The organism is Nocardiopsis dassonvillei (genome assembly GCF_964273065.1).
Taxonomy (GTDB): domain Bacteria; phylum Actinomycetota; class Actinomycetes; order Streptosporangiales; family Streptosporangiaceae; genus Nocardiopsis; species Nocardiopsis dassonvillei_B.
This window is the reverse complement of sequence record NZ_OZ186815.1, coordinates 4,663,219-4,720,540: the sequence shown is the minus strand read 5'-3', so window position 1 is coordinate 4,720,540 and position 57,322 is coordinate 4,663,219. Positions and strand designations below refer to the sequence as shown.

Here is a 57,322-nt window from a genome sequence, read left to right as displayed (position 1 = left end):
GCCCCTTCGCCCCGTGCATGGTCATGAGCTTGACGCTGTTCGAACCGCCGACGCGCTCCCCGGGGGCGAGTCCGCTCTCGTTCTCCTCGGCGGCGCGCAGGTAGCTGAGGAAGCTCCCCAGGGACGGGTCGTCGCTGTTGCCGACGAACCGGACGGCGTGGTCCACGAACGCGTCCAGGTCGGCGCGGGCCGAGAGCGGGTCGCGGCCGCTGCGCGCGGCCACCTCGATGTCGAGGCCCAGGAGGCGTTCGACCTCGGTGATGAGGTCCGGCAGCGGCTGGCCCACGAGCTTGCGCAGGCCGCGCAGCTCCTCGGAGAGCCGCAGCAGGCGCGCGTACCCGGTCTCGGAGTAGTTCTCCTGCGGCCCCGGGTCGTCCACGGCGTCCACCAGGCTGCCGCTCTCCGCGGTGAGGTCCAGGACGGTGCGGCGCAGTACGTCGTCCCCAGGGTCGTCGGGCCCGTCGCGGGTGAGGTCGCGGCGGGAGTGGCGGGCCAGTTCGGTGGCGCGCGCGCCCAGGGCCGCGAGGTCGCGGGGGCCGAACCGCCAGCGGGGCCCGGTGAGCAGGCGGGCGAGCTCGTTGCCCGCCGCGGCGTCGTGCACCACCCGCAGGGTCGCGATGATGTCGCGGACCTCGGGGACGAGCATGAGCCCGCCCAGGCCCACGACCTCCACGGGAACGCCGCGCGCTTCGAGCTCCTCCCGCAGCGCCGGGAACTGGGCGCGGCGGCGGCACAGGACGGCGATGTCGCCGGGGGCCGTGCCGCCGTCGGCGGCGCTCCCGGACTCGCCCGGGGGCCAGGGCTGCCCGTCGGGGGCGGTCTCCGGGTCGCGGCGCACCCCCTTGACCAGGTCGGCGATGCGGGCGGCGATCCACGCCGCCTCCTCGGACTCGGTGCGGAACAGGGCCACGTCGGCCCGTCCGCGCCCGCGCCGTGCCGGACCGGGGTAGAGGACCGGCACCTCGGCGGCCTCGGCGCGCAGCTCCTCGGAGATCCACCCGGCGACGCCCAGGATGCGCTCGCCGTTGCGGAAGCTGGTGGACAGCTTGCGGACGGCCGCGGGCCGGCCCGGGGCCGCCGGGAAGTCGGTGGGGAACCGGGTGAGGTTGGCGGCGATCGCCCCCCGCCAGCCGTAGATCGACTGGCAGGGGTCGCCGACGGCGGTCACGGCGTGGCCGTCGCCGAACAGCGAGCGCAGCAGGACGAGCTGGGCGTGGCTGGTGTCCTGGTACTCGTCGAGGAGCACCACCCGGAAGCGGCTGCGCTCGACCAGGCCCACCTCGGGGTGGTTCTCGGCGATGCGGGCGGCCAGGGCCATCTGGTCGCCGAAGTCCATGGCCTCCCGGCTGTGCTTGGCGTGGGCGTAGCGCTCCACGAGGGGCAGCAGCTGCTCCCGGCGGCGCTGGGCGGCGACCAGGTCCCGCGTCTCCGCGGTGGGCCGCTTGGGGAGTGCGTCCACCTGCGCCTGGATCCACCGCCCGATGCCGCGTACGCGTTCGGGGGTGGTGAGGTGGTCTGCGATCTCGCCGGACAGGTGCAGCACGCGTTCGATGACGGTGTCCGCGCCCACGGTGATCAGGTCCATGGGCCCGTCGTACTCGCCGACGACGCGCGCGGCCAGCTGCCAGGCCTGGCCCTCGCTGAGCAGTCGGGCGGTGGGCTCCACGGCCTCGCGCAGGGCGTGGTCGGCGACGATGCGCCCCGCGTAGGCGTTGTACGTGGAGACGGTGGGCTCGCCGTCCAGGACACCCTCACCGGCCCCTCCCCCGGCCTCCACACCGGTGCCTCCTCCAGCCCCCTCGCCCGGCCGGCCGCCGACAACGTCGTCACCGAGCCTGTCGCGCAGCTGGTCCAGCCGCCTGCGCACGCGTTCGGCGAGCTCGGCGGTGGCCTTGCGGGTGAAGGTGAGCCCCAGGACCTGCTCGGGACGCACGTACCCGTTGGCGACGAGCCACACCACACGGGAGGCCATGGTCTCGCTCTTGCCCGAGCCCGCGCCGGCGATGACCACACCGGGTTCGAGGGGGGCGGAGATCACCTCGGACTGCTCGGCGGTGGGTTCGGGCTGTCCCAGGAGGCGGGCGAGTTCCGCCGGGGTGAACCGGGGGTGCGCTGCCGGGGTGGACCGGGGGTGTGCTGCGGGGGTGGAGCGGGGGTGGCCTTCAGACATGTCTGCCCTCGTCTTGGACCGGGCAGCAGGCGCGCACGGCGCACGACCTGCATCCCTTGTTGCGGGTGGCGGTGAACCGGGAGCCGCCCATACCGACGGCGACCTCGGTGACGAGGTCCTGCGCCCAGTGGGGGTCGGGGTCCTCGCCGAGGGGGCGCTGGACCTGCTCCCGGGCGTTCTTGAGCTTCTCGCCGAGCTGGACGAGCATCGCCCCGCCCGGCTGTGCGAGGCCGAGTTCGGCGAACGCGCCCTTGAGCACGGCCATCTGGTAGACGCCGAGCTGGGGGTGGCGGTCCAGGTCCTCGGCCTTGGCGGCGCCGGTCTTGATGTCGACGACCACGGCGCGGCCCTCCGCGTCGCGTTCGAGCCGGTCGACCCGGCCGGTGATCTCGATGCCGCCGACCTCGACCTTGAACCCCTCCTCGGTGACCATGAGCTCGCGTTCGTTGCGGCGTCCCAGGTGAGGAGTTTGCGGACCATCGTGTCGGCGCGTTCGCGCTGTTTGTCGGCCTGCCAGGGGCCGCCGAAGTCGAGGTCGGCCCAGATCTCGTCCATCCGCCGGGCGATGTCCTGCGGCGGGGTGCCCTGGGCGACCAGGACGGCGACGGCGTGCACGACGGTGCCCAGCGCGGACGCCGAGTCTCCGGAGGACGCCCCGGCGGCCCGCTCCAGCAGCCAGCGCAGCTGGCAGTTGGTGAAGCTCTCCACCTGGGAGGGCGAGACCCGGATGGTGTCGCCCTCGTCGGCCAGGGGCCGGTCGTCGGAGAACGGGGTGAGGGCGTACCACTCGGCGGGGTCGGCCCCGCGCACCCCCTCCTCGGCCAGGCGGGCCAGGTGGACGGCGGCGGCGTCGCGCAGCGCCCCGGGCGCGGTGCGGTCGGTGACCACCGAGCGCAGGTCGGCGACCAGGGACGGCAGGGACAGCCAGCGCACGCCGGTGCCGACGGGCTCGGGGTCGCCCACGCCCATCTCGGCGAGGAAGCGGGAGGGCCGCTGCTCGGCGTCGTCGCCGCCCACGGCGGTGACCACGAGGGTGTGCCGGGCGCGGGTGAGGGCGACGTAGAACAGGCGGCGCTCCTCGGCGAGCAGCTTGGAGGCCAGTGCGGCGCCGGAGGAGTCGGCGGAGTGCACGTCGGCGTCCACCAGCTCCTCGACGCCCAGCAGGGAGCCGCGCAGGCGCAGGTCGGGCCAGTCACCCTCCTGGACCCCGGCGACCACCACCAGCCCCCACTCCAGGCCCTTGGAGCGGTGGGCGGTGAGGATGCGCACGGACTCGCCCTCGGGGGCGCGCTCGGCGAGGCTGTCGCCGGGGATCTCCTGGGCGGCCAGGTCGGCGAGGAACCCCTCCGGGGTGCCGGGGGGCAGCCGGTCGCAGTAGCGGGCGGCGCTCTCGAACAGGGCGACCACGGCGTCGAGGTCGCGGTCGGCGGCGGCGCCGCGGCGGCCCCCGGCGAGGCTGGCGCGCAGCAGCCGGTCGGCCAGGCCGCTGTCGCGCCACAGCCGCCACAGGACCTGCTCGGCGTCGGCGCCGCGGGCGTCGAGGTCGCGGACGGCGGCCAGCGCGGTGGCGATGCGCAGGGCGGGTGCTGCCACCTCGGGGTCGACCAGGGCCAGGTCGGCGGGCTGACGCAGGGCCTCCACCAGCAGCAGGGAGGCGGGCCGGTAGGCGCCCTCGCCGTCGCCGCTCTCGCGTTCGGCGGCTGCCCGGTCCAGGTCCAGGCGGCGCAGCGCGCGGGTGAGGCGGCGCAGGCCGATGGCGTCCGCGTCGCCGAAGGGGCCGGTGAGCAGGTCGCGGGCGGCCTCGTCGTCGAGTTCGCCGGGGCGCAGCCCGAAGCGGATGAGGGACAGCAGCGGCCGCACGATGGGCTCGGCGGCCACCGGCAGCTCGTCGGCGCCGACGGCGACCGGCACCGAGGCGGCGACCAGGGCGCGGCGCAGCACCGGCAGCTGGCGGGTGGCCGAGCGCACCAGGATCGCCATGTCCGACCAGGGGACTTTGTCCACCAGGTGGGCGCGGCGCAGGGTGTCGGCGATGACCGCCGCCTCCTGGGTGGGGCTCTCGGCCATGAGCAGCCGCACGCTGCCGGGGGGCAGCCCGTCGGCGGGGACCAGGGCGCGGTGCTCGTTGACGTGGCCGGGCGCGGAGGCGACGGCGGGCAGGCGCCGGGTGACGGACCGGGAGGCGGCGAGCAGGGCGGCGCCGCTGCGGCGGCCCGTGCGCAGCGCCACCACCGGCGCGGGCGTGCGGCGGACCGTGCGGAAGCGGTCGGGGAACTCCAGGATGCCGCGCACCTCGGCGCCGCGGAACGCGTAGATGGACTGGTCGGGGTCGCCGACGGCGACGAGGTCGCGGCCGTCGCCGGCCAGCGCCCGGAGGAGTTCCTCCTGGGCGGGGTCGGTGTCCTGGTACTCGTCGACGAACACGACCTCGTTGGCGGCGCGCTCGCGCTCCTGCACCTGCGGGTCGGAGAGCAGGCCGGCGGCGATCCGCACCAGCTCGGCGTAGTTGAGGGTGGGCACGGGGGCGATGTCGAACCGGCCGTTCATCCGGGCCAGGAAGCCGGCGGCGGCCTCCCAGTCGTCGCGGCCGCGCTCGCGGCCCAGCCGGGCCAGGGCCTCGGGGCCCAGGCCGCGCTCCTCGGCGCGCATGAGGAAGTCGCGCAGCTCCTCGGCGAACCCGCGGGTCTCCAGGGCCGGGCGCAGCCGCTCGGGCCAGGCGAGGCCGCCCTCCTCGGCCTCCCAGTGCAGGAGTTCGCGCACCTCCATGAGCTGCTCGGGCCCGGACAGCAGCCGGGGCGGCCGGTCGCCCATGCGCTGGAACTCGCGGCGGATGAGCGCGTAGGCGTAGCCGTGGAAGGTCATGGCGAGGGGCTCGCGGGTGGTGCGGCGCAGCCGCCCGGTGATGCGCTCGCGCAGCTCCTGGGCGGCCTTGCGGCCGAAGGTGAGGACCAGGACGCGGGAGGGGTCCACCCCCCGGTTGTCGATGCGGTCGACGACGGCCTCGACGATGGTGGTGGTCTTTCCGGTGCCGGGACCGGCGAGCACCAGGAGGGGGCCGCCCTCGTGGTCGACGACCTTGCGTTGGTTCTCGTCCAGCACCGGCGGCGGCTGCACCCGGTGGGGGCGCCGCACGAGACGGTACGGGGATGTGTTCACCCCACCAGTTCACCAGAGGGTGCCGACCGTCCCGGACGGCGCGGGGAGCCCCCGGGGTGCCCTCAGCCTCCGCTTTCCCCGTCCCATCGGGCGTTGCGCATGTCCACGCGGTCACTTCCGGGGCGCATCGGGGTGGCCTCCGCGGCGTAGTGCGACAAGGCTCTCACCTCGTGGCCGGAGGCGGGCCTGCCGTCCGCGCGGACCACCCGCCACCAGGGCACGCCGCCGCCCCAGGAGGACATCACGGCGCCGACCTGGCGGGGTCCGCCCCGGCCGACGTACTCGGCGATGTCGCCGTAGGACATGACCCGTCCCGGCGGGATCCGCTCGACCACGGCCAGGACCTCGTCGGCGTACTCGTCGGGGCCGCCGTCCTCATCGGTGAACACGGCCACACCCTAGCGGGGACCGCGGACGGGAACAGCGCGGTGCGCAGGACCACGGACGGGAACAGCGCGGTGCGGGGACCACGTGCGGAAGGGAGAGGGGCCGGTGCCGTGCGGCACCGGCCCCCGGATGGTCCGCCGGGGTCAGGTCGGGACCTCGTTCACGTGCGCGCTCCAGGCGGAGTCGGGATCGCGGCGCCGTGCCTTCCTGGCCTGGAGCAGGCCGTAGGCGCCCAGCACGGCGATGCCGCCGCCGATGATCCACGCGGTCCACGCGGCCAGGGGCAGGTGGGTGTAGCCCAGCAGCCACGGCATCGCGAACACGAGCACGCCGATCGCCAGCACCGCGACCTCCCCGAAGATCGCGCCGGGTCGGGTGAGCGAGATGACGGCCGCCATGATGACGCCCAGTCCGAGTACGAACAGCGCGCCCCCGCTGAAGCCGTACATCCCGTGCCAGATGAAGCTCAGTCCCAGCGCCAGACCGGCGGCGATCGCCACCCAGTCGGCCCGGCGTCCCTTCTCACGCATGGTGCCACCTCCCTGCGGCGGGCCGCCCCGACGCTCGGCAGACGGCCCCTGGGAGGTCTTCTACCCATCCGGGCTCCGGATACGGCGGACGGCGCCGGGGGATCCCGGCGCCGTCCGAGGAGGGGCTGCGGCCGTCGGCCGTCCGCGCTAGTACGACGGGAGGCTGGGGTCGACCTGGTTGACCCAGGCCAGGACGCCGCCGCCGACGTGCACCGCGTCGGCGAAGCCCGCGGCCTTGACCGCGGCCAGCGCCTCGGCCGAGCGCACGCCCGACTTGCAGTGCAGGACCACGCGCTTGTCCTGGGGCAGCTTCTCGAAGGCCTTGCCGTTGAGGAACTCGCCCTTGGGGATGAGCGTGGCGCCCGGGATGCTGACGATCTCGTACTCGTTCTTCTCGCGGACGTCCACGAGGAAGATGTCGTCGGGCTTGTTGTCGAGGAGGTCCTTGAGCTCGCCCGCGGTGATCGTCGACCCGGCCGCGGCCTCGGTGGCCTCCTCGGAGACGACGCCGCAGAAGGCCTCGTAGTCGATGAGCTCGGTGACCGGCTCGGTGTCGGGGTCCTTGCGGACCTTGACCTCGCGCCAGGTCATCTCCAGGGCGTCGAAGATGAGCAGGCGGCCCACCAGCGGGTCACCGATGCCGGTGATCAGCTTGATGGCCTCGTTCACCATGACGGACCCGATGGAGGCGCAGAGCACGCCCAGGACGCCGCCCTCGGCGCAGGAGGGGACCATGCCGGGCGGCGGGGGCTCGGGGTACAGGTCGCGGTACTGGGGCCCGTACTCGTTCCAGAAGACGCTGACCTGGCCGTCGAAGCGGTAGATGGAACCCCACACGTACGGCTTGTTGAGGATGACGGCGGCGTCGTTGACCAGGTAGCGGGTCGCGAAGTTGTCGGTGCCGTCGAGGATCAGGTCGTAGCCCGCGAAGATCTCCAGCGCGTTGTCGGAGTCCAGGCGGTCCTGGTGGAGGATGACCTTCACATCGGGGTTCACCTCCTTGATGCTGTCGCGGGCCGACTCGGCCTTGGGGCGGCCCACGTCGCTCTGGCCGTGGATGATCTGGCGCTGGAGGTTGGACTCGTCCACGACGTCGAAGTCGATGATGCCGAGCGTGCCCACACCCGCGGCGGCGAGGTAGAGCAGCGCCGGGGAACCCAGCCCGCCCGCGCCGACGACGAGCACCTTGGCGTTCTTCAGGCGCTTCTGCCCGTCCATGCCCACGTCGGGGATGATCAGGTGTCGCGAATAGCGGCGCACCTCGTCCACGGTCAGCTCGTCAGCTGGTTCCACCAGCGGCGGCAGCGACACGGTGACTCCTCATGTCTGTTCGTGATGCTTCGCACCGCCCGGAGCAGGAGGACCACGGGCGCGGGGGCCGCGGGGCGCGAAGCGTGCTTGCTCTTATACCCAACCTAACGGGTGGGGTTTTCCATTCCCACCCCCGGGGCGGTGTCGGTGGGCACACCCGGACCGCCCACCGGCGGGACCGCGCCCCCGGGGGCGGCAACCGCACTGACCCGCCGATTCATTCCCGCCGCCTCCCTTGCCCGCACCGCGGCGGCGGGTAGGGTCGGCGGTGAGTCCGCAGACATGGGAGGCACCCGTGACCGAAGACCCGAGGACACGCCCCGCACCCGGGGAGGACCCCGCCGCCGAGGTCCCCGAGGCCGACGCCGCCGAGCAGCGGCTGCCCGCGACCGACACGGAGGACGAGGACTGGCTGGAGCGCGCCGAGGGCGGGGAGCTCCCGGAGGCCGACGAGGCCGACGTGGTGGAGCAGCTGCGCGGGGCCGGGGACGAGGACGACGAGCGGCGCTGACCCCGCGCCCCGGCCGCCCCGTCCCGTCCGAGAGGACGAACGCCTATGTCACAGGTAACTTACGCAGGAGTAAGATGGCGGGAAAGCCGTGGAGCGCACCCTGAGCCGGGGACGCGCGCGACGGCGCCAGCCACGCAGATGTCCGATGATGGCGTGCATCTGCCATGCCGAGTTCGGAGGGTGTGGGTGTGACAGCTCCTTCAGACGCCCGCTCCCGGGGCACCCGTCTGCCCCGGGTCAGGCGCCGCCGACAGCTCCTCGCCGCGGCGCAGGAGATCTTCGTCGCCCGCGGTTACCACGCGGCCGCGATGGACGAGATCGCCGAGCGCGCGGGAGTGAGCAAGCCGGTCCTCTACCAGCACTTCCCCGGGAAGCTGGAGCTGTATCTCGCCCTCCTGGAAGAGCACTCCGAGGCGCTCGTCGAGAAGCAGCGCGAGGCGCTGGAGAGCACCGACGACAACCGCCAGCGGGTCATCGCGAGTTTCCGCGCGTATTTCGACTTCGTGGCCGGCGACGGCGAGGCCTTCCGCCTGGTCTTCGAATCGGATCTGCGCAACCTCCCGGCGGTGCGCGAGAAGAGCGAGCAGACGTTCCAGCGCTGCGCCGAACTCATCGGCGACGTGATCCGGCAGGACACGAGCATCTCCGACGAGGAGGCGCACCTGCTGAGCATAGGCCTGGTCGGCATGGCCGAGACCAGCGCCCGCTACTGGATCAACAGCCAGGGCTCGGTGCCCAAGGACGCCGCCGAGCTGCTGGTGGCCCGCCTGGCCTGGCGCGGCATCAGCGGCTGGGACCTGCACCGCGGCGGCGAGGAGCAGGGCGGCCGGGAGGCCTGACCCGCCTGTCGTGCACGAGGGGCCCCGGGCTCCGGGTCGGTTCGACCCGGAGCCCGGGGCCCCTCCCGTACGCGCGGCGGCGGGGCGCATTGTCCCCTCCCCGGAACGGCCCTGTCACCCGCCTTTCAGAAAAGGAAATACAAAGAAAAGGCAATTCCCTGCGGCCTGCCGCCATTAATGATTCGAAACGGGCCCTCCGGGTATCGCCGGGTTGAGGGGCACCGCGCTTCTCTTCGCCGGTTCCGAACGGCGACCATTCGGTACGACCGAACGGGGCGAGCGACTTGGGGGTGAAGACGTCATGGATGTGGGTCAGGGTCTGACCACTGCCTGGCAGGCGGTGGCGAGTTTCGTGCCGCTGCTGGCCGGCTTCCTGGTCATCCTCGTACTGGGCTGGATCATCGCCTGGTTCGTGGGCAAGGGTGTCGGCAAGGCTCTGCACGGAGTCGGACTGGACCGCGCCCTCCACCGCGGCGGGGTGGGCGAGTACTTCGAGCGCAGCCGCTGGAGCGCCAGCGAACTGTGCGGCAAGATCGTCTACTACGTCGCGCTGCTGTTCGTGTTCACACTCGCGTTCAACGTCTTCGGACCGAACCCGGTGAGCACGCTCCTGAACGAGGTCATCGCCTGGATGCCGCGCGGCATCGTCGCGCTCGTCATCGTGGTGGTGACGGCGATGATCGCCAAGGCGGTCCGGGACCTCATCACCGGTGCCCTGGGCGGCCTCTCGTACGGCCGCCTGCTGGCGAACATCGCGGCCGTGGCCATCCTGGCCCTCGGTGTCATCGCGGCGCTCAACCAGATGGGCATCGCCACCACCGTGACCACGCCGGTGCTGGTCGCCGTGCTGGCCACCGTGGGCGGCGTCATCGTGGTGGGCGTCGGCGGCGGCCTGATCCGGCCGATGCAGCAGCGCTGGGAGGGCTGGCTGGAGCGGGCCGAGGAGGAGACGGGCCGGCTGTCCTCGCGGAGCAGCTACGAGGCGGGCCGACAGGCCGCCATGGACCGGCCCGCGACCGCTCCGCCGCCCGGAGCCGAGGGCACCCGCACCGCGGGGGCGAGCACGGGCATGCGCGAGCGGCCCGAGGGCGGCGCCTGACGGGTACGGGCGCACAGACGCGCAGCCGAGGAGAAGGGGGGACGGAATCGAAGAGGTACAAGACGCAGGAGAACAAGGGAGGGCGGGGCCGTCGGCCCCGCCCTCCCGCTGTCGCGTGCCGTCGCCCGCGGCCCGGCCTACAGGAACTCCGAGTCCCGCAGCTCCAGGCGCGACAGGTGCTCGATCCGCCGGAACGCCAGGACCACGGCGGAGACCAGCGGCAGCAGTGCCAGCCAGAAGACCACGCTGCCCGGCCCGCTGAAGACCATGGAGGCCAACGCGACGACGAAGATCAGTGCGAAAAGCGCGAAGTCGACGCGATCCTGCTGGATCAGGACGCCGACCGGTGGGCGCGCCGCCCCGTGCCGACCGCTCCTCATTCGCATTCCTTTCTCGCGGCTCCTGCGGGCCGCTCCGCCAAGTCACGGTGTCCGGTCCGTTCCGGACCCGCATAACGCCGTGCATCCCACGTTGCATTCCGCAGTGCCGCGCCCGGTCCGTCGGGGCGCCTGTCCGGCCGCCGCGGGGTCGCCGGTGTTCCCAGCCTAGGCCCGTGAAGGGATTTTCGCCGGTGAACGGGCAGGGCGGGTGACCGTGGGGACAGCGCGTCGTCGGTCACATCGGTGCCTGCGGATGGCAACAACCTAGCGGACGAAACCGCGCTCCTTGGCCAGGCGGCAGATCGCGAGGATGCGGAGGGTCTCCCAGTCGTATTCGACGGCCTCGGAATCCCAGCCCCGCTCGAGGCAGCCGTCGAGGAACCCGTGCAGGTAGGTGCCCAGGGTCCGGGCGCTCACCTCGCCGCCGGAGGCGGCGATCCCGTCGCACACCTGCGCGGCGTGCTGGTCCAGCTCAGCGCACATCCAGGGGTCGAGCGGACCGTCCAGGGGGCCGATCCGGTGGAAGTCACGGGTGAGTCCGGCCAGCGGGTGGCGCACTGAGGTCCCACGGGGCATGGAAGTACCTACTCAGGGGTGGTCGAGACACGGGAAACTTCATCGAGTTTACGTGCGCGCCCCAACCGGTCGTCACGAAAGTGTTGGAAATTACCCGCTCTTGACCAGAGTGTCCCCAAGAGCGGGTCAAGAACCGGCACGGACGGGAATCGGATCGCGCCCCGGTGGGTACCGGCGGCGTCCGCGCGGACCGGAACGGGTCCCGCGGGGCCCGGGGCCCGTCGGTCCGGGACCGCCGGGCGGGCCCTCAGCCCTCAGGCGCTCAGGCGCTCAGGCCCATGGACTCCAGCCGGCCGGCGTGCCGGTCGGTGAGGGAGGCGAACATGCGGCTCACCGCGGCCAGGTCGCCCAGGCCGGTGGCGTCGCCCTCCTCCGTCCGCGGCCGGTCGGCGCCCTCGGCGAGCAGGGCCGCCAGGCGGGGCCGCTGCACGGCCACGGACTGGGCCTGGCCGAGTGCCTCGCCGACCAGGCGGCGCGCCCACAGCGACAGCCGCCCCGCCAGCACCGGGTCCTCGGCCAGGGCCTCGCGCACGGTCTCGGCGACGAACTCGGCGCGGCCGGTCTCGGCGAGCACCCCCTCGACCAGGATGCGGGTCTCGTCGTCGGCCAGCTCGGCGACCCGGCGGTAGAAGTCGCCCGCGATGCCGTCCGCGACGTAGGTCTTGACCAGGCTCTCCAGCCAGGTCTTGGGCTCCGTGCGCTCGTGCCAGGCGTCCAGCGGCTCCACGAACGGGGCCATCGCCTCCTCCGGGTCGACCCCCAGTTCCTCCAGGCGGTCGCGGAGCACCTGGTAGTGGGCCTGCTCCGTGGCGGCCAGCGCCGCCAGGCGGCCCTTGCCGCGCAGGGTGGGGGCCAGGACCGCGTCACCGGCGAGTCGGAAGAAGGAACCCAGCTCGGCGTAGGCCAGCAGGCCGAGGAGGTCGATCACACCGGGGTTCACAGAGGGGCCTTTGGTCATGGGCGCCAGGGTATCGCCCGGCCGTTCTCACACCGAACCGGGGACTAAACGTCCGAACGACACGGTTGCACCAGCTGGGAACGGGTAGGTCCATGCCGTCCCGCTTCGGAGAACGGCCACGTCCGCCGGGCGGGGCACCGGCTAGACTCTCCGTGACGACCTGCGTGTGCGGACCGACACGGACCCCTTCTCACACCCGCGGGGACGTCCCCGCACGCAGCGGTGTCCCCGGACACCGCGCCCCGCCGCGCGATCCGGCCGCCCGACCGAGGGCGGCCGACGACCGCGCGGACGAACCCGACGACCCACGGCGGGCCCCCGAAGGAGAAACGGGAGCGCGCCGAGCGGATGAATCCGATTTCCGGCCGGGAGCCCCCGGGCCACGGATTCGACGGCAGCGCCGCCGCACGTTCCGAACGGAACGGACGGCGAGCCGCGCCTACCGCGACGGCCCCCGAGGCCGCCCGCGACCGCATCCCGACGCGGACACGTCCTTCGTGTACCGCCAAGATGGAGGCCTGAGCCCTGAGCATCACAGACGGAACACAACAGCCCCGCATCACCTTCCGCGACCTCGGTGTGAGCACCGAGATCGCCGACGCCCTGGAGGCCGAGGGGATCGTCGAGCCCTTCCCCATCCAGGAGCTGGCCCTGCCGATCGCCCTCGGCGGCAGCGACATCATCGGACAGGCCCGGACCGGTACCGGCAAGACGCTGGCCTTCGGCATCCCCCTGCTCCAGCGCTCCCAGGAGTCCCCCGGGGAGTCCAAGCGCCCCCGGGCCCTGATCGTGGTCCCCACCCGCGAGCTGGCGATCCAGGTCGCCGCCGACCTGTCCACCGCGGGCAAGCGCAGCGGTGCCCGCATCCTGACCGTCTACGGCGGCCGCTCCTACGAGCCGCAGATCAACGGCCTCAAGGAGGGCGTCGACGTCGTCGTCGGCACCCCGGGCCGCCTGCTCGACCTGGAGAACCAGAAGCACCTGCGGCTGGACCGGGTCTCGGCGGTCGTCCTGGACGAGGCCGACAAGATGCTCGACCTCGGCTTCCTGCCGGACATCGAGCGGATCCTCACCAAGATCCCGGCCGAGCGCCAGGTCATGCTCTTCTCGGCGACCATGCCGAGCGAGATCGTCTCCCTGTCCCGCAAGTACCTGCGGCAGCCCACGCACGTGCGGGCCGGCGACGACAACGAGATCGACGGCTCGGCGATCACCAGCCGGATCGCCCAGCACGCGTTCCGCACGCACCAGATGGACAAGATCGAGATGCTGGCCCGGCTCCTGCAGTCGGAGGACCACGGGCAGAGCATGGTCTTCTGCCAGACCAAGCGGGCCTGCGACCGGGTCGCGGGCGAGCTGAAGGACCGCGGCTTCGCGGTCGCGGCCGTCCACGGCGACCTGGGCCAGAGCCAGCGCGAGCGGGCGCTGCGCGCCTTCCGCAACGGCAAGATCAACATCCTGGTCGCCACCGACGTGGCCGCCCGCGGGCTCGACGTGGACGACGTCACGCACGTCGTCAACTACGAGACCCCCGAGGACGAGAAGACCTACACGCACCGGATCGGCCGCACCGGCCGGGCCGGGCGCACCGGCACCGCCGTCACGTTCGTGGACTGGCAGGAGATGCCGCGGTGGAAGCTCATCAACGCCGCGCTGGACCTGCCGTTCAACGAGCCGGAGGAGACCTACTCCACCTCGAAGCACTTCTTCGAGGCACTGGGCATCCCCGAGGGCACCAAGGGCCGGCTGGCCGCCGACAAGCGCGCCGAGCACGCCGGTCTGGAGGCCGAGGAGATCGAGGACATCGGTGACACCGGCGGCCCCCGGGCCCAGCGCGGCCGCGGTGGCCGCGACCGCGACCGTCCGGGCGACGGTGAGCGCGCCGAGGGCCGCCGCCGCAGCAGCGGCCGGGGCGGGCGCTCGCGCCGCCGCACCCGCGGCGGAGAGAGCGTGGCGGCGGTCGCCGAGGCCCCCGCCGCCGAGAAGCGCGTGGAGGCCCCGGCCGCTCCGGCGGCCCCGGCGGCCGACAAGGGCGAGGGGGGCGAGGGCACCCGCCAGGTCCGCCGTCGCCGCCGCACCCGCGGGGGCTCGGCCGTGCGCCGCGACCCCGAGAACACCTGACCCGCTCCGAGCAGCGCCGTACGACCGCCGGGACCCCGGCGGGAGGCGGGGTCCCGCGGGCCGTCCCCTGACGGCGCCGGGCACCCGGCCGCGGCGGGCGAAGGGCACGGACACGACAGTACGGCCGCGGTCCCCGGGACCGCGGCGCACGCGGGGCGCGGTACCGGCCGGTGCCGCGCCGGCGTGGGAGATCACGGTTCCGGTCCGCACCGGACCGGGCCGCCATCGTCTAGGGTGGCCGGACGTGAGTACACCTAAGTTCCTCGACCTTCCGCCGGGCGTGCGGCGGGTCGACCTCGACCTTTCCTACGGCCCCGTGGCGGCGCTGCGGGCGCTGCCGGTATCCGGGAGTCCCGCGCTGGCTCCCGCCGTGCTCGTGCACGGCTACACCGGCAGCAAGGAGGACTTCATCGCGATCCTCCAGACCCTGGCCCAGGCCGGTCGGGAGGTGGTCGCGATCGACCTCCCCGGAACCTACGGGTCGCCGGGTCCGGAGACCCTCACGCCGCCGCCGGGCGTGCAGCGCCCGGACTACCGGCTGTCCTCGCTGGGCGAGGTCGTGGCCGAGGTGGTCGAGCAGGTCGGCGGGCGGATGCCCGTCCACCTGGTGGGGCACTCCTTCGGCGGCCTGGTGGTGCGCGAGACCGCGCTGTGCGGGATGGCCGACCTCGCGTCGCTGACGCTGCTGTGCAGCGGCCCCGCCGCGCTCCAGGGCCAGGGGGCGATGCGCACCCGCGCCCTCATCGCCGCGCTGTCCACGGACCCCTCCCGGGAGCGCCTGGAGGAGCTGTGGGAGGAGCGGTTCGACGCCGAGGCCCACCTGCGCACCCCCGACTCGGGCGTGCGCTCCTTCCTCCGCGACCGGATGGTGCAGAGCAGCCCCCTGGGCCTGCTGCGCTGCGCCGAGGACCTGCTCGGGGCCGACGACCGGGTGGAGGAGCTGGCCGCGCTGCGGCTGCCCTCCCTGGTGGTCTACGGCGAGAACGACGACGCCTGGGACCCGGCCGTCCAGGAGGACATGGCCAAGAGGATGGAGGCCAGGAGGATCGTGGTACCCGGCGCGGGCCACTCCCCCAACGTGGAGGCGCCCGAGACCACGGCCGCCGTGTTCACCGCGTTCTGGAACGAGGTGGAGTCGGTCGGCCGCCGCTGACCGCACACGGGTGCGCCCCGGTCCCCTGGCGGGGGCCGGGGCGCACCGGTGCCCGGGTCAGACCCAGGTGTCGAAGTTCTTGCTCTCGGCGGCGACGGTGGTGGCCGGGCCGCGGTCGGGCAGGATGCGGGTGTCCGGCGGCAGCGACAGCAGGGACTCGCCGATGGAGGCGAGCTGGGTCGTGTAGTCGATGTAGGTGTTGCCCACCGTGCCGGGCTCGCCCTTGCGCAGGGTGTCGCCGGAGAAGACGACGCCGAGCTGGCTGATGGAGTAGCCGACGGAGCCCGGGGAGGTGCCGGGCAGGGCCACGACGTCGATCTGGAGGTCGCCGATGGTCATGGACCCGCCGCCCTCCACCTCGTAGTCCGGGCGGTGCTCGGCGCCGTGCTGACGGCGCCACAGGCGCATCTCGCGGGGGTGCAGGGCGACCGGGGCCTCGGTCTCCTCGGCGATCTTCACCGCGGACTCGATGTGCGGGGCGTAGGCGTTGGTGCAGGCCACGAGGTAGACGTCGCGCTCGCCCACGGCCTCCAGGACCGCCTCGGCGTCGGGGCCCGGGTCGATGACGATGACGCCGTCGTCGTCGGCCCGAACGATCCAGGTGTTGCCGACGTACTCGAACTTCTCGTCGTCGAACTCGAAGGTGCCGGCGGCGCGGACCCGGGTGATGCCCTCGGAGTCGGGGCCGGTGACGCCGACCTCCTCGGTGTCGTCCGCGAAGACGTCGGTGGAGGCCCCGGCCTCGTCGTCCTCGTCCGCGGAGGCCTCGGAGTCGGTGTCGGTGTCCTCGGTGTCGGCGTCCTCGTCGGCGGAGTCGCCCTCGGCCCTCCCGGAGGGCTCCTCGGAGTCGGACGCGGCTTCGCCGCCCTCGTCCTGCGCCTCCGGGTCGGCCTCGCCGGCCTTCACCGCGGCCCCGTCCTCGGAGGTGTCCTCGGCCTTCACCGCCTCCTCGGCCCCGGCGGCCTCCTCCTTGTCGTCCACCGCGGCCTCCGCAGCGGAATCGGTGGCCTCCGGGCCGTCCTGCTTCTTCGGCTTCCGCTTCCAGAACACGGCGTCAGACCTCTCACTTAGTCCGATATTGGGTGATTGCGCTGCGACCATTGTCGCGCCCGCGCGCGATGGTCCGTACCGTACCGAACCCGCGGCGTGCACCGACAGCCTCAGCCCGTGATCATCGGGACCCCGGTGGCCGGGGCCACCAGTTCCTCGAACGCCTCCGGCGCGGTGGTCCGGACGCCCAGCCGGTGCCCGGTGAGGGAGCCGTGGTCGTCGCTGGACCCGGTGACCACCAGGCCCAGGTCGGCGGCGACACCGCGCCAGTGCCGGGTCTGCGCGCTGTTGTGCGAGGGGTGGTCGGCCTCGATGCCGCCCAGTCCGGCCTCGGCCATGCGCTCGACCAGCTCCAGGGGGACGGACCCGTTGAGGGCGCCCTCGGCGCGGCCCGGGTGGGCGAGGGAGCACACCCCGCCCGCCGCCCGTACCAGGCCGACGGCGCGCACGGGGTCGATGGCGTACCGGGACGCGTAGGCGGGTCCGCCGGAGCCGATCCACCGGTCGAAGGCGTCCTGCACGTCGCGGGCGGCCCCGGCCTCCACGATGGCGCGGGCCAGGTGCGGGCGGCCGATGGTGTTGGCGTCGGCGTACTCGTCGTGCCCGGCGCCCGCGATCTCCAGCACCCGTTCCCAGGTGACGTCCACCCCGTTCGCCTGGAGCTTGCGGACCATCTCCTCGGCGCGCGAGGCCCGGTCGGAGCGCACCCGGAGCAGCTCCTCGGTCAGGTCGGGGTCGTCCGGGTCGAACAGGTAGGACACCAGGTGGACGCTGGAGCCGCGGTAGGCGCAGGAGAGCTCCATGCCCGGGACCAGCGTGAACCCGGGAGGCAGCACCGCGGCGGCCGCCTCGACGCCGCCGACCGTGTCGTGGTCGGTGAGGGCGAGGACGTCCAGGCCCGCGGCGACGGCGTACCCGATGACCTCCTCCGGAGCATCGCCGCCGTCGGAGACGGAACTGTGGGAGTGCAGGTCGATACGTGTCACCGGCTGATCGTACTAAGCGCCGGGCCCGCCCACCGCGTCAGGCGGGGCGGGGCGCCAGCTCACCGGCCAGGAACGGGCTGGGCGCACCGAAGGGCGGCTCCAGGGCGACCCCGCCGTCCTTGATGTCGCGCAGGTCCCGCAGGGCGCTGATCTCGCACATCAGCAGGGCGGTCCCGGCCCTGGCGAACACCATCCACAGCCACTGGGAGAGCGCCTCGCCGGTGTAACCGGCGCGTTCGCGGCCCAGGTCGAGGTTCCACAGCGGAATCTCGTGGCCGTCGAAGCGGACCTTGGCGTCGGGCGCGCGGGTGTCGAACCCGTCACCGGCGTCGGGCCCCTCCAGGCCGGCCAGGCGGGCCCCCAGGCCGATCCCCGGCGCCTCCGCGACGATGACGGCCTCGCCGATACCGCCCAGCGGGTCGGGTCCGGACAGGGCCACGGCGACGGCCAGGGCCCCGGTGCGTTCGTCGCCCGCCTCCGCGAATCCGGTGACCACCCACCCGGTGGGCAGCGGCCAGGGGATCCACACCGGGACCCGGGCCTGGGGCAGCAGCGCCTCCAGTGCGGCGGTACCGGGCTGGCGGACCGGTTGCAGCGGAGTGACCGGGCCGTGTGCGTCGCACTGCCACGCGCTGGTCCACAACCCCGGGGGCCGGACCGCGCGCCCGCACCGGGGACACGAGGGATCGGTCTTCATATCACAGCGGTCTACCCGGGTGACCTGGGAGGAAAACGCCGGTGGGCGGGCCGCGACGCGGCCCGCCCGCCTCTCGGGGAAGGTTCCCCTACTGCTGCTGGCGCTTCTTGTTCGCGGTGATCCGCCCGCGCTCCTTCTGGTCCAGGATGACCTTGCGGATGCGCACGTGCTCGGGGGTGACCTCCACGCACTCGTCCTCGCGGCAGAACTCCAGGGCCTGCTCCAGGGACAGCTTGCGCGGCGGCACCAGGCGCACCAGCTCGTCGCCGGTGGCCGAGCGCATGTTGGTGAGCTTCTTCTCCTTGGTGATGTTGACGTCCATGTCGTCGGCGCGGGCGTTCTCGCCGACGATCATGCCCTCGTACACCTCGGTGCCCGGCTCGACGAACAGCGTGCCTCGCTCCTGGAGGTTGAACATCGCGAACGCCACGGCGGCGCCGGCCCGGTCGGCCACCAGGGAGCCGTTGGGGCGGGTGCGCAGCTCGCCGAACCACGGCTCGAACTTCTCGAACACGTGGTGGGCGATGCCGGTGCCCCGGGTCTCGGTGAGGAACTCGGTGCGGAAGCCGATGAGGCCGCGGGAGGGCACCAGCCAGTCCATGCGCACCCAGCCGGTGCCGTGGTTGACCATGTTCTCCATGCGGCCCTTGCGGACGCTGAGGAGCTGGGTGATCGCACCCATGTACTCCTCGGGCGCGTCCACGGTGAGGCGCTCGACCGGCTCGTGGACCTTGCCGTCGATGACCTTGGTCACCACCTGCGGCTTGCCGACGGTCAGCTCGTAGCCCTCGCGGCGCATCTGCTCGACGAGGATGGCCAGCGCCAGCTCGCCGCGGCCCTGCACCTCCCAGGCGTCGGGGCGCTCGGTGGGCAGCACGCGCAGGGAGACGTTGCCGACCAGCTCCTTGTCGAGGCGGTCCTTGACCAGGCGGGCGGTGACCTTGGCGCCCTTGACCTTGCCGACCAGCGGCGAGGTGTTGGTGCCGATGGTCATGGAGATGGCCGGCTCGTCCACCGTGATGAGCGGCAGCGGGACCGGGTTCTCCAGGTCGGCGAGGGTCTCGCCGATCATGATGTCCTCGATGCCGGCGATGGCGACGATGTCGCCGGGCCCGGCCTTCTCGGCGGCCTTGCGCTCCAGGCCGTCGGTCATCAGCAGCTCGGTGATCTTGACCTGCTGGGTGGTGCCGTCGGTGCGGATCCACGCGACCTGCTGGCCCTTGCGCAGCTCGCCCTGCTGGACGCGGCACAGCGCCAGGCGGCCCAGGAACGGGGAGGCGTCGAGGTTGGTGACGTGGGCCTGGAGCGGCGCGTCCGGGACGTACTCGGGCGCCGGGATGGTGTCCAGGATGGTGCTGAACAGCGGCACCAGGTTGTCGTTGTCCGGGACGGTGCCGTTGGCCGGGCGCTCCAGCGAGGCCTTGCCGTCGCGGGCGCAGGCGTAGACGATCGGGAACTCGATCTGGGACTCGTCGGCGTCCAGGTCCATGAACAGCTCGTAGGTGTCGTCCACGACCTCGGCGATGCGGCTGTCGGGCCGGTCGACCTTGTTGATGACGAGGATGACGGGGAGCTTGGCCTTGAGGGCCTTGCGGAGCACGAAGCGGGTCTGCGGGAGCGGGCCCTCACTGGCGTCCACGAGCAGGACGACGCCGTCGACCATCGACAGGCCGCGCTCGACCTCGCCGCCGAAGTCGGCGTGGCCGGGCGTGTCGATGATGTTGATGACCACGTCCTCGCCCTCGGGCGTGGTGTAGTGGACGGCCGTGTTCTTGGCGAGAATGGTGATGCCCTTCTCGCGCTCGAGGTCGTTGGAGTCCATCACGCGGTCGTCCACGTCCTGGTTCTCCCGGAAGACGCCGGACTGCCAGAGCATGGCGTCCACGAGGGTCGTCTTACCGTGGTCGACGTGGGCCACGATGGCGACGTTGCGAAGGTCGCTACGGCGTGCGGAGCCCTGGACGGGCGTGGCGGTGGACATGGAAAAGTCTCGATCTCCTGATACTGGGTAGAGACCGCAGGATGCCACGGCCCATCGCCAGTTTATGCGGTCATGGGGGGCTGGTCGGGAAACGCACAGGTCATCCTGACCACGCCCACAGGGTCAACAGCCCCGGAGGGCCTGTTCATCCCGGCGGGGCCAGCAGGGCCCCGACGGGTTCCAGGAACGGTACGTCCGCCGGGAGCCACGGGAGCGTGCCGAGGTCGGCGGTGGTGAGCCAGCGCAGGGACAGGTGCTCCAGAGCTCGGGGCTCGCCGTCGACGAGGTCGGCGCGCAGCAGGCGCAGGACCGCGGGCCGGGTGCGCCCCGGTACGGCCGGGAAGGGGACGTCGGCACCGATCGCCTCCCGCACCCGGACCGTGACCCCCAGCTCCTCGCGGCATTCGCGCACGAGCGCGTCGGCCGGGCTCTCGCCCGGGTCGACCTTGCCGCCGGGGAACTCCCAGCGGCCGCGCAGGGCGGCGGGTTCGGCGCGCTGGGCGGCCAGGATGCGGCCGTCGCGGATGATGGCGGCGCCCACGACGATCAGGGTGTCTCGGTCCACGATCCCTGAGCGTATCCGCGCAGCCGGTGCGCCAGGGCGGTGTGCCTGCGCCCGGAGGAGGCGTTGCGGACCGCCTGGGCCAGGGCGCGGCGCGAGCCCACCAGCACGACCAGGCGTTTGGCGCGGGTGATGGCGGTGTAGAGCAGGTTGCGCTGGAGCATCATCCACGAGCTGGTGGTGACGGGGATCACCACGGCCGGGTACTCGCTGCCCTGGGAGCGGTGCACGGTGATGGCGTAGGCGTGGGCGAGCTCGTCGAGTTCGGCGAAGTCGTAGGCGATGTCCTCGTCCTCGTCGGTGCGCACCGTCAGCTCCTGGGCGACGGGGTCCAGGCCGGTGACGACGCCGAGGGTGCCGTTGAAGACGCCGTTGGCGCCCTTGTCGTAGTTGTTGCGGATCTGGGTGACCTTGTCGCCGACCCGGAAGATCCGCCCGCCGAACCGGCGTTCGGGCACCCCCTCCCCGGCGGGGGTGAGGGCCTCCTGGAGGGCGGTGTTGAGGCTGCCCGCCCCGGCCGCCCCGCCCTTCATGGGGGTGAGGACCTGGACGTCGCGGCGCGGGTCCAGGCCGAAGGTGCGCGGAATGCGGCGGGCGACCACGTCCACGGCCATGGCCGCGGCGTCCTCGGACTCCTCGCAGGGGAAGAGGAAGAAGTCGCGCATGCCCTCGAAGAGCGGCGGCTCGCCCCGGTTGACCCGGTGGGCGTTGGTGACCACCCCGGACTGCTGCGCCTGGCGGAACACGCGGGTGAGCCGGACGCTGGGGATCGGGGAGTCCTCGGCGAGCAGGTCGCGCAGCACCTGTCCGGCGCCCACCGAGGGCAGCTGGTCGACGTCCCCGACCAGCACCAGGTGGGCGCCGGGCGGGACGGCCTTGATGAGCTTGTTGGCGAGGATGAGGTCCAGCATGGAGGCCTCGTCCACCACCAGCAGGTCGCAGTCCAGGGGGTTGTCGCGGTCGTAGGAGGCCTCGCCGCCGGGGCGCAGCTCCAGCAGGCGGTGGACGGTGGCGGCCTCGTGGCCGGTCAGCTCGGTGAGGCGCTTGGCGGCCCGGCCCGTGGGGGCGGCCAGCACGACCTTGGCGCCCTTGACGGCGGCGAGGGTGACGATCGCCGAGACCGTGAAGGACTTGCCGCAGCCGGGGCCGCCGGTCAGGACGCCGACCTTGCGGGTGAGCGCCTGGACGACCGCGGCGCGCTGCTCCTGGGCCAGCTCGGTGCCGGTGCGGCGGTGCAGCCAGTCCAGGGCCACGTCCCAGTCCACGTCCGCGAAGGCGGGCATCCGGTCGTGCGGGTGGTTCAGCAGGGTGAGCAGCCCGGCGGCGGTGCCGACCTCGGCGCGGTGGAAGGGCACGAGGTGGATCGCCCGGACCGGTTCCCCCTCGGGTCCGGGGACCTCCTCCCGGACCACGCCCTCCTCCTCGATGAGCCGGGCCAGGCACTCGATGACCAGGCCGGAGTCCACGCCCAGGATCTTGACGGCGGAGGAGATGAGCTTCTCCTCCGGCAGGTGGCAGTGGCCGTCGCCGGTGGACTCCGACAGGGTGAACTGGATGCCGGCCATGACCCGCTGGGGGCTGTCGTGGGGGATGCCGACGGCCCGGGCGATGGTGTCGGCGGTCTTGAAGCCGATGCCCCAGACGTCGGTGGCCAGCCGGTACGGCTCCTTCTGGACGACCTCGACGGAGGCGTCGCCGTACTTCTTGAAGATGCGGACCGCCAGCGAGGTGCTGACCTGGACGCCCTGGAGGAAGACCATGACCTCCTTGATGGCCTTCTGCTCCTCCCAGGCGTCGGCGATCAGCCGGGTGCGCTTGGGGCCCAGGCCGGGCACCTCGATGAGGCGCTCGGGGGTCTCCTCGATGACGTCGAGGGCGTCGGTGCCGAAGTGCCCGACGATGCGCTCGGCCATCTTGGGGCCGATGCCCTTGATCAGGCCGGAGCCGAGGTAGCGGCGGATGCCCTGCACGGTGGCGGGCAGCACCGTCGTGTAGTCGTCCACGTGGAACTGGCGGCCGTACTGGGGGTGGGAGCCCCAGCGGCCGTGCATGCGCAGGGCCTCCCCGGGCTGCACGCCCATGAGGGCGCCGACCACGGTGAGGAGGTCGGCGGAGCCGCGGCCGGTGTCGACCCGGGCCACGGTGTAGCCGGTCTCCTCGTTGGCGTAGGTGATGCGCTCGAGGACGCCCTGGACGACGGCGGGGGAGCGCTTCTCGTCGGACACCCGGTCCCCTTTCCGTCAGTCGAGCCCGGGGAGGTCGTCGCCGAGCACGGCCAGCACGCGCTCCCGGTCGGCCCTGCGCAGGCCGCGGGCGACCAGGACGTAGGAGTCGCGCAGCATCTCCAGGACCTCGTCCTCGGGGACGGTGCCGTCCAGGACCACGGTGTTCCAGTGGTCCTTGTTCATGTGGTAGCCGGGAGTGACGCCGGGGAACCGGTCGCGCAGCTCCAGGGCGTGCACGGGGTCGCACTTGAGGTTGACCCTGGGCTCCTCCCCCTCCCACAGCAGGGCGAACATCCGGTCGCACACCTTGTGGACGAGGGTGCCGGGGCCGAAGGGCCGGGCCTCCACGGCTTCGGGGAACCACAGGGCGGCGTCGATGAAACGTGCGGGCTTCACGGCTGCCTCCTCTCTCCCCCGAGCCTGCCAGACCGGACCGACGTTCGCGCCCTCCCCGGGAAGGCCGTGCCCCCGGCCCCGGAACCGCAGGTCCCTCCCCGGCCCGACGCCCTCACCCCCGACCGGGGGCGTCGCGCGGCCTCGGGCCGCCGGCGTCCCTCCCCGGGCCGGAGCTCGCGACCACGGCCCCGCAACCCTCCCGGCCGCCCCCGCTCCGGGGAAGGCCGGCCCGCCGAAGCCGCGCCCCGGGTCCCGGAACGCAGCACCGCGACGGCGTCCCGGTGCCGGGCGAGCCGCGCCAGCTCACCGTCCATGCGTTCCAGCTCCCGGACCAGCAGAGGGTCCAGGCAGGGCTCCACATCGCCCTCGCCCCCGCACGCGCACTCCAGGACGGTGCGGATGACCCGGGTGCCGAGCCCGGCGTCCAGCAGGCGGCGGATCCGGTGCACCACATCGACGTCACCGGGCCCGTACATCCGCTGGCCCGCCGCCGTGCGGCACGGCGCCGGCAGCCCCTGCTCCTCGTAGTACCGCAGCATCCGCGCCCCGACCCCGGTCCTGGCCGCCAGGTCCCCGATCCGCATCCCGGTGATCCCGCCCACGTTCCCTCGCCCCTCTCACCGGTGTGAGCTCTTAACGTCCTCGCATGACAGAGAACACCACGAACACCCTGCCGCGGGACACCGCCCCCGTCCGCACCCTCCCCGTCACCCGCATCGGCCTGGGCACCATGCGCTTCGCCGACGCCCCGCACCAGCGCGCCGGGGCCGCCGCCCCGGTCTGGAGCGCCCCCACCGACCGGGATGCCCTGACCGCCCTGCTTCACCGGGCCCCGGACCTGGGCGTCGACCACTTCGACACCGCCGACGCCTACGCCCTGGGCGAGGGCGAGCGGCTGCTCGGGGAGGCGCTGCGCGGGTCGGGCGCCACCATCGCCACCAAGGTCGGCGTCACCCGCCCGGGCCCCGCCGAGTGGGTGCCGCTGGGTCGCCCCGCCTACCTGCGCCAACAGGTCGAGGCGAGCCTGCGCCGCCTGCGCACCGACACGATCGACCTCCTGTACCTGCACCGCGTGGACCCGGAGGTCCCGGTGGAGGACCAGGTGGGGGCGCTGGCCCAGGCGCAGCGGGAGGGGAGGGTGCGGGCGATCGGCCTGTCGGAGGTCGATGTCGCCACCCTGGAGCGCGCCCGCGCGGTCGCCCCGATCTCCGCAGTCCAGAACCTTTACAACCACGCCGCCCGCGACCACGAGCCGGTGGTGGACCGCACCGCCGAGCTGGGCATCGCGTTCGTACCGTTCTTCCCGGTCGCGATGGGGGAGGCGGTGGACGCCTCACCGGTGGCGGAGGTCGCCGCCGGGACGGGGGCGACCCCGGTCCAGGTGCAGCTGGCCTGGCCGCTGCGCCGGGGCGCCCACATCCTGCCGATCCCGGGGACCACCTCGGTCGGCCACCTCGAGGAGAACGCGGCCGCCGCGGGACTGGAGCTGTCCGACGACCAGGTCCGCCGCCTGGACGCCCGGCCCCCCCGGCCGCGCCCTGACCGGCCCGTCGGGAACCCCGCACCGGTACGGCCGCGGCTCCCGGCCACCGGACCGCGAGGCCCGTGGAGATGCCCCGGGAGGAAGGCCCGGGTCCCGGGGCACACCACGTCGGTCGCGCGCCCGTCCCCGGAGAAGGGCACGTATCCGGCCGTCACCGGCAGGAGGTGCTTCCAGGGGCTCCGGGGGAGCGCGTGGCCGGAGGCGGCGCAGGCCTCATCCGCCCTCGGTCAGCTCGGCCAGGCGCAGGGCGGCCTCCTGGGCGCTCACCAGGGAGCGCAGCTCCGCCTCCTGGTGCTCGTGGGCCGCCCCCGCCTCGGTGATCCGGTCGGCGATCGACTCCAGCTCGCGCGCCGAGACGGCGTCGATGCGCTTCTCCTCGGCCGCACGTACCCGGTCCGCGTACTCCTCCAGCAGCCGGATGCGGCCCTCCAGGCGCCCGCGCTCCTGCGTCAGGGCCGCGAGGGCCCGGGCCGCGGCCGCCCTGGAGCGCTCCCCCGTGACCGGGGTGGACTCGATCTCCTGCAGGGACCGGGCGAGGCCGGCCAGCCCGCGGGCCACGGTCCACTCGGTCTCGGCCAGCACCACCTCGTTGCGGACCGTGTCCAGCAGCAGCCCCTCACGGTGCGGACCGGACCCCAGCACCGCGTCCACCGCGCGCCGGGTGCGCTCCAGCAGGGCGCGGTACTCCCCCTTCACCTGCTCGGGGAGGACGTAGCGGTCGGCCATCGACTCCGTGACGCGGCGCGGGTCGCGGAGCCCGCCCTCCCGCCCGGCCCCGGCCGAGGGCACCAGGACGACGACGCCCGTGGCCAGGACCACCAGGACCGTCCAGACCCCGGACAGGTCCAGGAAGAGGCGGCAGGCCCCGTAGGCCAGCACCACCGCGTACGACACCCGCAGGACGGTCCTGCCCCACCGGTCCCTCCCGTCCCGTTCCCGGGCGGTCCCCGCCCGGGCCAGCGCCGCCAGCAGCGCCCGCCTCTCGCCCTCCGGAAGCGCGGGGTCCAGGATGGCCCCGGCACCCCCGCGCTCCGCCCCCGGGTCCGGCAGGCGGGCGCGCACCTCGTGGCCGAGCCCCGTGAGCCCCAGGAACCCCTCGCGGGTGCGCTCCGCCAGGCCGCCCTCGACGAGGGCGGCGTTGCCGGCCGCGCCCAGGTACACAGGCGACCACACGCGCGGGTCGTCCGGCAGCGGGGCGGCGTCCAGCAGGGCCTCCGCCTGGCCCGGGCTCAGAGAGATCGTGCGGCCGTCGGCGAGTGTGACGTCCAAGCGGTTCCTCGGGGGATCGGGGGGATCGCGTCCTTATTTCATATCCGACGGACGGTCCGCGGTCCCGGTTTCGGCCCGGCCCCGGTGGATAGACTCCCGCTCGACGTCCCCCGTGATCGGAGTCCCATGAAGGCGCGCGGCATCCGCAGACTCCACCCCCTGGAACCCGGCGACCCCCCGGAGATCGGCGGCCACCGCATCGTGGGCCGGATCGGCTCCGGCGGCATGGGCACCGTCTACGCCGCCGCCTCCCCCGGCTCCGGCGGCTACCTGGCGGTCAAGGTGATCCACGCCGGGCAGGCGTCGGACACGCGGTTCCGCGACCGCTTCGCCCTGGAGGCCCGGCTGCTGGCGCGGGTGAACAGCCCTTCGGTGGCCCGTTTCGTACGCGCCGACGTGCAGGCCGAACAGCCGTGGATGATCACCGAGTACGTGCCGGGGCCGACCCTGCGACACCACGTGGAGCGGTTCGGCCGCCTGAAGAAGGGGATGCTGCTCGGGGTCGCCGCAGGCACCGCCGAGGCGCTGCGCGCCATCCACGCCGCCGGGGTCGTCCACCGCGACCTCAAGCCGAGCAACGTGGTGCTCTCGGCCAGGGGGCCCAAGCTGGTGGACTTCGGCATCGCGCACCCCGTGGAGGACCCCGACCCCACCAAGTGGATCCGGCTGCGGCGGATGCGCCGGGCCTACCGCGACCTCGGGCTCCCCTCACCGGAGGCCCTGCCCGACGAGCGGGTCACCGCCTGGGTGGACAAGCTGGGCACCCCCGGCTGGATCAGCCCCGAACAGTACTCGCGCCAGCCCACCACTCAGCGCTCGGACGTGTTCCTGTGGGGTGCGACGGTGGCGTTCGCCTCCCTGGGCCACGACCCGTTCGGCCGGGCCGACGCCAAGGAGATGGCCCGCCGGGTGCTGTTCGAGGAGCCCGACCTGGACTACCTGCCGCCCGGCCTGAAGAAGGTGGTGGAGGCGGCCGTGGCCAAGGACCCCGAGGACCGGCCCGACGCGGCGGAGCTGCTGCGCGAGGTCCTGGCCCTGGAGCCGGGGGCCGCCGGGCCGGGGCACGGCGGGGCGGCCGTGCGCGGCCTGCTGGAGCGGTGCTGGACGGAGGTGGCGGTGCGTCCGCCGGAGCCGCCCCGCCAGGGGCTGCGCCTGTTCGGCCGGGAGAGGCCCGAAGATCAGAGCAGGCCGTAGTGGGCGCGGGCGTCGCGGCCGAACATGACGGCGATCATGTACACCGCGAAACCCAGCGGCACGACGGCCTCCCAGGCGCCGGAGAACAGGTTCCAGGTGAGCAGCGCCCCCGCGGCGCCGTGGAAGAGCACCACGCCCCAGAAGACGCCGACGGTGCGCCGCCGGATGCGGGCGGCCAGCAGGGTGGACAGCACCCCGTAGACACCGGTGACCACGGCCACGACGAGGATCATCGCCCGCATGGCCTCCACGCCCATCTCCATCCGGACGCCCTGCTGGGCGAGCATCTCCGCCTGGACGGCCAGAGCCTCCTCCATCTGCTCCTGGGGGATGACCAGGCCCTGGAGGAAGAGCAGGGCCAGGGCGATGCCGCAGGCACCGCCGATGAACATGAGGATGCGCACGACCGCCACCCGCCGGGGCAGGGGCGCGTCCGGGCGCAGGGCCGCGAAGCTCGCCTCGAAGTCGGGCAGGCCCCCGCTCGGCGGGACGCCGTCGGGCTCGTAGGGGTCCTGGCCAGAGGGAACCACGGCCGTCCTCCAAGGGGTTTCGGGGTCACCGGCTTCACTCATGGTAGGGCTCGGGGAGTGGGACGATACCGGAGACGGGTGATACGGACGGGTCGAAAAATCCCCACCGGTACGGCAGATTCTACAAATCGTAACCCTGGGGCCCCTGACCCCCGGAGCGATCGCCCCTAATGTTGCGTCTCTGGGCCCGCTCACGACCCGAGCGGCGCGCGGGACCACCCCCTGATCCCACCGATCCCCCACATCCCGGTCACACCGGTCCCCCGATCCCCCACGAAGGAGCACGGAACCCATGTCCAGATTCGTGCGCGTCTCGGCCGCACTGATGCTGACCGGTGCTTTCACGGTGCCGTTCGCCCCCGCGGCGGGTGCCGCCGTCCCGCTGGAGCCGGCGGGCGACACCGAGTTCACGCTGACGGTCCTGCACGCCAACGACCCGGAGTCGCAGCTGCTGGCCGCCTCCGGACAGGACGACTTCGGCGGTGCCGCCCGGTTCACCGCCCTCGTCAACGAGCTGCGCGCCGCCGAGGAGGCGGAGGGCGCGCTCGGCGGGGGCGAGTCCGCGAACCGCGGTGTGGTGACCGTCAACTCCGGCGACATGTACCTGCCGGGCCCGGAGTTCGCCGCCTCCCGCGAGGACGGCGCGCCGTTCTACGACGCGGTGGCCGCCCGGTACGCGGGCTACGACGCGATCTCGATGGGCAACCACGAGTTCGACTTCGGCCCGGACGTGTACGCGGAGTTCATCGAACAGCTGCCCGGCGTCCCGGTGCTGGCCGCCAACGTCGACGTCTCCAAGGAGCCGTCGCTGGCCGCGCTGGAGGCCGAGGGCCGGATCGCGCCCAGCACCGTCGTGGAGACGGGCGGGCACGAGGTCGGCATCGTCGGCGCGCTCTACCCGCCGCTGGCCACCATCAGCAGCCCCCGGAACGTCGTGGTCGACGACCTGGTCGCCCCGGTGCAGGCCGAGGTCGACCGCCTCGACGCGGCCGGCGTCGACAAGATCATCCTGATCTCGCACCTGCAGAACATCACCTACGAGGAGCGGGTCGCCCGGGAGCTGACCGGCGTCGACGCGATCGTCTCGGGCGGCGGCCACGAGGTCATGGCCAACCCGGACGACGCCCTGGTCCCCGGTGACACCGTCACCGCCCACCCGGGCACCGGTCGGCCGCTCGCCTACCCGTTGACCGCCGTCAACCCCGACGGTGAGACCGTGCCGATCGTGACGGCCGGCTCGAACTACAAGTACGTGGGCCGCCTGGTCCTCAACTTCGACGCCGAGGGCAACGTGACGTCGGTGTCGGACCGCTCCGGCGCCGTCCGGGTGTCGGGCACCGGGGACGACGCGGTCGCCCCGCACCCCGAGGTCGAGGCGCAGGTCACCAAGCCGGTCTCGGACCACGTGGCCGAGCTGTCCGAGACCGTGGTCGCCCAGAGCGAGGTGGACCTCAACGGCGTCCAGAACCCGGGCGTGCGCACCCAGGAGACCAACCTGGGGAACCTGGTGGCCGACGGCCTGCTCGACACCGGCATCCGCAACGCCGCCGAGTACGGGGTGCCCGAGCCGCAGATCGGCATCCAGAACGGCGGCGGCATCCGCAACGCCTCGGTGATCCCGGCCGGTCCGCTGACCGCGCTGGACACCTACTCGATCGCCCCGTTCGCCAACCAGGTGGCCGTGGTGCCCGACCTCCCGCGCTCCCAGGTCAAGGAGCTGCTGGAGCAGGGGGTGTCCGCCGCACCGGCGGCCAGCGGCGGCTTCATGCAGGTGGCGGGCGTGAACTTCGCCTACGATCCGGAGCGGACCGCGCAGGTCACCGGGGACGACGGCACCGTGACCACGCCGGGTGAGCGGGTCCGCAGCGCGATCCTGCACGACGGCACGGTCATCGTGAAGGACGGCGAGGTCGTGCCCGGCGACCCGATCACGGTGGTGACCAACGACTTCTCGGCCCGGGGCGGCGACCGCTACCCGTTCCGCGGGGCGGACTTCACCGTGGTGGGCTCCACCTACCAGGGCGCCCTTGAGCGCCTGGTCACCGGCACCCTGAACGGCCGGATCACCGAGGCCGCCTACCCCGAGGGCGGTTCCGGCCGCATCGTCGTGGGCGAGGAGGCGACCGTCCCCGACCCGGGCACCGGCCCGGGCCCGAGCCCGTCGCCGAGCCCGTCGCCGTCGCCGACCGACGGCCCCACGGCCGGCCCGACCGACGGTCCGAGCGGCGAGCCCTCGGACCCGGCGGGCCAGAGCCCCAAGCCGGGCGACGACAAGAACGGTTCGCTGCCCCGGACCGGCACCGCGCTCCTGGGCCTGGTGGCTGCGGCCGTGGTCGCGGTGGGCGCGGGCGGCGCGGCCCTGTACCTGAGCCGCGGGCGCAGGCGGGCGGCCGACGGCGCGGACGCGCCGGACGCCTGACCGACGCGTCGGGGCCCCTCCTCCGGGAGGGGCCCCTCGCGTTTTCCGGGGCCCGCCCGGCGGACCGCCCGTGTCGTCCGGCTCAGCAGCGGGGCAGGCCCTCGATGGGCTTCCAGGGCTCGGCGACGCGCAGGGCGGTGGCGCTGACGAAGACGTCGCGGTTGCCGGTGTCGTCGTCGGTGAGCACCCACCAGGTGGAGAGGGCTCCCTTGCCGTCGGAGTGGGCGGCGCCCTCGGTCTGGCAGAAGAAGTAGTGCCGCCCGGCCCACAGCCACCCGCTGGTGGGGTAGCGGGTGTCCTGCGACCAGTAGGAGCGGGCGTCGCGCCAGGTCGTGTAGTAGTGGCGCACGGAGAGGGCGCTCTGCCCCGCGGCGGTGTCCCCGGCCGCCGGGGCGGTGCCCGCCGGGGCCGCGGTGGCGGGTGACGCCAGTGCCAGGGGCAGGGCCAGGGCGGCCGCGGCGGCGGCCGCGCGCAGAGTGCCTGCTCGGGTCATCGGAACGCTCCTCGACTCCCCCCGGGCACCGGTGCGCCCGCACCCCGGGACGGATGAACCTGCTGGAATGGGATGGTGGGCTGCGATCACCGCCCACCACCACATTGTCACTCAGAGTGAACAATTCCTCCCGTCGCGACACGGGCCCGGCGGCGGGCCCGGACCAGGCGCGGCCGGCCGCGTCGCGGCCGGGCTCCGCCATGAGGAGCCGCCCTCACAGCAGCCCTCCGCCCGGGGCGGCGCCGATCGGGAGGGTGACGACCGGGAGGGTGACGGCCACGGGGGCGGCCGACAGGCCGGCCGGCGCCGGTGCGGCGGCCGCGCGGACGGGCCCTGCTCCGGGTCGGGGTCCACGTGCGGTCTCTCCCCGCCACCGGCACCGGGCGGCCGACGGCCGCCCCGGGGAATCCGCCGGCATCCCGATCACCACTGCGCTGTCACCTTTCCTTCGGAATCGTCCCGTTGATCCGGAGGAAACGGCCTCGCATCTCCCGGAAATCGTGACCCGTCGACACCTCTCGGACACCTTCCGCACCCTCTTCACCAAGAACCGCGTTTTCACCAAGCAAAGGCAAAGAAGGCACATGAATTGAGCAAGCGAACCGTTTGTCCGGTATGTGAATACCGTATTTTCGGCCAACCTTGGGCCATCCGGCGCGCATAATAGGGAAATGCACGACCCCGGACCTACGATCGACAGCATGACCTGCGTTTTGCTGGCCGAAGACGATGTCTCGATCTCCGAGCCTCTCGCGCGCGCACTCCGACGCGAGGGCTACACGGTGGACGTGACCGTCAACGGCATTGAGACACTCGACCGTGCCCGTGCGGGGGACATCGACCTGATGGTCCTGGACCTGGGCCTGCCCGAAATGGACGGGCTGGAGGTGGCGCGTCGGCTCCGGGCCGAGGGCCACGGAACGCCGATCCTGATCCTCACCGCCCGCGCCGACGAGGTCGACACCGTCGTCGGCCTCGACGCCGGTGCCGACGACTACGTCACCAAGCCCTTCCGGCTGGCCGAGCTGCTGGCCCGGGTGCGGGCCCTGCTGCGCCGCGGCGGAGCGGAGGTGCCCGTCGTCCACGGCGTGCGCATCGACAACGACTCGCGCCGGGCCTGGCTGGGCGAGCGCGAGCTCCAGCTCACCACCAAGGAGTTCGACCTGCTGCGCGTGCTGGTGCGCGACGCGGGCAAGGTGGTCACCCGTGAGCAGATCATGCGCGAGGTGTGGGACACCAACTGGTGGGGCTCGACCAAGACCCTCGACATGCACATCTCCTGGCTGCGGCGCAAGCTCGGCGACGACGCCAACCAGCCGTCGTACATCACGACCGTCCGCGGCGTGGGCTTCCGTTTCGAGCGGGACTGAGCGGGCCGTGTGTCCGACGCGCCCCGCCCGGGTCGGCCTTCTCCCGGTCGGACGAACATGAGGTGACATGCGCAGGCGCATGGTTTTCTCCACCCTGCTGGTGACCGTCATCGCCGTCATGCTGCTCGGCCTGCCCCTGGGGGCGCTCACCTACAAGCTGGTGCACGACGAGAGCAGTCGCGCCCTGCAGGCCGAGGCGGAACTGATCGGCGCCGAGAGCGACACCATGCTGGAGACGCACGGCGAGATCGACCTCGCCGAATTCGACCGGGACCACCCCGAGCGGTTCTTCCGGATCACGACCGCGAACGGAACGGACACGGCCACGGCCGGGAACCCTGCCCTGGGCCCGACCGCGACCGACGCCCCGGCCCTGCTGCGCGCCACGGCCACGACCGGGCGGGGCACGGTGGTCGAGGTGTGGATGAGCGGCGACGAGGTCCGGCAGAGCGTCGTGCGCGCCTGGCTGGGCATCGCCTCGCTGTCCCTGCTGGCGATCGGCGTGGCGGTGGGGCTGACGATGTTCCAGGCCCGGCGGCTGACCCTGCCGCTGGTCGACCTGGCGGCCACCGCCGAGCGCCTCGGCTCGGGGGTGACCACGCCGTGGGGCCACCGCTACGGCATCCCGGAGGCCGACAGGGTCGCCGAGGTACTGGACCGCAGCGCCGAGCGCATCGCGGGCCTGATCGCCACCGAGCGCCACTTCGCCACCGACGCCTCCCACCAGCTGCGCACCCCGCTGACGGCGCTGACCATGCGCCTCGAGGAGATCGTCGCCGAGGCCGGCAACCCCGAGGTGGTCCGGGAGGAGGGCGAGGCCGCCCTCGCCCAGACCGAGCGGCTGGTGGAGACGGTCGAGAGCCTGCTGGGCCGGGCACGCAAGAGCCAGAACCCGGAGGTGGAGGCGGTCGCGGTCGATCCGGTCCTCAACCACCTCCAGGCCGAGTGGGCCCCGGTGTTCCAGAAGGAGAACCGCAAGCTGCTGGTCACCGGTTCGCCGGGGCTGACCGCGATGACCGTGTCCACCGACCTGGCCCAGATCCTGGCGACCCTGGTGGAGAACGCCTACAAGCACGGGGCGGGCACGGTGACGATCCGCCGCATCGACACCGGCCACTCGGTGCGCATCGAGGTCAGCGACGAGGGGGAGGGCGTGCCCGAGCACCTGTCCGGTCGGATCTTCGAACGCGAGGTCAGCGGGGGCGGCGGCACCGGCCTGGGGCTGGCCCTGGCCCGGCACATCGCCGAGTCCGAGGGCGCCCGGATCGAGCTGGTGCAGGCCCGGCCGACCACCTTCGCCCTGTTCCTGCCCGCCGGGGCGGGCGGCCTGTCCAAGATGACCGGCCCGGTCTGAGCACCCCGGCCGGCCGGCGGCGCCCCGCCGCGCCCCGTCCGCAGGCGCGGGCCCCCGGCCGCGGGCCCGCCCCTGCGGGGAGAGGCGCCGCGGCCGGGGGCCGCCCTTCTCACGCACCCACGGGGGCGGGCACCTTCCCGTGGACGACCAGGTCGGTCCAGAGCGACCGGACCCGTCCCAGGCTGTAGGCCCCGACCACCTCGGCGCGGGCGCGCTCGGCCTCGGCCCCGAACCGCCCCTCCCGCACCGTCGCGTGGATGGCCTCGGCCATCGCCACCGCGTCGTCGTGGATCCAGTGCGGGTCGTAGATGGTGTCGGCCCCGGGCCAGGGCAGCAGGGCGGGCACGCCGCCGGAGGCGGCGCACTCGGCCGGTGCCAGGTGGAACGACTCGTCGTCGCTGGTGGACAGCATGAACCCGACCCGGCGCAGCCAGGTGGCCACGTCCGGGCCGAACGGGTCGAACACCACCGACCCGGCCAGGATCCCGTCGCGCTGGATCCGCCGGTAGACGCGCTCGAAGTAGGCGCGCTCCTCCGGGCGGTTCCAGATCCACCAGTAGTCCCAGGGCTGCTTGGTCTTGACCGACAACGTGTAGCGCGGGTCCATGCGGCGCAGCTCCGCCAGCACGTCCAGGCCCCGGTCCAGCCGCTTGCGGGAGGGCGCGATGCCGATCATGCCCAGGGAGTACTCCGCCCCCGGCAGCTTGGGCCGGGCCAGCTGCTCGTCGTCCACCCAGTTGGGGACCACCACGACCTTGTCGGCGGGCCAGCCGGTGATCTCCCGGGTGAGGTCGGCGTAGTGCGGGCTGACGCACACCACCGCGTCGACCTTGTCGATGTCGAGCTTGCGCGGCCACTCCGCGTACAGCTCGAACCGGTGCAGGCGGACGATGAGCCGCTGGTCGGGCCGCTTCCACTTGGCGTAGAACAGGGCGTTGGGCCCGCACCACTCGCAGATGACCACGTCGGCCCACCCGGCCAGCTCCCGGGACCGGTACTGGTCGTGGGTGCCCAGGCCCTCCCACTCGTCCATGCGCACGTCCAGGCCGGGGAGCGAGGACAGGTACTCGGCGAGCCGGGTGAAGAACTTCATGTCGTGTCCGGCCACGACCACCTTGAGCGGCCGCTCCGGGTCGGACCCGGCGGGGGCGGAGGGCAGCGCCTCGGCGAGGTGGCCGCGCAGGCGCTCGGCCGCGCGTTCGAGCGTGTGGTCCTCGGCGGCGGCCCGGCAGCGGGCGGCGGCGTCGGCGTACACGGAGCGGTCGTGGTAGGCGCGGGCGACCACCTCGGCCACCGAGTCCAGGTCGGTCCCGGCGAACAGGGGGTAGTCGGCGCCCAGCATGGCCTCGTGCATGGGGGTGCGGTTGAGGACCACGGGCAGGCCCAGCGCGCCCAGCTCCAGGACCTTGGTGGACAGCTCCAGGCTGGCGTCCATGGACGGGTCGCGCCAGGAGAGGCCGAAGTCGCACTCGGCGGAGGCGCGCAGGGCGTCGGCGCGCGGCATGCCGCCCCGCCAGTCCACCCCGGGGGTGCCCTCCAGGGCCCTGCGCATGCGCTTGGACCAGTCGGCGGGGTCGGCGTGGACCTTGTCGCCGATCATGACCAGCTCGGAGTCCACCCCGCGGCGCTCCAGGGCGGCCGGGAGCCCCGTCATCTCCAGGGTGTTCCAGGCGGGGGCGAACTTGCCGGTGTAGGCCAGGCGGGTGCGGGCGTGCACCTGCCCGTCCGCGCGGGCGTCCTCGGGGACGACGACCACCGGCGGGAACAGCACCGAGCGGCCGCAGGCGGCGGGCACCGACGACTCCAGGAAGGCGCGCAGCTCCTCGGTCTGGCAGAGCAGGAACCGGGAGGCCAGGGCGATCTCGGTGAGCTCGGCGACGGCGGTGGCGGTGAGCCCGTCGACGGAGTGCGGGAAGTCGGTGAGGTAGGTCCACAGCCGGCCGGCCAGGGTCTCCTCCTGGGCGGCCAGCCCGGCCAGCCGCCTGCCCCGCACGACCACGAGGTCGAACGGGGTCCGCTCGTGCCGGGAGACCAGCAGGGAGACCGCCTGCTCCGGGGTGAGGCCGCGGGGCCCCGCGTCGGGGACCAGCTTGTCCTCGTAGGGGCGCAGCAGACGGATGCCCGGGGCGCCCGCCAGCGGGGCGACGAGCCGGTCGGTGCGCACGGGGGCCTTCAGCAGCAGGGTGACCTCGCATCCGGCGGCGGCCAGGGCCTGCGCCATCGACTGCGCCCAGATCGCTGAACCGTCGATGATGTTCAGGTCCACGTCCCCGTACAAGAGTGCGCGCGGAGGAGGTGTGCTCACGTTCTTCCCTTCGGATGCTTGCGGGTGGCCCGGGCCGGGCTGTGGTGGCGGCCGGGAGTCATCCGACGGCGCCGGTGGGGGCGTCCGCCGCGGTGTGGGCGGGCCCCCGGGCGTCCCTGTCGGTTCCGGTGCCGTGGTCGGGTCCCAGGGCCAGGAGGCGGGTGCCGCGGCGGTTCCACTCCGCCGGGTTCCAGCCCCGCCGCACCAGGGCGGTGCGGGCCAGCTCCGGGCTCAGGGAGCTGACGAAAACGTACTGCTCTCCGACGGGGCGGTCGAAGAGGCCCCGCTCCCCCGTCCCGGCGTCCGCGGGGGCGGCGGTGCCGACGGCGTCGGCGTCGGAGCACTCCACCGCGCACACCAGGTCGGCCAGGCGGTCCGGGCCGACGGGCCCGGTCCACAGGTGGGCCCAGGGGGCGGTGGCGCGGTCGGCCAGGACGGCCCACCGCTCGGGGCCCAGCCCGCCGGGGCGGACGGTGCGGTCGGCGCCGCGGGTCAGCTCCTCGGGGGTGTCCGGGGTGTTGAACCGGGCGGTGCGGACGGTGATCCCCTCGGCGCGCAGGCGCTGGACGCCGGGCAGGCGGGCCGCGGTGTCGGGGACGACGACCTCGGCCGGGCGCAGGCGCGAGGCCAGCAGGGAGTCGGCCAGGTCGGCGGCGTCGGACTCCCCCGCCGGGTCGGCCAGGACGGCGACGGCGCGGCCGCGCAGCGGCAGTTCGGGGCCGGGTGTGCCGGGCGGGAAGTCCAGTCCGGAGAGGATCTCGGCGAGCCGGACCGGGGTGGCCTCGGCGAGGAAGACCTCGCGGAGCATGGTGCGCTGCTCGGCGGCGGTGGGCGCGGCGGCGCGCAGCCGGGGCACGGTGACGGCCAGCCCCTCGGTCCCGCCGGTCTCCTCGGCGACCGGGTCGTGCGCGACGGCGCGGGTGCCGCAGGCCTGGGCGCGGTGGCGCAGCGCCTCGGCGCGCGGGCCGTGGGCGGGGACCACGGCGACACGGGCGGCGCGCAGGGCGTCGGCCAGGCCGGGGGCGTCGGCGTCGGCCGTCCCGGCGCCCAGCCCGGCGAGGATGTCGGGGAGCGGCTCGGCCGGGGTGTCGCGGACGAAAACGGTGTCGGGCCCCTCGGCGAGGTCCGCGGCGACCGGGTTGAACAGGTGCAGGGGCACCCCGGCGTCACCGCGGTGGACGCGGTCGAAACCCAGGGCGCGCAGGCCCGGGGCGGTGGGCGCGTCGTCCAGGAGCAGTGCGGGGATGCCGCGGGCGGCCGCGGACTCCAGCACCCAGTGGAGTGCGCGGGTGCGGTCCGCCGCGGCGGGGTCGCCGACGTGCGCCCAGGGCGAGCCGGGGGCCGCGGCGGAGGCGGAGACCAGGACGAGGTCGACGTCGACGCCGTCCATGACGATCTGGGCGTCGTGCGGGCGCAGGGGGACCGCGCGGATGTAGGGGTCCAGGGCGCGCTGGACCTGCGGGCCCAGGACGGTGGCGGCGATGAGCAGGTCGGAGGCGCCCCCGGCGGCCCCGGCCAGCAGGCGGGCCTCCTGGCGGTCGGCGTCGAAGGAGCGGACCGGCTCGGCGCCGGGGCGCCGCTGCTGCTGGGAGTGGCGGGTGGTGCCGCTGCGCCGCCAGAGGCGGTAGAGATCGCGCGGGAGGCGGACCAGGGAACGGGCGGGCTTCTTCGCCGCGGCGGTGAGCGCGCGGCCCACCTGGAGCGACGTGGAGTCCTCCAGCGCGGCCAGGCGGGCGCGGGCCTCCTGGAGCTGGGCCTCGCGTTCGGACAGGGCCTGCCTGAGCTGTTCGGTCTGGCTCTGTTCACGCCGTTTCACGGTCTGCCACCTTGTGTTCGGATCGGATCGGCGGGGCCGGAGCGGTCCCCGTGCGGGCGCACTCCGTCGGGTTGGTCCTGCGGCGGGTACCGGGGCGGGTCCGGATGCCCTTGGTGAGGCGTGTCGCGGGCCCACGGGGCGCGGTCGGCGGTGTGTTCTGCTGCGACACGGTGTCTCACCCGCCCCTCTGTCGGGGAACGGTACCCCCGGAGAGGGGTGCGGCGGTGGATTCGCCCGGCTTGTGTCGTGTCGGTCCCTGGGCGGGGTGCCCGCCCCGGCGGTGCCGCACGGCACCACCGGTCCCGGCACCGTCGGCCGGGAGGCGGGGCGCCGGGGCTCTTCGGGGAGGGAGGGGACGGGTCATGGGATCACCTGGACCACTGGGTGAGGACGGCGGCGATGCGCTCGCCGGCGCGGCCGTCCCACAGGGGCGGGGTCGTGTCGAGGAGGGCCTCGGAGCCGTTGCCCTGGAGGACCTTGGTGACGGCCTGGAGCAGGTCGGCCTCGGTGACGAGGCGGTTGGTGCCGTGCGTGATGGTGACGGGCCGCTCGGTGTTGGGGCGCAGGGTCAGGCAGGGGACCCCCAGGACGGTGGTCTCCTCCTGGACGCCCCCGGAGTCGGTGACGACGGCCTCGGAGCCGCGGACCAGGGCGACGAAGTCGAGGTAGCCGAGGGGTTCCAGCAGGTGCACCCGGGGGTGGTCGCCCAGTCCGGCGCGGTCGAAGGCGGCCTTGCCGCGCGGGTGGACCGGCATGACCACGTCGGCGAGGTCGGCGATCTCGTGCAGGCGGGTCGCCAGCAGGGCCGCGGTGTCGGGGTCGTCGACGTTGGCCGGGCGGTGCAGGGTCGCGGTGATGTACCGCTCGGGCAGGTCGAGGCGGGCGCGCAGGGCGTCGGCGTCGAACCGGTCGAGGTTGGCCAGCAGGGTGTCGATCATGGGGTTGCCGACCAGGTGGACCCGGTCCGGGGAGACGCCCTCGGCGGCCAGGTGGCCGATCGCCTCCGGGGAGGTGGCGAAGCACAGGTCGCTGAGCTGGTCGGTGACCCGGCGGTTGATCTCCTCCGGCATGGTGTTGTCGAAGGAGCGCAGGCCGGCCTCCACGTGCACCACCGGGATGTGGAGCTTGGCGGCGACCAGGGCCGCGGCGACCGTGGAGTTGACGTCGCCGTAGACGACGACGGCGCCGGGCCGCCGGGAGGTGAACTCCTGCTCCAGGCCGACCATCAGCGCCGCGGTCTGGGCGGCGTGCGAGCCCGAGCCCACTCCCAGGTCGACGTCGGGGGTGGGCAGGCCCAGGTCACGGAAGAACACCGCGGACATGCGGTCGTCGTAGTGCTGACCGGTGTGGACCACCGCCTGGTGGGCACCGCGGTCGCGCAGGGCGGAGACGACGGGGGCGGCCTTGACGAAGTTGGGGCGGGCACCGACCACGTGAACGATCGCGGTGTCCCGGCTCCCGAGGGGGGCGCTCGCTGCCACGGCTCTCTGGTCTCCTTCTGTTCGTCGTTCGGTCCCACCGGTTCCGGTGGGACCGTGGCGGTCCGGTCGGGCGTTCCTCGCCGGGACGTCCCGTCCGTGTCGCCGTGGTGTCACCGCCCGGTCACGTCCACGTGGTTAGGTGACTGACCGTGCATGACATCCCTGTTTCCGAAGTGCCCCGCCCCCGGACCCGCAGGCTGCGGGCGGTGACGTTCACCGCGTCGACGGCCTGGCGTCACCTGCGCTCCGACCCCGCCCGGACGCCGCTGCTCGCGCTGCGGCTGATGCCGGGGCCGGTCCGGCGCGCGGCGCGCGGCGCCGCCGCCCGGGTGGGCGGACCGATCGGCGCCTACGCCCTGTGGGACGAGGGGCGCCGGGCCGAGGCTCGCGAGGCGGTGCTCGCAGCCGCGTCCGGTGCCGGACCCCGCAGGCTGGGGCGCCTGGTGGCGGCCTGCCTGGCCGCCGGGGACGCCCGGACGGCGCGCGAACTACTCGAACGCCTTCCCCCGGGCCCGGTCCGCGACCGGGCCGCCCATCGGACGGACCTGGCCACGGGGAGGGCCGTGGCCGCGTCCCCGTCGCTGCCGCCCGTCCACCACGGGATCACGTTAACCCGCGATGCCCCAACGCGGCCCGAAGACACGGTGAACGCTCGGCGACCGGAAGCCCCGGCAGGTGAACGGCTCGACTCGCCTCCGGAGGGCCCGGTGGACGGATCGGGCGTGCGGGTGCTGCATCTGGTCACCAACGCACTGCCGCACACCAACGCGGGGTACACCCAGCGCACCCACCGGATCGCCGTCGCCCAGCGCGAGGCGGGCATGGACGTGCACGTGGTGAGCCGGGTCGGCCATCCCGTGGACAAGGGCAGCCGGGACGCGCGCACGCTGGTGCGCGTGGACGGGATCCCCTACCACCGGCTGCTGCCCTGGACCGCCCCGGCGGACCCCGGCCAGGAGCTGGCGGCGGGGTTGGAGCTGGCGTCGGAGCTGGTGGAGCGGCTGCGCCCGAACGTGCTGCACGCGGCCAGCAACCACCGCAACGCCCGGCTGGCGCTGGCGCTGGGGCGGCGGTTCGGACTGCCCGTGGTGTACGAGGTGCGCGGTTTCCTCGAGGAGTCGTGGCTGTCGCGCGACCCGTCGCGGAGCGTGGACGACGCCTTCTACCGCTCCGAGCGGGCGCAGGAGACGGAGTGCATGCTCGCCGCCGACCTGGTCGTGACGCTGGGCGAGGCCATGCGCGCCGACATCGAGGCCCGGGGGGTGCCGCCCGAGCGTCTGCTGGTGGTGCCCAACGCGGTGGACGAGTCGTTCCTGGAACCGCTGCCGCCGGGGACGGCGGTGCGCGGGGAGTGGGGCATCGGCCCCGACGAGTTCGTGGTCGGCACCACCACCAGCTGCTACGGGTACGAGGGGCTGGACACCCTGCTGGAGGCCGTGGCTCGGATGCGCCGCGCGGGAGAGCGGGCGCACGCGCTGGTCGTCGGCGACGGCCCCGAGCTGGCGGCGCTGCGCGCACGCGCCGAGGAGCTGGGGCTGGAGGGCGCCGCCCACTTCCCCGGCCGGGTCCCCGCGGACCGGGTGCGCGAGCACCACGCCGCGATGGACGTGTTCGCCGTGCCGCGGCGCGACGACCGCGTGTGCCGGGTGGTGACCCCGCTGAAACCCGTGGAGGCCATGGCCGGAAGCCTGCCGGTTGTGGCCAGCGACCTTCCGGCTTTGCGAGAGATCGTGGAACCTGGAGTGACCGGAGAGTTAATTCCTCCGGGCGAATCGGCAGGTCTCGCTGATGTCCTGACAAAACTCGCCTACAGTCGGGAAAGGCGAGAGGCCTACGGTCTCGCAGGTCGCAGCCTTATCGGCGCGAACCGTACATGGACCGGGGCCGCGTACCGCTACGACCACGCGTACCGGGCCCTTATCCGGAAAATGTCCGAACCAGGCCAGATCCCGTGATCGCGGACAACAGCTATCTACACTCGGACGTCCCCAACAGTGACGTTCCCGGCTGTCCTCGATGAAGTGCGCCCGTTCACGAAACGAATGCGAGTGTGACCACGAAGTGGATGCCGCAGCCTCCAACCCAGCCCCTGCTCCCGAGCAGCAGTCCTCAGCGGCGACCGGCGATCTCGTCGTCATCGGTCTGGGCTACGTCGGCCTGCCCTTGGCCGCCGAAGCCTCCTCCGCCGGTCTGAAGGTCACCGGACTCGACGTGAACGAGCGCGTCGTCCGCGGCCTCAACGAGGGCACGTCGCACGTCGACGACCTGTCCGCGGAGGACGTCCGCGCGATGCTGGACCGCGGGTTCACCGCGAGCACCGACCCGTCGGTCCTGGCCACCGCCCGCACCATCGTCATCTGCGTGCCCACGCCGCTCTCGCCCGAGGGCGGCCCCGACCTGGGGGCGGTCACCTCCGCAGCCGGGTCCATCGCCGCGCACCTGAGCCCGGGCACCCTGGTCATCCTGGAGTCGACCACCTACCCGGGCACCACGGAGGAGGTCGTGCGGCCCATCCTGGAGGAGTCCGGGCTGGTGGCGGGCGCCGACTTCCACCTGGCGTTCTCGCCCGAGCGGATCGACCCGGGCAACCCGACCTTCGGCGTGGCCAACACCCCCAAGGTCGTGGGCGGGCTGACGCCCGAGTGCGGCGAGGCGGCCGCCGAGTTCTACGGCCGTTTCGTGAACACGGTGGTCCGGGCGCGGGGCACCCGCGAGGCCGAGATGGCCAAGCTGCTGGAGAACACCTACCGGCACGTCAACATCGCCCTGGTGAACGAGATGGCCATCTTCTGCCAGGAGCTGGGCGTCGACCTGTGGGACTCGATCGCGGCGGCGGCCACCAAGCCGTTCGGCTTCCAGGCGTTCTACCCGGGTCCGGGCGTGGGCGGCCACTGCATCCCGATCGACCCGAACTACCTGTCGTACAAGGTCAAGACCCTGGGCTACCCGTTCCGGTTCGTGGAGCTGGCCCAGGAGATCAACAGCCGGATGCCGTCCTACGTCATCCAGCGCGCCCAGGAGCTGCTCAACGAGTCCGGGCTGGCGCTGTCGCGGTCCAAGGTGCTGCTGCTCGGCGTGACCTACAAGGCCGACATCGCCGACCAGCGCGAGTCGCCGGCCCGCCCGGTGGCGCGCAAGCTGCTCGCCAAGGGCGCCACCCTCACCTACCACGACCCGCACGTGGAGACCTGGGAGGTGGACGGGCAGGACATCGAGCGGTCCACCGACCTGGACCGGGCGCTGGCCGAGGCCGACCTGACGATCCTGCTCACCGACCACTCCGACTACCGGCCCAAGCGGCTGGAGGAGTACGCGCGGCTGCTGCTGGACACGCGCGGCGTGCTGCGCCGCGCCCCGCGGGACGAGGACCCGTCGGTGGTGCCTACGCAGGCCCGCCGACACGTCCAGCGCGAGGGGATCCAGGTCCTCTAGGAGGCGTTCCGCCCGGGTGTCCCGCCGCGCGCGGGGGCCCGGGCCCGGGGCACGCCGCCGGACACCCGGTGTCCGGCGGCGTGCCCTCGCGTGTTCACTTTCCGTCGTGCCAAGGTTCACCGGCTGAACCCCCGGTGTCCACCGTGCCGACCTTTGCGTGTTTCCGCAGGTGAATACCGTGTCGCAGAGCCGGTACCGCTGCCCAAAAGCGGATCATCTTCAGAAGATGCGCCATACCGGCGACACAGGTAGGTGATGTGATGCACGCGCTTGTGGCCACCGTGGTCCACCATCCCGAGGACGCCCGGATCCTGCACCGGCAGATCCGCGCCCTGCTGGACGCCGGACACACGGTGACCTATGTCGCGCCCTTCCGCGAGTGCGGAGTGACGCCGTGGAACGAGCTGCGCTCGGTGGACGTTCCGCGCGCCTCGGGCCGGGAGCGGCTGTCCGCCCTGCGCGCCGCCCGGGCCGTGCTCGCCGAGCAGGCGCCCAAGGCCGACCTGCTGCTCTTCCACGACCCCGAACTGCTGCTGGCGCTGCCGTCCGCGCGCCCGGTGACCGTGTGGGACGTGCACGAGGACACCGCCGCGTCGATCCTCACCAAGCCGTGGGTCCCCCGGCCGTTCCGCCGGCCGCTGGGCATGCTGGTGCGCTCGTTCGAGCGGCGGTCGGAGCGGCGGATGAAGCTGCTGCTCGCCGAGGAGGGGTACCGCTCCCGGTTCCGTCGGCCGCACCCGGTGGTGCCCAACACCACCGAGGTGCCCGAGGAGCCCGCACGGCCGCCCGGGGACGACCGGGTCGTCTACCTGGGGCACGTGTCACTCGCCCGGGGCGCCCGGGAGATGATCGAGCTGGGGCGGCTGCTGCGCCCGCACGGCGTCCGGGTGGAGATCATCGGCGGCGCCGACGCGGGGGTGCGTCCGCTGCTGCGCGAGGCCCAGCAGGAGGACGCGCTGACCTGGTACGGCTTCGTTCCCAACGACCGGGCGCTGCGGATGTGCGCGGGGGCGATGGCGGGGCTCAGCCTGCTGCACGACACCCCCAACTACCGGCACTCGATGCCGACCAAGGTCGTGGAGTACATGGCGCACGGGCTGCCGGTGGTCACCTCGCCGAGCCCGGTCGCGGCCAAGCTGGTGGCGGAGCGGCCCGAGGGGCCTGCGGGCCTGGTGGTCCCCTTCCGGGACCCGGCGGCGACCGCCGAGGCGGTGCTGCGCCTGCGCGCGGACGAGGGCCTGCGGGCCCGGCTGGCGCGGACCGGGCACCGCATCGCGCAGACCTCGTACCACTGGCCGGTCCAGGCGCGGGCGTTCGTCAAGCAGCTGGAGGAGTGGGTGGACGAGGCGGGCGGTCCGGCTCCGCGGATACCCCGGCAGCGCAGTGACGAGCGCACTTCGTCGAGTGAGGACGACCACACCTACCTGACCTAGGAAATATCTTCCTAGCAAGGGAGGTTGGGTGCGGGTGTACCGACCGGTGAACGTTCCCGCCGGTCAGCCCGCCCGACCCGACCGAGGTGTGACCATGACCCAGTTGCTGCTCCACAAGGACGCCCAGGACCTGCTGTTCCGGGCCGCCCGCACCGCCAACTCCTTCACCGACGAGCCGGTGACGGAGGAGCAGCTCGCCGAGATCTACGACCTCGTCAAGTACGGCCCCACCGCGATGAACCTGCAGTCGCTGCGGGTCACCGCGGTCCGCTCCGCCCAGGCCCGGGAGCGCCTGGTCCCGCACATGGCGGGCAACAACGCGCCCAAGACGGCGACGGCCCCGCTGACGCTCATCCTGTCCGCGGACACCGACTTCCACGAGCACTTCCCGACGACCTTCCCGGTCCTTCCGGACGCCCGTGAGAACTTCGCCCGGATGCCCGTCGAGGCCCGCGAGGACATGGCCGTCAAGAACGCCTTCCTCCAGATCGCCTACCTGATCGTGGGCGTGCGCGCGGCCGGCCTGGCCGCCGGGCCGATGACCGGCTTCGACGCCGAGGGCGTGCGCAAGGAGTTCTTCGGCGAGGACTCGCCGCTGCGCCCGGTCGTGGTGATGAACATCGGCCGCCCCGGGCCGGACGCGTGGTTCGACCGCCTGCCGCGCCTGGAGCAGGACGCGGTCGTCACCGAGGTCTGATCCCGCGCCCCGGCCGGTCCGCCACCCGGCCGGGCACCGCGGCGAAGGGCCCCCCGCCTCCTGCGAGGGGCCCTTCGGCGTGCTCAGCGCGGCGCGGGTCCGCCCGTACCCGCATCCGAGGCGAGGAAGACCAGGAGGCAGACGTCGTCGTCGCAGTCCTGCTGCTTGACCATCGCGTCGAGCAGGTCGTCGGCCGCCCGCTCGGGTCCGCCCTCCCAGTAGGGAGGACCGGAGAAGCACCCCAGCAGGCGGTCGATGCCGTCGTCGATGGACTCGCCCCGGCGCTCGACCAGGCCGTCGCTGTACAGCAGCAGCGCGGTGCCCGGGGGCAGCCTCACGGTGCTGTCGGTGTAGGCGGGGTCGATCGGCAGTCCCAGCATCCCGCCGGAGGGCAGGTCGACGGCCTCGGCCGCACCGGTGCCGTCCCGCCACAGGGGCGGCGGGTGACCGGCCCCGGCCACGGTGACCTCGGGGTCCCCGGGCCTGAACCGCACGATGACGGCGGTGGCGAAGAGGTCGGGCTCCAGGTGGCCCAGCAGCCGGTGCAGGCGGGCCAGCAGGGCGGCCGGGCTGCGCTCCTCCAGGGCGTAGGCGCGCAGGGCGGTACGGAGCTGGCCCATCATCACCGCGGCGTGGATACCGTGCCCGGTGACGTCGCCGACCACCCCGATGAACTCGCCGTTCCCCCGCGGGAAGACGTCGTACCAGTCGCCCCCCACGTTCATGCCGCGGGCGGCCGGCAGGTAGCGGGCGGTCATCTCCATGCCGGGTGTCTGCGGCAGCCGGGTGAGCATGGCCCGCTGGAGGGTGGCGGCCACGTCGCGCTCGTGCTCGAACCGGCGCGCGTTGTCCAGGGCCACGGCGATCCGGCCGGCCAGTTCGATGAGGAGCGGCCCGTCGTCGCCGGCGGGACGGGAGTGGCGCAGTTCGAGGACCCCCAGGAACTCGGCCCCGGAGACCAGGGGGAAGCACGACCGGTCGGCCGCCTGGAGCGGTCGGCGCCCGGCGGCGACCCGCTCGATGTACGGCGGAACACCCTCCGCCGAGGGGCCGTCGGCCCGGCGGAGCCCGGTGTCCTCCGTGTGCGACCACACGCGGAGCTCCTCGGCGAACTCGGGGATCAGCAGCTCCCGGAGCAGGGCGAACAGCTCCTTCTGGTCGAGCGTGGCCATGAGGCGGGCGCTGGCCGAGGACAGGAAGGTGAACCGGTGGCGGGCGGTCTCCGCCTCGTCCCGGGCGGCGCGCTCGGCCGCCAGCGCCCTCTGCTGCTCGTCCCCGACCCGGGCGAGTTCGGCGTGCAGGGCGAGTACGCCCTGGTTGGTCTCCTCCAGCTCGGTCTGGTGCCAGCGCAGTTTCCGGGCCCGCTCCGCGGCCACCGAAGCGAGCCGGCCGGCCTGGGAGGAGACGCTCAGCAGCTCCTCGGCCAGCGTGTGCAGGTCGCCCTCGGGCCGTTTGAGGGCGAGGGCGTCCGGGTCCACGGGGCGGGGCGGCCTCACCAGGCCGACCCACCGGTCGCTGCCGGAGCCGTCGCGTACCTTGGCCCGGATGGCGGTGCCGTCCGGGTCGGGTTCCACGATCAACTTCACCGAGCCGTACTCCGACTCCTCCAGGACCCGGTCGGTGACGGCTTCGAGGAACTCCAGGGAGGCCTCGCTGGAGACCCCCGCGGCGTCGAGCAGGCGCGCCGTCGCGGTGCGCGCCAGCGCCGCGTCCAGCGTCCCGCGCACGGGTATCTCGATGCGACTGCGTTTCATCGGTCTCCTCCGTCCGGTCGAACGGTATGTGTGACCACGGCGACTCCGGTGTCGTCCCGCAGCGGGAGCGCGGCACTTCCGGCGTCCCGCAGGACGACGGCGGCGATGACGGCCGCGTCGTGGGAGGCCAGCCGTTCGACCCCCTGGGGTGTCCAGCGGCTCGGCAGCCCGTCGGTGTGCAGCACGAGCATGTCACCCGGCTCCCATCCGTGCCGCTCCGGGTTGGGCGTGCGCAGGCCGAAGGCCCCCACGATCCCGGGGCGGGAGAGCAGGGAGCGCCACCTCCCCCCGTGGTAGAGCCGGGCCCCGATGTTCCCGACTCCGCAGAAGGTCAGCCGGTGCCGTGACTCGTCGATGTCGGCGATGGCGACGGCGGCCCCGCGGCTGCGGCGCAGGACCTCGTGCATGCCGCGCAGGAGCGTCTCCGGCTGCTCCCCTCCCCTCCCGAGGACGAACCGCGAGGCCAGGTCGGACGCCTTCGCGGCGGCCGCACCGTGGCCCAGCCCGTCCGCCAGCATGACGGTGCGGTGGCCGCGGCCGCTGCGGAAGGCGAGGGCGTCGCCGCTGAGGGGCCCGCCGTCCAGGGGGATGTGCAGTCCGCCGGTCACGGCGGGGGCGGAGAACCGCTCCCGGTCCTCGGGAGGGGAGAAGCGCGCCACGGCGACCGTGCCGCGGCCGGGGCTGCTGTGGAGCTCGAAGAAGTCCGCGGCGCGCGCGCAGGCCCCCAGCCCGCTGCCCAGGGAACCGGAGGACGAGGTGAACCCGTCGGCCAGGGCGCGCGGAACGTCCTCGATGCCGGGTCCGTGGTCCAGCGCCACCAGCTGGAGCGCCCGGGCGTTGCCCCACTGCTCCCCCACCGGTTCGGCCACGAAACGGCCGCCCCCCGCGTAGCGGCACATGTTGGTGGCGAGTTCGGAGGCGGTGAGGACCGCGGCGTCGACACGCGGCGGCCCCAGCCCCGAGGCGCGCGCGGCCTCGGCCGCGGCCCGGGCGGCGTCCTGCACCCGGGTCGTGTCCGTGACGGCGACCTCCCAGACCTCGGCCATCACATGCCGTACCGGGTGGGGAGGGAGGCCACCCAGGAGGCGATGGTGATCCTCACCCCGCCCTCCGCCGGGTTCTCGATCTCGAACTCCTGGACCAGGCGCCTGGCCCCGCCCAGTCCCATGCCCAGCCCCTCGGCTGTGGAGAAGCCGTCCTCCAGGGCGAGCCGCACGTCGGGGATGCCGGGGCCCGAGTCGGTGAAGACCACCCTCAGCCCGGGCCCGTCCGGACCGTCCAGGGCACGGATCTCCGCCTCGCCCCCTCCGCCGTGCAGGAGGGTGTTGCGGGCCAGTTCGCTGGCGGCCGTGACGAGCTTCGTCTGCTCGACCAGGCCGAACCCCAGTTCGCGCGCCAGGGAGCGCACCTCCTGGCGGACCATCGTCAGGTCGGTGTCATTGCGGATCGGCAGGCGGACGGCGCCGGCCCGCTCCGGCACCGGGATCACGGCTCCCCCTCGGCGGGGGACCCGGTGGCCGCGATGGTGACCCCGAAGGCGGCCGCGGCCTCGGTGACCGTGCGAGCGGTGTCCAGGCCCGGCAGGGTGAGGCCGAGCTCGACCAGGGTGATGGCCACCGCCGGGCGCATGCCCACCAGGATGGTCCTGGCCGCGAGCAGCCGGGAGGAGGCGGCCACCTCGGCCAGGACCCGGGCCAGGAAGGAGTCCACCATCTCGAGGGAGCTGATGTCGATGAGGAGGCCCCGCGACCCGGTTCGGGCGACCGTGGCGGTCACCTCTTCCTGGAGTGCGACGGCGGCGTCGTCGGGCAGCTCGCCCTGGATGCTGACCAGCAGCAGGCCGCCCAGGTCCAGAACGGGTATCGGGGAGGGGCTCGTCATGTGCAGGCCACCCGCCTCACGCGAGACCACGGGGGGACCGTTCCCCGCGGCGCCGGTCCAGGGCCCACTCCAGGGCGTCGGCCAGGGTGGCCCGGGTCGTGACGTGGCCCAGGTCGAGCCCGAGCTGGACGATGGTCTGGGCGATGGCGGGCCGGATGCCGGAGATCACGCACTCGGCCCCCATGAGCCGGGCCGAGGCCACGGTCTTCATCAGGTGCTGGGCCACCAGGGAGTCGACGGTGGGCACACCGGTGATGTCGAGGATGGCGATGCTCGCGTTGTGCTCGACGATCGCCTCCAGCAGGTTCTCCATGACGATCTGGCTGCGCGCGCTGTCCAGCATGCCGATGAGCGGCACCGCCACGAGGCGGTCCCACAGCTTGATGACGGGGGTCGCCATTTCCAGGAGCTGCTGGCGCTGGCGCAGCACGATCTCCTGGTTCTCGTGGAGCATGGTCTCGACGACCAGCACGCGCAGGGTCGCGAAGAGGGTGATCAGCAGGATGCGGACGTCGGAGGCCCTCTCCCGGCCCTCCTTCTCGGAGTCCGCCTCGAGCACCTCCAGCACCGTGTCGCGCAGCGCGGCGAACTCGCGGTCCACCTGGGCGATGGACAGGCCGGTACGGGACCGGGAGGCGGTCATCGCGACCAGTTGCCGGCGGATCGGCAGGAAGCCGGAGGCCTCCAGGTCCTCCACGTTCCCGCTCTCGGCGACGTCGGCCAGGCAGGCGATGACCGCGTGGCCCGCCTCGACCGCCTCGTCGCGGGTGACGGTGAACACCGACTGGAAGAGCGGCAGGTCGGCCCAGCGCTGGGCGATCTGCTCGGCGCGCCCGCGTAGGAGCGCGGCTGACATCTCCGTGGTCGACAGGCCGGAGTCGGGCGGTCCGTCGGTCATGGGTCTCCTCGTCCTCAGGGGCCGTCGCGGCCCTCATGGATGGGGTTCGGTTGTCGCATGACAAGTATCCACCAGTTCGCAAGGGGTGCGCATGGGAAGGGGGGCTCCGGCCGGCGGAGGGCGGGGACCCCGCGGAGTGCGCCCCTCATCCGCGCCCCCGCCAGTCGAGGCAGAGCACCAGGGCGTCGTCCTCGGTCTCCCGGCCGCCCTGGTGCTCGACCAGGCGGCGCAGCACCTCCTGGGGGACGGACGCGGCGGGCAGCAGGCGGGTGCCCAGGACCGCCCGGATCAGGGCGCGGTCCCCGAACGCCTCCCGGTGCGCCCCTCCCATGGCCTCGAACACGCCGTCGCTGGCGAAGACGAGCCGGTCACCCGGCTCGACCTGGAAGTGCTGGGCGATGTAGACGGTGTCCTCGGCCATGCCGAGCGGCAGCTGGGCGTCGAAGGGAAGGCGCGTCACCTGGTCGTCGCGCAGGAGGTAGAGGCGCGGCGATCCCGCGTCGACGACCTCGACCCGGCCGGAGTCCGTGTCGAACCCCAGCAGGAGCATGTCCACGTGGCGTTCCCCCCGGTGGCGGGCGTAGACCGCCTTGTCCGCGAGGGCGGCCTGGTCGGCGAGGCCGACCCCGCCGCGGCGGGCGTTGCGCAGGGCGTTGACCGCCAGGTTCGTGAGCAGCGAGGCCTCGATCCCCTCGCCCATCCCGTTGGTGACGCCGAGTTCGAGGCGGCCGGGCATCACCGCCCAGTCGAAGTTGTCCCCCCGGACGTCGTAGGCGGGCTCGAGCTGGGCTCCGATGGTGTACTCGGGGCACTCGTAGCCGCGCCCCGGAAGCAGGTCCCACTGTATCTCCGCGGCCAGGGTGAGCCGCTCGCTGCGCCGGAAGAACCGGTAGAGGTCGGTGTCGCGCGCCGCGACGATCAACTCGTGGCCGAGGGCCTGGGCCGCGTCGATGAGGTCGGGGAGCACGCCGCGCACGTCGGCGGCGGGGTCCAGCGTGACCGTGAGCACGCCCAGGCGGTCGCCCCGCGCGGTGACGGGCAGGTGGACGGCACGGGTCCCGTCCTGCGCGGGCTCCTCCGCGAAAGCCTCCTGGGAGCCGAAGACGCGGCCGAAGACGGTGTTGAACACAGAGTGGCCGCGGCCGCCCGTCTGTGGGAGGTCCCCGATATGGTAGAGCGTCTTGAGCCCGTAATCGGCCAGGAAGAGCTCGGCGGACACCGCACCGTGGTCCCGCGCCAGCGACGCGCGGAGGACCGCCATGAGGCGGTGCGGCTCGGCTTCCCTGAGGGAGCGCGCCAAGGCCTGGGATGTATTCACGTGGTCGACCTGCGTTTTCTGTACTGCGCCCGAGTGCCGGCGCGGCGCCGTGAGCGGGCGCGGAGAAGGGCGTTCCGTTATGGTCGTAGAGATACCTGATGCCCGTTCACGGGTGTGCGAGGCTCACAGAGGCGAAAGTGCGAGAGTGGAAAGTGAGTCCTGAATCGCGGGAAGACCCGGCGGAGACGGCCCGCGCCGCCTCGGCCGCCACCGAACTCATGGAAGTGCTCTGGGGGCACGGCCGCGAGACAGCGTCTCCGCCCGTGTCCGCGTCGCAACTCAAAGTCCTCTTCGTCCTCGACGGGGAGGACGGGGTCAACCTGCGTACCCTGACCGAGCGCCTGGGTTCCACCCCTCCATCCGTGAGCCGATTGTGCGACCGCCTCGAGGCGGTCGGCCTGGTGAAGCGGACGGCGAATCCGAGCAGTCGCCGTGAACTGCACCTGCGGCTGAGCGAGAGCGGGCGCTCCTTCCTCCGGGACCTGAGGTCCCGCAGGGAGGCGGAGTTCCACGCGGTGATCGCCCGCATGCCCCCGCGCAAGCGGGCGATGCTCATGGAAGGCCTGATGTCCTTCCGCGAGGCGGCACAGAACTCCGAGCAGGGCTCCGAGGGCTCCGGACCGTCCGACGTCCGGACGGCCTGACACCGGGTGCCGACCGCTCGGACGGGGTGGGAGATCCCCGCTCCCCACGTCACCGTGGTGCGTTGCGGCCGGGGCCGCGTCCCAACCGAAACAATGCCGACAAGTTCAACTGTTGTCAAGCGACAATAGTTGCCTACTGGTCACTCCACGGACGATATCGGGCCGCCCCGGGGCAGGGGTCCGTCATCGTCCGCGCCCGTGGAGGGGCGAAGAGGGGCCCGTCTCTCAGCGGTGGCCTGCGCTGCCCTGTCCCGGCCCCCACCCCTGCGGGGGCGGTCCCTGCGGGTGCTGCGGGCCGTCCTGCCCGGGGTAGCGGCCCGGTGCCTGCGGGTACGGCTGCGCGGGCGGCGTCTTGGGCCCGGCCGCCCGGACGATGAGAAGGACCAGGCCGACGACCAGAGCGATACCGACCAGGGCCGCCACGAGCATGACGATGAGTCCGAGCAGACCGAAACCCATGTTCCCTCCTGAGGAGCTACGGGCCCCGGGGATCACGGGGCGGGGACGCCCATCATGGCACGCCCCGGTCGGATGGCCGGGGAACGTCCGTTCCAGCAGGGCTTCCGCGCCCCCGGACCCGAGGTCCGGGGCGTGAGAACCGGCCCCGGGGACGAAGGCCGTGGAAGGTGGGTCGGAACCGCCGCCACGACCGGCCGCCGCCGGAGAGGGCCGGAACGGACCCCTCGCCCGGGTCGACGCCGGCCCTCCCGGTTCCCGCTGGGCGTTTCTGGGATCTCCCGCGTTCCCGCCCGGGCCGGTGCCGGGCTCGACGGGCGGACGACCGGGCCCGGTGCTTCGAGCCGTCCGCCCGCCGCGGGACCGCCCGCCGGAGCGGCGGCCGGGATCGAACGGCCGGCCGCGGAGTCGGCCGCCCCGGGCGCCGGTGCCGGGCGGACGGGCGGCCTGCGCGGGTCCCCCGGCGACGGTGCGGGGTTCTTCGGGTTCACCGTGGCCGGGCTCCCGCGGGTGACCGTGGTCGTGCGGACCGCACCGTGAGCGCACGTGTGAGGAGGGGCGGGGCGCCCGAAGGCGTCCCGCCCCTCCTCACGCGTTCGGCTCAGATGATCGGGGGACGGCCGGCACGGGTCATGCGCCAGGCGGTGGACCAGCGCATCGGGGTGCGCGGGCCGGGGTCCTCGCGCCAGCCCTCCCGGAACCCGGCGAACCAGGAGCGCAGGGACGCCCGGTCGCGCTCGCGCAGCAGGGTCAGCGCCACCCAGGTGCCCAGGTAGGCGAAGGCCAGCGGCCAGGGCAGGTTGCGGCGGGCCAGCCACACCCGGTTGCGGGCGTTGAGACGGTAGAAGTTCTCGTGCCGGGTCGGGGCGACCGCGGGGTGGTACATGACCGCTTCGGCGTCGTACTCGATGGTGTAGCCGGCGTCCATGATCCGCCAGGCGAGGTCGGTCTCCTCGTGGGCGTAGAAGAAGCCGCCCGGCAGGCCGCCCCCGGCCTCGAACGCGGTGCGGCGGATCGCACAGGCACCGCCCAGGAACGTGGTGACCACACTGGAGCGGCGGGAGTCGCCCACCCGCAGCCGGGGCACGTGGCGGCGCTGGTCGGGGCCCCCGTCCGGGTCGGCGATGCGGAAGGACAGGGCCCCCAGGGACGGGTCCGAGGCGAACCGCTCGCGCACGTGGCGGGCCAGGTCGGTGGAGCGGTACCAGCCGTCGTCGTCCAGGAAGAGGATCACGTCCCCGCTGGTGGCGCGCACCCCGTGGTTGCGGCCCTCGGGGATGCCCACGTTCTCCGGCAGGCGGACGGTGACCACGCCCTCGGGCAGCTCGGGCAGGTCGGCGCCGTTGCCCACGACGACGACCTCGACGTCGGCGTCCTCCTGCTCGAACACGCTGGTGATGGCGCGGCGCAGCTCGGCCGGACGGTTGCCCATGGTGAGCAGAACACAGGAGAGGGTGGGCTTGCTGGCACCGGACACCTGGGGATGTCTCCGTTCGGCTCGGGGCCCTGGGGAGACCCCCGTCGCGGCCCCCTCGGACCGGGGCGGGATCACGGGTGTGGTCATGTTCGGGACCGTATCAGTGGACGACAGGCTGCTTGCAGGTTGACGGGAACCGACGTTCGCAGAAACAGGCTAACGAAAGAATAAAAGCCCGGTGTACGGGGCCGCGGACGGGGTAAGGGCCGCGGCCCCGTATGTGACGCGAACGTCATCGACGCGTTATTCGAGGCGGCGCGAGGCCACCACGCTCACGAAGTGCGCGGCGCTCATGAGCACCGCGACCGCGGCGCAGGCGGCGACGAGGACCCGGGTGGCCAGCAGGTCCCCCAGGAACAGGTCCGCCACCGCGGCGACCACGATGATCAGGGACAGCTCGACGGCCTGGATCAGCCGGTGCACCTTGAGGGCGGACGCCAGCCGCCGGGCCAGGCTCAGCCCGGACGAGCGGGGGCGCATCGCCTCGTCGCTCACCTTCTCGGGCAGTCCCGCCTTGGCACGGGCCACCACGACGTTGTCGGTCTCGGCCTTGATGAGGGCCACCCCGATCGCGCCGACCATGCCCAGGATCACCCAGCCGCCCGGCTCCAGGTCCCCCTGGGCGCGCACGCCCAGGCCGACGAGGAGCGCGATCTCGGACACGTAGTGCCCGATCCGGTCCAGGTAGATCCCGGTGACGCTGGTGCGGCCGGTGTACCGGGCCACCTCGCCGTCGGAGCAGTCCAGCAGCAGGTACACCTGGATCATCAGGGCCGCGACCAGGGCCGGCCACGGTCCGCCGAAGGCGACGACGACGCCGGCCAGCACGCCGAACGCCATCATCAGGTAGGTGATGGGGTTCGGCGGCACGCCGAGCCGGACGAAGAACGTGCTGACGTAGGGCGAGAGGTCCCTCATGTAGAGGCGGCCCGCCCAGTGCTCCTCGTTCGTGCGCTCCTTGATCCCCGCGGGCTGGCCGCCCGCGCGGACCTCAGCGACCGACGGTTTGGACATAGTCCGCGACGCTCCGTCCGATCTCGCTCTCGGACAGGCCGAGGTGCTCCAGGATGGTGAACCGGCCCGGGCGGGTGTCCGGCGCGTGCACCACGGCCCGCACGAACTCCTCGTCCTCGAGACCGACGTCCGCGGGGACCACGGGCAGCCCGTGGCGGACCAGGCAGTCCCGGATCTCGCCCATCCGCGCCTCGGACCAGCCCAGGCGGCGGACCCGCAGGAAGGACGCGTACAGCGCACCCAGCCCGGCGAGCTCGCCGTGGTTGCCCCGGCCGGGGTGGAGCTGGGTGACGGCGTGCAGGATCTCGTGGCAGGCGCCGCTGGCGGGTCGGCTGGACCCGGCCACCGACATGGCCATCCCGGACAGGACCAGGCCCTCGGCCAGGACCGTGAGGAACGCGTCGGAGTCGATCGAGTCGGGCCGGTGCAGGATCGCCTCGGCGGCGACCCGGGCGAAGGTGACGGCCATGCCGTCGACCGGCTCGCCGTTGACCCGGCCCGCCAGCTCCCAGTCCTCGATGGCGGAGATGTTGCTGATCACGTCGCCGATGCCCGACCGCACCAGGTGGGAGGGCGCGGCCCGGACGTAGTCCACGTCGATGACCACGGCGATGGGCATGGTGACCCCGATGGAGGGCTTGCCGCCCTCGTGCTCCAGGGAGCTGACCGGGGAGGCGATGCCGTCGTGGGCCAGGTTGGTGGCGACCGCGACCATCGGGATGCCCGCCATGGTGGCGGCGAACTTGGTGACGTCGATGGTCTTGCCACCGCCGATCCCCGCGACCGCCTCGTAGGCGCCCGAGCGGAGCTTCTTGCCCAGTTCGTTGGCGGCGTCGACGGTGCCCTCCTCGACCCGGAACACCTCGCAGTGCGGCAGGTCGAGGTCGGCGGCGATCTGTTCGCCCTGGCCCGGGCCGACCGCGACGGCGATCCGGCCCTCGGTGGCGATGCGCCGGTCCGCGAGGACCGAGCCGAGCGAGGCGATGGCCCCGCGCCGGACGTCGATGGAGATCGGCGAGGGGAGCATTCGGGCTAGTAGCGGCACGCGATCTCCCGAGCCTTGGCCAGGTCGTCGTGGTTGTCGACCTCGACCCAGTCGACCTCGCCGATGGGGGCGATGGAGACCTTCTCGCCGCGGCGGACGAGCTCCTGGTAGCCGTCCTCGTAGTAGAGCTGCGGGTCGCGTTCCCAGGTGGCCTTGAGCGCGTCGGCGAGGCGGGCGTCGAGGGAGCCCTCGATCAGCGTGGCGCCGATGTACTCGCCCGCGGCGGTGGCCGGGTCCATGAGCTTGGTGATGGTGGCGAGGTGGCCGCTCTCGTCGAGGGTCACCTTCATCTCTTCGTCGGCAAGGCTTTTCACGTTGTCCACCGCGAGGAGGAGTTCCGGTCCCCGGGCCGCGAGTAGCGTTTCCTCGACGCTCACCGGGTGCACGGTGTCGCCGTTGACGAGGAGGACGCCCTCGGAGAAGAACTCGCGCGCGGTCCAGAGGGAGTAGGCGTTGTTCCACTCCTCGGCCTTGTCGTTGTGGCTGAGGGTGATCTTCACGCCGTGGCGCTCCTCGAGCGCCTCCTTGCGGGCCTCGACGGCCTCCGCGCGGTAGCCCACGACGACGACCACGTCGGTCAGCCCGGCCGCGGCCAGGTTGCGCAGCGAGATGTCCATGATGGTCGTCTCACCGTCGACGGGCACCAGGGCCTTGGGCAGGGTGTCGGTGTAGGGGCGCAGACGCCGCCCCGCGCCTGCGGCGAGAACCATTCCGAGCATGCGGGCGTGTTCCTCCTTAGCGGGGAGGCCTCACGCCTCCCCGTTCGTTCCGGCGACCGGTGCAGGGTCGCCTTCCTGGCCGTACCCGGTCCGGGGGTGCCCGGGTCCGCCACCGCCCTCGGGGGCGGTTCCGGCCCGGTGCACGTCGGTGACCGGTGTGGCACTCCATGTGAGCACCGCCTCGGTGACGAGCAGCGCCGCCAGGTATCCGGCGAGTATGCCGTAGACCGGGGTCGGCACGTGCAGCGCGCTCCCCGCGGCGATGACGAGCATGCGCCCGTCCCAGCCGAGGGCGGCCGCGTGCACCCACCGCGGCCTCGCCACGCCGACCGGGGGGCGGGCGGCGTCGTCGCGGTGGTGGCAGGCGACCGTCATCAAGAGTACGAACACCAGAGGACCGGGTACACCGGCCGCGAGCCCCACGACCATCGGGTACGCGTACTCCATGACGCGCAGGACGGGCGGCACGAGTCGGTCGTACCGTCCGTCGTGGGGGTGGCCCGAGGCCGTTCCGGACAGTATCAGGGCAGCGACCGGTGCGAACAGGGTAATGCCTGCCGGATGCCCGCCGTCCGCCGCCAACAGGACGAGGATGACCACGGCCGCCGTCGCGGCGGTCGGGAGCGGCGGGGCCAGCCCCGGGGCGACACGTCCCAGGAGGCGGCACAGGTGACCGTCGTCACGGAGGCGGCGCAGGTCGGGAGCGGTTCCGGGGCCTTCCACGGGGTCGGGTGTCCTGTTCACCGCCGCCCCCCGTGGGTCGCGGCGGGGTCGACGAGCGCGGTGGTGACGGCCACGGCGCAGCCCACGATCAGGGTGACGAAGGAGACCCGGGGGTCCCACAGCGTGGCCGTGACGGCGATCGCCAGGAAGCGGACGGGCTGGGGGAAGCCGAGCAGCCTCCGGGCGAGGTCGGCCGCGGGCGCCCGGCGGGCCGCCGGGTCCGGCGAGGCCGCGGGGCGGGGCCGCGCGGGCGCCTCGGGCCGCGGCTCCGCCAGGGGGCGCGCCCCGGGGCGGCGGTGGTCGGACGGTGCGGCGGCCGTGTCGCGGTCGTGCCACCCGGTGGCCGGGGGCGGGACGAGCCCGAACACGGCGCCGGCCGCGTCGCCGCGCGGTGCGGCGCCGGGGTCCCTGCGCCGCCGGGGAGGCAGCGGGGGCGCGGGCTGCGCCTCCCGTGCCACCAGGAGGGCGTCGCGCAGCGCCAGGGCCACCAGGGCCCCGGCAGCCCACCCCCAGGCCCCGGCGATCCCGGCCAGCACGGCGCCCACGGCCAGGCCGAGGTAGACGACGTACTCCCGCAGCTGGGAGAGCATCGCCACCAGCCACAGGGTGAGGGCGTCGTGGCGCCCGGTGCGCATGCCGTCGCGGACGGAGTCGCAGAACAGCACCGCGACCAGGAAGGCGGAGCCGGCCAGCCCGCCGACGGTGTCGGGCCGGGTGAACCACACGGCGGCGCCGACGGAGACCATCACGGCGATCCGGCTCATCCCCGCCCGGGTGACGTGTCTGCGTTCGAGGAAGAGCGCGGTCGACCGCGCCACGGTGCCGTTGGCCATGGACGTGTCCCTCTCGAGTTCTCGGTGAGAGCAACCGTCGCTCACGGTCTGTGGTCAATCAATCACTGACACACCACAGGTGCCCGTTTGGCCTGTTCAGAGGGGCGTGGCGGCATTTCGGTCGGGTCAGATGCGA

At 73.5% G+C, this 57,322-nt stretch carries 48 protein-coding genes and 2 pseudogenes (1 of these 50 cut by a window edge); 15 read left to right on the top strand and 35 right to left on the bottom strand.

Features of this window, described 5'->3' with window-relative positions:
- The 5 genes and pseudogenes from ACSUPR_RS21165 to moeZ all read right to left on the bottom strand — a co-directional run.
- Positions 1-2,170: the 5' portion of an ATP-dependent helicase gene (locus tag ACSUPR_RS21165; protein WP_436886444.1), read on the bottom strand. 1,322 nt of this gene lie to the left of the window's left edge; 2,170 of the gene's 3,492 nt are visible here — the first part of the coding sequence; it begins with the start codon at positions 2,168-2,170; the stop codon falls past the left edge of the window.
- Positions 2,163-5,302 (bottom strand): annotated as a pseudogene (locus ACSUPR_RS21160) (ATP-dependent helicase). The gene ACSUPR_RS21165 and the pseudogene ACSUPR_RS21160 overlap by 8 nt, the downstream one beginning before the upstream one ends.
- Before the next feature lie 86 nt (positions 5,303-5,388).
- Complete coding sequence (locus tag ACSUPR_RS21155; protein ID WP_436886443.1) at positions 5,389-5,715, bottom strand: MGMT family protein; 327 nt, start codon at positions 5,713-5,715, stop codon at positions 5,389-5,391.
- Between the two features lie 141 nt (positions 5,716-5,856).
- Positions 5,857-6,243, bottom strand: a complete 387-nt coding sequence (locus ACSUPR_RS21150) for an SPW repeat protein (RefSeq protein ID WP_436886442.1) — start codon at positions 6,241-6,243, stop codon at positions 5,857-5,859.
- A 147-nt stretch (positions 6,244-6,390) separates the two neighbouring features.
- Positions 6,391-7,554, bottom strand: coding sequence for an adenylyltransferase/sulfurtransferase MoeZ (moeZ, locus tag ACSUPR_RS21145; RefSeq protein WP_436886441.1), 1,164 nt, complete (start codon positions 7,552-7,554; stop codon positions 6,391-6,393).
- Positions 7,555-7,849: 295 nt separating this feature from the next.
- On the opposite strand from moeZ, the gene ACSUPR_RS21140 reads away from it, so the two are divergent.
- The 3 genes from ACSUPR_RS21140 (at position 7,850) to ACSUPR_RS21130 (ending at position 10,003) form a co-directional block, all read left to right on the top strand.
- On the top strand, positions 7,850-8,065 hold the full coding sequence (locus ACSUPR_RS21140) for a hypothetical protein (protein WP_436886440.1): 216 nt from the start codon (positions 7,850-7,852) through the stop codon (positions 8,063-8,065).
- A gap of 188 nt (positions 8,066-8,253) precedes the next feature.
- Entirely contained in the window at positions 8,254-8,904 is a 651-nt protein-coding gene (locus ACSUPR_RS21135) for a TetR/AcrR family transcriptional regulator (protein ID WP_436886439.1), read from the top strand.
- Positions 8,905-9,205: 301 nt separating this feature from the next.
- Positions 9,206-10,003, top strand: coding sequence for a mechanosensitive ion channel family protein (locus tag ACSUPR_RS21130; RefSeq protein WP_436886438.1), 798 nt, complete (start codon positions 9,206-9,208; stop codon positions 10,001-10,003).
- Between the two features lie 137 nt (positions 10,004-10,140).
- On the opposite strand, the gene ACSUPR_RS21125 is transcribed toward ACSUPR_RS21130, so the two are convergent.
- The 3 genes from ACSUPR_RS21125 to ACSUPR_RS21115 all read right to left on the bottom strand — a co-directional run bounded on the left by ACSUPR_RS21125 (position 10,141) and on the right by ACSUPR_RS21115 (position 11,917).
- A complete protein-coding gene (locus ACSUPR_RS21125; protein WP_436886437.1) occupies positions 10,141-10,383 on the bottom strand; it encodes a hypothetical protein in 243 nt (80 codons plus the stop codon).
- Positions 10,384-10,647: 264 nt separating this feature from the next.
- Entirely contained in the window at positions 10,648-10,959 is a 312-nt protein-coding gene (locus tag ACSUPR_RS21120) for a DUF6401 family natural product biosynthesis protein (RefSeq protein WP_436886436.1), read from the bottom strand.
- 262 nt (positions 10,960-11,221) lie between these two features.
- A complete protein-coding gene (locus ACSUPR_RS21115) occupies positions 11,222-11,917 on the bottom strand; it encodes a ferritin-like fold-containing protein (RefSeq protein ID WP_436886435.1) in 696 nt (231 codons plus the stop codon).
- Positions 11,918-12,496: 579 nt separating this feature from the next.
- Here ACSUPR_RS21115 and ACSUPR_RS21110 point away from each other — a divergent pair.
- Together ACSUPR_RS21110 and ACSUPR_RS21105 are read left to right on the top strand one after the other, a co-directional pair.
- A complete protein-coding gene (locus ACSUPR_RS21110) occupies positions 12,497-14,038 on the top strand; it encodes a DEAD/DEAH box helicase (RefSeq protein WP_436886434.1) in 1,542 nt (513 codons plus the stop codon).
- 244 nt (positions 14,039-14,282) lie between these two features.
- Positions 14,283-15,191 (top strand): alpha/beta fold hydrolase, encoded by a 909-nt coding sequence (locus tag ACSUPR_RS21105; protein WP_436886433.1) that lies wholly within the window; start codon positions 14,283-14,285, stop codon positions 15,189-15,191.
- Positions 15,192-15,248: 57 nt separating this feature from the next.
- Here the strand turns inward: ACSUPR_RS21105 and ACSUPR_RS21100 are convergent, their stop codons facing one another.
- From ACSUPR_RS21100 to ACSUPR_RS21065, 8 genes are all read right to left on the bottom strand, one after another.
- Positions 15,249-16,241, bottom strand: a complete 993-nt coding sequence (locus ACSUPR_RS21100; protein ID WP_436886431.1) for an MBL fold metallo-hydrolase — start codon at positions 16,239-16,241, stop codon at positions 15,249-15,251.
- Between the two features lie 110 nt (positions 16,242-16,351).
- On the bottom strand, positions 16,352-17,227 hold the full coding sequence (locus ACSUPR_RS21095) for a PHP domain-containing protein (protein WP_436886430.1): 876 nt from the start codon (positions 17,225-17,227) through the stop codon (positions 16,352-16,354).
- A gap of 37 nt (positions 17,228-17,264) precedes the next feature.
- Positions 17,265-17,924, bottom strand: coding sequence for a DUF6758 family protein (locus ACSUPR_RS21090; RefSeq protein WP_436886429.1), 660 nt, complete (start codon positions 17,922-17,924; stop codon positions 17,265-17,267).
- 88 nt (positions 17,925-18,012) lie between these two features.
- Positions 18,013-19,905, bottom strand: a complete 1,893-nt coding sequence (typA, locus tag ACSUPR_RS21085) for a translational GTPase TypA (RefSeq protein WP_436886428.1) — start codon at positions 19,903-19,905, stop codon at positions 18,013-18,015.
- Positions 19,906-20,050: 145 nt separating this feature from the next.
- A complete protein-coding gene (locus tag ACSUPR_RS21080; protein ID WP_436886427.1) occupies positions 20,051-20,470 on the bottom strand; it encodes a (deoxy)nucleoside triphosphate pyrophosphohydrolase in 420 nt (139 codons plus the stop codon).
- Positions 20,452-22,692 carry an SF1B family DNA helicase RecD2 gene (gene recD2 / locus ACSUPR_RS21075; protein WP_436886426.1) on the bottom strand — a complete coding sequence of 747 codons (2,241 nt, stop codon included), beginning with the start codon at positions 22,690-22,692 and terminating at the stop codon, positions 20,452-20,454. Before recD2 ends, ACSUPR_RS21080 begins: the two co-directional genes overlap by 19 nt.
- A gap of 15 nt (positions 22,693-22,707) precedes the next feature.
- Positions 22,708-23,088 carry an MmcQ/YjbR family DNA-binding protein gene (locus ACSUPR_RS21070; protein WP_436886425.1) on the bottom strand — a complete coding sequence of 127 codons (381 nt, stop codon included), beginning with the start codon at positions 23,086-23,088 and terminating at the stop codon, positions 22,708-22,710.
- A complete protein-coding gene (locus tag ACSUPR_RS21065; RefSeq protein WP_436886424.1) occupies positions 23,085-23,690 on the bottom strand; it encodes a MerR family transcriptional regulator in 606 nt (201 codons plus the stop codon). The genes ACSUPR_RS21070 and ACSUPR_RS21065 overlap by 4 nt, the downstream gene beginning before the upstream one ends.
- A gap of 44 nt (positions 23,691-23,734) precedes the next feature.
- Here ACSUPR_RS21065 and ACSUPR_RS21060 point away from each other — a divergent pair.
- A pseudogene (locus ACSUPR_RS21060) lies at positions 23,735-24,547 on the top strand (aldo/keto reductase); the annotation flags it as partial.
- Positions 24,548-24,844: 297 nt separating this feature from the next.
- Here the strand turns inward: ACSUPR_RS21060 and ACSUPR_RS21055 are convergent.
- A complete protein-coding gene (locus ACSUPR_RS21055; RefSeq protein ID WP_436892225.1) occupies positions 24,845-25,900 on the bottom strand; it encodes a hypothetical protein in 1,056 nt (351 codons plus the stop codon).
- Positions 25,901-26,026: 126 nt separating this feature from the next.
- Here ACSUPR_RS21055 and ACSUPR_RS21050 point away from each other — a divergent pair, with 126 nt between their 5' ends.
- Positions 26,027-27,094: a serine/threonine-protein kinase gene (locus tag ACSUPR_RS21050; RefSeq protein WP_436892087.1), complete on the top strand. Its 1,068-nt coding sequence runs from the start codon at positions 26,027-26,029 to the stop codon at positions 27,092-27,094.
- On the opposite strand, the gene ACSUPR_RS21045 is transcribed toward ACSUPR_RS21050, so the two are convergent.
- The gene (locus ACSUPR_RS21045) at positions 27,079-27,624 is read right to left on the bottom strand and encodes a hypothetical protein (RefSeq protein ID WP_436886423.1); all 546 of its coding nucleotides are present in this window, start codon (positions 27,622-27,624) and stop codon (positions 27,079-27,081) included. The two genes, ACSUPR_RS21050 and ACSUPR_RS21045, sit on opposite strands and share 16 nt — an antisense overlap.
- Before the next feature lie 292 nt (positions 27,625-27,916).
- Between ACSUPR_RS21045 and ACSUPR_RS21040 the strand changes: the two genes are divergently transcribed.
- Positions 27,917-30,043, top strand: a complete 2,127-nt coding sequence (locus tag ACSUPR_RS21040; protein ID WP_436886421.1) for a bifunctional metallophosphatase/5'-nucleotidase — start codon at positions 27,917-27,919, stop codon at positions 30,041-30,043.
- A gap of 82 nt (positions 30,044-30,125) precedes the next feature.
- Here the strand turns inward: ACSUPR_RS21040 and ACSUPR_RS21035 are convergent, their stop codons facing one another.
- Positions 30,126-30,536, bottom strand: a complete 411-nt coding sequence (locus tag ACSUPR_RS21035) for a hypothetical protein (RefSeq protein WP_436886420.1) — start codon at positions 30,534-30,536, stop codon at positions 30,126-30,128.
- Positions 30,537-31,237: 701 nt separating this feature from the next.
- On the opposite strand from ACSUPR_RS21035, the gene ACSUPR_RS21030 reads away from it, so the two are divergent.
- Positions 31,238-31,906: a response regulator transcription factor gene (locus ACSUPR_RS21030; RefSeq protein ID WP_017570862.1), complete on the top strand. Its 669-nt coding sequence runs from the start codon at positions 31,238-31,240 to the stop codon at positions 31,904-31,906.
- Positions 31,907-31,973: 67 nt separating this feature from the next.
- Positions 31,974-33,260 (top strand): sensor histidine kinase, encoded by a 1,287-nt coding sequence (locus ACSUPR_RS21025; protein WP_436886419.1) that lies wholly within the window; start codon positions 31,974-31,976, stop codon positions 33,258-33,260.
- Positions 33,261-33,369: 109 nt separating this feature from the next.
- Here the strand turns inward: ACSUPR_RS21025 and ACSUPR_RS21020 are convergent, their stop codons facing one another.
- The 3 genes from ACSUPR_RS21020 to wecB form a co-directional block, all read right to left on the bottom strand.
- Entirely contained in the window at positions 33,370-35,565 is a 2,196-nt protein-coding gene (locus ACSUPR_RS21020; protein WP_436886418.1) for a glycosyltransferase, read from the bottom strand.
- 58 nt (positions 35,566-35,623) lie between these two features.
- Entirely contained in the window at positions 35,624-37,381 is a 1,758-nt protein-coding gene (locus tag ACSUPR_RS21015) for a hypothetical protein (RefSeq protein WP_436886417.1), read from the bottom strand.
- A gap of 368 nt (positions 37,382-37,749) precedes the next feature.
- Positions 37,750-38,862 carry a non-hydrolyzing UDP-N-acetylglucosamine 2-epimerase gene (gene wecB, locus ACSUPR_RS21010; RefSeq protein ID WP_436886416.1) on the bottom strand — a complete coding sequence of 371 codons (1,113 nt, stop codon included), beginning with the start codon at positions 38,860-38,862 and terminating at the stop codon, positions 37,750-37,752.
- Between the two features lie 206 nt (positions 38,863-39,068).
- Here wecB and ACSUPR_RS21005 point away from each other — a divergent pair, with 206 nt between their 5' ends.
- From ACSUPR_RS21005 to ACSUPR_RS20990, 4 genes are all read left to right on the top strand, one after another.
- Positions 39,069-40,817 carry a glycosyltransferase family 4 protein gene (locus ACSUPR_RS21005; protein WP_436886415.1) on the top strand — a complete coding sequence of 583 codons (1,749 nt, stop codon included), beginning with the start codon at positions 39,069-39,071 and terminating at the stop codon, positions 40,815-40,817.
- Between the two features lie 106 nt (positions 40,818-40,923).
- A complete protein-coding gene (locus ACSUPR_RS21000; RefSeq protein WP_436886414.1) occupies positions 40,924-42,294 on the top strand; it encodes a nucleotide sugar dehydrogenase in 1,371 nt (456 codons plus the stop codon).
- Between the two features lie 260 nt (positions 42,295-42,554).
- Positions 42,555-43,727, top strand: a complete 1,173-nt coding sequence (locus tag ACSUPR_RS20995) for a glycosyltransferase family 4 protein (RefSeq protein ID WP_436886413.1) — start codon at positions 42,555-42,557, stop codon at positions 43,725-43,727.
- A gap of 94 nt (positions 43,728-43,821) precedes the next feature.
- Entirely contained in the window at positions 43,822-44,424 is a 603-nt protein-coding gene (locus ACSUPR_RS20990) for a malonic semialdehyde reductase (protein WP_436886412.1), read from the top strand.
- A gap of 83 nt (positions 44,425-44,507) precedes the next feature.
- On the opposite strand, the gene ACSUPR_RS20985 is transcribed toward ACSUPR_RS20990, so the two are convergent.
- From ACSUPR_RS20985 to ACSUPR_RS20960, 6 genes are all read right to left on the bottom strand, one after another.
- Positions 44,508-46,178: a PP2C family protein-serine/threonine phosphatase gene (locus ACSUPR_RS20985; RefSeq protein WP_436886411.1), complete on the bottom strand. Its 1,671-nt coding sequence runs from the start codon at positions 46,176-46,178 to the stop codon at positions 44,508-44,510.
- Entirely contained in the window at positions 46,175-47,224 is a 1,050-nt protein-coding gene (locus tag ACSUPR_RS20980) for a SpoIIE family protein phosphatase (RefSeq protein ID WP_436886410.1), read from the bottom strand. The genes ACSUPR_RS20985 and ACSUPR_RS20980 overlap by 4 nt, the downstream gene beginning before the upstream one ends.
- Positions 47,224-47,601, bottom strand: a complete 378-nt coding sequence (locus tag ACSUPR_RS20975; protein WP_436892086.1) for an anti-sigma regulatory factor — start codon at positions 47,599-47,601, stop codon at positions 47,224-47,226. The genes ACSUPR_RS20980 and ACSUPR_RS20975 overlap by 1 nt, the downstream gene beginning before the upstream one ends.
- A gap of 62 nt (positions 47,602-47,663) precedes the next feature.
- A complete protein-coding gene (locus ACSUPR_RS20970) occupies positions 47,664-48,059 on the bottom strand; it encodes an STAS domain-containing protein (protein WP_436886409.1) in 396 nt (131 codons plus the stop codon).
- 16 nt (positions 48,060-48,075) lie between these two features.
- On the bottom strand, positions 48,076-48,957 hold the full coding sequence (locus tag ACSUPR_RS20965; RefSeq protein WP_436886408.1) for an STAS domain-containing protein: 882 nt from the start codon (positions 48,955-48,957) through the stop codon (positions 48,076-48,078).
- Between the two features lie 145 nt (positions 48,958-49,102).
- Positions 49,103-50,257: a PP2C family protein-serine/threonine phosphatase gene (locus tag ACSUPR_RS20960; RefSeq protein WP_436886407.1), complete on the bottom strand. Its 1,155-nt coding sequence runs from the start codon at positions 50,255-50,257 to the stop codon at positions 49,103-49,105.
- Positions 50,258-50,538: 281 nt separating this feature from the next.
- On the opposite strand from ACSUPR_RS20960, the gene ACSUPR_RS20955 reads away from it, so the two are divergent.
- Positions 50,539-50,919 carry a MarR family winged helix-turn-helix transcriptional regulator gene (locus ACSUPR_RS20955; RefSeq protein WP_436886406.1) on the top strand — a complete coding sequence of 127 codons (381 nt, stop codon included), beginning with the start codon at positions 50,539-50,541 and terminating at the stop codon, positions 50,917-50,919.
- A gap of 225 nt (positions 50,920-51,144) precedes the next feature.
- On the opposite strand, the gene ACSUPR_RS20950 is transcribed toward ACSUPR_RS20955, so the two are convergent.
- From ACSUPR_RS20950 to ACSUPR_RS20920, 7 genes are all read right to left on the bottom strand, one after another.
- Positions 51,145-51,378 carry a hypothetical protein gene (locus tag ACSUPR_RS20950; RefSeq protein ID WP_436886405.1) on the bottom strand — a complete coding sequence of 78 codons (234 nt, stop codon included), beginning with the start codon at positions 51,376-51,378 and terminating at the stop codon, positions 51,145-51,147.
- Positions 51,379-51,976: 598 nt separating this feature from the next.
- Complete coding sequence (locus ACSUPR_RS20945) at positions 51,977-52,807, bottom strand: glycosyltransferase family 2 protein (RefSeq protein ID WP_436892085.1); 831 nt, start codon at positions 52,805-52,807, stop codon at positions 51,977-51,979.
- A gap of 288 nt (positions 52,808-53,095) precedes the next feature.
- Positions 53,096-53,866: a CDP-alcohol phosphatidyltransferase family protein gene (locus ACSUPR_RS20940; protein WP_436886404.1), complete on the bottom strand. Its 771-nt coding sequence runs from the start codon at positions 53,864-53,866 to the stop codon at positions 53,096-53,098.
- The gene (locus ACSUPR_RS20935) at positions 53,844-54,893 is read right to left on the bottom strand and encodes an iron-containing alcohol dehydrogenase family protein (protein ID WP_436886403.1); all 1,050 of its coding nucleotides are present in this window, start codon (positions 54,891-54,893) and stop codon (positions 53,844-53,846) included. Before ACSUPR_RS20935 ends, ACSUPR_RS20940 begins: the two co-directional genes overlap by 23 nt.
- Positions 54,894-54,898: 5 nt before the next feature.
- Positions 54,899-55,630 (bottom strand): sugar phosphate nucleotidyltransferase, encoded by a 732-nt coding sequence (locus tag ACSUPR_RS20930; protein WP_436886402.1) that lies wholly within the window; start codon positions 55,628-55,630, stop codon positions 54,899-54,901.
- A 30-nt stretch (positions 55,631-55,660) separates the two neighbouring features.
- Positions 55,661-56,353, bottom strand: coding sequence for a DUF5941 domain-containing protein (locus tag ACSUPR_RS20925; RefSeq protein ID WP_436886400.1), 693 nt, complete (start codon positions 56,351-56,353; stop codon positions 55,661-55,663).
- Positions 56,354-56,370: 17 nt separating this feature from the next.
- Positions 56,371-57,186, bottom strand: coding sequence for a hypothetical protein (locus ACSUPR_RS20920; RefSeq protein ID WP_436886399.1), 816 nt, complete (start codon positions 57,184-57,186; stop codon positions 56,371-56,373).
- Positions 57,187-57,322 lie beyond the last annotated feature (136 nt).

Excerpts from the sequence above, each read along its gene's own strand:
- ACSUPR_RS21050 (WP_436892087.1), top strand. The coding sequence starts at position 26,027 with ATGAAGGCGCGCGGCATCCGCAGACTCCACCCCCTGGAACCCGGCGAC.
- ACSUPR_RS20950 (WP_436886405.1), bottom strand. The coding sequence starts at position 51,378 with ATGGGTTTCGGTCTGCTCGGACTCATCGTCATGCTCGTGGCGGCCCTG.
- ACSUPR_RS21150 (WP_436886442.1), bottom strand. The coding sequence starts at position 6,243 with ATGCGTGAGAAGGGACGCCGGGCCGACTGGGTGGCGATCGCCGCCGGT.
- typA (WP_436886428.1), bottom strand. The coding sequence starts at position 19,905 with ATGTCCACCGCCACGCCCGTCCAGGGCTCCGCACGCCGTAGCGACCTT.
- ACSUPR_RS20980 (WP_436886410.1), bottom strand. The coding sequence starts at position 47,224 with ATGGCCGAGGTCTGGGAGGTCGCCGTCACGGACACGACCCGGGTGCAG.
- ACSUPR_RS20995 (WP_436886413.1), top strand. The coding sequence starts at position 42,555 with ATGCACGCGCTTGTGGCCACCGTGGTCCACCATCCCGAGGACGCCCGG.
- ACSUPR_RS20990 (WP_436886412.1), top strand. The coding sequence starts at position 43,822 with ATGACCCAGTTGCTGCTCCACAAGGACGCCCAGGACCTGCTGTTCCGG.
- ACSUPR_RS21090 (WP_436886429.1), bottom strand. The coding sequence starts at position 17,924 with ATGAAGACCGATCCCTCGTGTCCCCGGTGCGGGCGCGCGGTCCGGCCC.
- ACSUPR_RS21040 (WP_436886421.1), top strand. The coding sequence starts at position 27,917 with ATGTCCAGATTCGTGCGCGTCTCGGCCGCACTGATGCTGACCGGTGCT.
- ACSUPR_RS20930 (WP_436886402.1), bottom strand. The coding sequence starts at position 55,630 with ATGCTCGGAATGGTTCTCGCCGCAGGCGCGGGGCGGCGTCTGCGCCCC.
- ACSUPR_RS21025 (WP_436886419.1), top strand. The coding sequence starts at position 31,974 with ATGCGCAGGCGCATGGTTTTCTCCACCCTGCTGGTGACCGTCATCGCC.
- ACSUPR_RS20975 (WP_436892086.1), bottom strand. The coding sequence starts at position 47,601 with ATGGTCCGCCAGGAGGTGCGCTCCCTGGCGCGCGAACTGGGGTTCGGC.
- ACSUPR_RS20970 (WP_436886409.1), bottom strand. The coding sequence starts at position 48,059 with ATGACGAGCCCCTCCCCGATACCCGTTCTGGACCTGGGCGGCCTGCTG.
- ACSUPR_RS21035 (WP_436886420.1), bottom strand. The coding sequence starts at position 30,536 with ATGACCCGAGCAGGCACTCTGCGCGCGGCCGCCGCCGCGGCCGCCCTG.
- ACSUPR_RS21120 (WP_436886436.1), bottom strand. The coding sequence starts at position 10,959 with ATGCCCCGTGGGACCTCAGTGCGCCACCCGCTGGCCGGACTCACCCGT.
- ACSUPR_RS20935 (WP_436886403.1), bottom strand. The coding sequence starts at position 54,893 with ATGCTCCCCTCGCCGATCTCCATCGACGTCCGGCGCGGGGCCATCGCC.
- ACSUPR_RS20985 (WP_436886411.1), bottom strand. The coding sequence starts at position 46,178 with ATGAAACGCAGTCGCATCGAGATACCCGTGCGCGGGACGCTGGACGCG.
- ACSUPR_RS20940 (WP_436886404.1), bottom strand. The coding sequence starts at position 53,866 with ATGTCCAAACCGTCGGTCGCTGAGGTCCGCGCGGGCGGCCAGCCCGCG.
- ACSUPR_RS20920 (WP_436886399.1), bottom strand. The coding sequence starts at position 57,186 with ATGGCCAACGGCACCGTGGCGCGGTCGACCGCGCTCTTCCTCGAACGC.
- ACSUPR_RS20945 (WP_436892085.1), bottom strand. The coding sequence starts at position 52,807 with ATGGGCAACCGTCCGGCCGAGCTGCGCCGCGCCATCACCAGCGTGTTC.
- ACSUPR_RS21115 (WP_436886435.1), bottom strand. The coding sequence starts at position 11,917 with ATGACCAAAGGCCCCTCTGTGAACCCCGGTGTGATCGACCTCCTCGGC.
- ACSUPR_RS20965 (WP_436886408.1), bottom strand. The coding sequence starts at position 48,957 with ATGACCGACGGACCGCCCGACTCCGGCCTGTCGACCACGGAGATGTCA.
- ACSUPR_RS21130 (WP_436886438.1), top strand. The coding sequence starts at position 9,206 with ATGGATGTGGGTCAGGGTCTGACCACTGCCTGGCAGGCGGTGGCGAGT.
- ACSUPR_RS21125 (WP_436886437.1), bottom strand. The coding sequence starts at position 10,383 with ATGAGGAGCGGTCGGCACGGGGCGGCGCGCCCACCGGTCGGCGTCCTG.
- ACSUPR_RS21030 (WP_017570862.1), top strand. The coding sequence starts at position 31,238 with ATGACCTGCGTTTTGCTGGCCGAAGACGATGTCTCGATCTCCGAGCCT.